At 62.5% G+C, this 57,242-nt stretch carries 53 protein-coding genes and 1 pseudogene (1 of these 54 only partly in view); 7 read left to right on the top strand and 47 right to left on the bottom strand.

Features of this window, described 5'->3' with window-relative positions; all coding sequences use genetic code 11:
• The 6 genes in view from HAP47_RS36685 to HAP47_RS36710 are tightly spaced (at most 11 nt apart) and all read right to left on the bottom strand, a layout consistent with a single transcriptional unit that may run on beyond the window.
• Window positions 1-408, bottom strand: the start of a protein-coding gene (locus tag HAP47_RS36685) for a peptidylprolyl isomerase (RefSeq protein WP_173643835.1). It extends 417 nt beyond the left edge of the window; 408 of the gene's 825 nt are visible here — the first part of the coding sequence; its start codon is at window positions 406-408; its stop codon lies beyond the left edge, outside the window.
• 3 nt (window positions 409-411) lie between these two features.
• On the bottom strand, window positions 412-1,125 hold the full coding sequence (gene narI, locus HAP47_RS36690; protein ID WP_173643834.1) for a respiratory nitrate reductase subunit gamma: 714 nt from the start codon (window positions 1,123-1,125) through the stop codon (window positions 412-414).
• An 11-nt stretch (window positions 1,126-1,136) separates the two neighbouring features.
• Window positions 1,137-1,847: a nitrate reductase molybdenum cofactor assembly chaperone gene (gene narJ / locus HAP47_RS36695; protein ID WP_173643833.1), complete on the bottom strand. Its 711-nt coding sequence runs from the start codon at window positions 1,845-1,847 to the stop codon at window positions 1,137-1,139.
• Window positions 1,847-3,367, bottom strand: a complete 1,521-nt coding sequence (narH, locus tag HAP47_RS36700; RefSeq protein WP_173643832.1) for a nitrate reductase subunit beta — start codon at window positions 3,365-3,367, stop codon at window positions 1,847-1,849. Before narH ends, narJ begins: the two co-directional genes overlap by 1 nt.
• Window positions 3,364-7,116 (bottom strand): nitrate reductase subunit alpha, encoded by a 3,753-nt coding sequence (locus HAP47_RS36705; protein ID WP_173643831.1) that lies wholly within the window; start codon window positions 7,114-7,116, stop codon window positions 3,364-3,366. The genes narH and HAP47_RS36705 overlap by 4 nt, the downstream gene beginning before the upstream one ends.
• A gap of 11 nt (window positions 7,117-7,127) precedes the next feature.
• Window positions 7,128-9,872, bottom strand: coding sequence for a nitrate/nitrite transporter (locus tag HAP47_RS36710; protein ID WP_173643830.1), 2,745 nt, complete (start codon window positions 9,870-9,872; stop codon window positions 7,128-7,130).
• Between the two features lie 216 nt (window positions 9,873-10,088).
• Between HAP47_RS36710 and HAP47_RS36715 the strand changes: the two genes are divergently transcribed.
• Window positions 10,089-10,787 (top strand): cyclic nucleotide-binding domain-containing protein, encoded by a 699-nt coding sequence (locus HAP47_RS36715; RefSeq protein ID WP_173643829.1) that lies wholly within the window; start codon window positions 10,089-10,091, stop codon window positions 10,785-10,787.
• 42 nt (window positions 10,788-10,829) lie between these two features.
• Here HAP47_RS36715 and HAP47_RS41900 read toward each other — a convergent pair whose 3' ends face one another.
• Window positions 10,830-10,955 carry a hypothetical protein gene (locus tag HAP47_RS41900; protein WP_371821718.1) on the bottom strand — a complete coding sequence of 42 codons (126 nt, stop codon included), beginning with the start codon at window positions 10,953-10,955 and terminating at the stop codon, window positions 10,830-10,832.
• Between the two features lie 369 nt (window positions 10,956-11,324).
• Here HAP47_RS41900 and HAP47_RS36720 point away from each other — a divergent pair, with 369 nt between their 5' ends.
• The gene (locus HAP47_RS36720; RefSeq protein WP_231168636.1) at window positions 11,325-12,161 is read left to right on the top strand and encodes an ABC transporter permease; all 837 of its coding nucleotides are present in this window, start codon (window positions 11,325-11,327) and stop codon (window positions 12,159-12,161) included.
• A 69-nt stretch (window positions 12,162-12,230) separates the two neighbouring features.
• Entirely contained in the window at window positions 12,231-13,853 is a 1,623-nt protein-coding gene (groL, locus tag HAP47_RS36725; protein WP_173643828.1) for a chaperonin GroEL, read from the top strand.
• A gap of 516 nt (window positions 13,854-14,369) precedes the next feature.
• Here the strand turns inward: groL and HAP47_RS36735 are convergent.
• The 25 genes from HAP47_RS36735 to HAP47_RS36850 all read right to left on the bottom strand — a co-directional run bounded on the left by HAP47_RS36735 (window position 14,370) and on the right by HAP47_RS36850 (window position 37,622).
• The gene (locus tag HAP47_RS36735; protein ID WP_173643827.1) at window positions 14,370-14,963 is read right to left on the bottom strand and encodes a nitroreductase family protein; all 594 of its coding nucleotides are present in this window, start codon (window positions 14,961-14,963) and stop codon (window positions 14,370-14,372) included.
• 292 nt (window positions 14,964-15,255) lie between these two features.
• Entirely contained in the window at window positions 15,256-15,903 is a 648-nt protein-coding gene (locus HAP47_RS36740; protein WP_173643957.1) for a BON domain-containing protein, read from the bottom strand.
• Window positions 15,904-16,227: 324 nt separating this feature from the next.
• Window positions 16,228-16,680, bottom strand: coding sequence for a baeRF12 domain-containing protein (locus HAP47_RS36745; RefSeq protein WP_173643826.1), 453 nt, complete (start codon window positions 16,678-16,680; stop codon window positions 16,228-16,230).
• A 251-nt stretch (window positions 16,681-16,931) separates the two neighbouring features.
• Complete coding sequence (locus HAP47_RS36750) at window positions 16,932-17,402, bottom strand: hypothetical protein (RefSeq protein WP_173643825.1); 471 nt, start codon at window positions 17,400-17,402, stop codon at window positions 16,932-16,934.
• Between the two features lie 106 nt (window positions 17,403-17,508).
• On the bottom strand, window positions 17,509-18,045 hold the full coding sequence (locus tag HAP47_RS36755; RefSeq protein WP_173643824.1) for a 2-oxo acid dehydrogenase subunit E2: 537 nt from the start codon (window positions 18,043-18,045) through the stop codon (window positions 17,509-17,511).
• A 381-nt stretch (window positions 18,046-18,426) separates the two neighbouring features.
• The gene (locus HAP47_RS36760; RefSeq protein WP_173643823.1) at window positions 18,427-20,469 is read right to left on the bottom strand and encodes a protein-L-isoaspartate(D-aspartate) O-methyltransferase; all 2,043 of its coding nucleotides are present in this window, start codon (window positions 20,467-20,469) and stop codon (window positions 18,427-18,429) included.
• Window positions 20,470-21,013: 544 nt separating this feature from the next.
• The gene (locus HAP47_RS36765) at window positions 21,014-21,163 is read right to left on the bottom strand and encodes a hypothetical protein (protein WP_173643822.1); all 150 of its coding nucleotides are present in this window, start codon (window positions 21,161-21,163) and stop codon (window positions 21,014-21,016) included.
• 313 nt (window positions 21,164-21,476) lie between these two features.
• Window positions 21,477-21,638: a hypothetical protein gene (locus tag HAP47_RS36770; protein ID WP_231168638.1), complete on the bottom strand. Its 162-nt coding sequence runs from the start codon at window positions 21,636-21,638 to the stop codon at window positions 21,477-21,479.
• A gap of 33 nt (window positions 21,639-21,671) precedes the next feature.
• Complete coding sequence (locus tag HAP47_RS36775; RefSeq protein WP_231168640.1) at window positions 21,672-22,517, bottom strand: HAD-IC family P-type ATPase; 846 nt, start codon at window positions 22,515-22,517, stop codon at window positions 21,672-21,674.
• 267 nt (window positions 22,518-22,784) lie between these two features.
• A complete protein-coding gene (locus HAP47_RS36780; protein WP_231168642.1) occupies window positions 22,785-23,150 on the bottom strand; it encodes a hypothetical protein in 366 nt (121 codons plus the stop codon).
• 224 nt (window positions 23,151-23,374) lie between these two features.
• Complete coding sequence (gene ftsH, locus HAP47_RS36785) at window positions 23,375-25,219, bottom strand: ATP-dependent zinc metalloprotease FtsH (protein WP_173643820.1); 1,845 nt, start codon at window positions 25,217-25,219, stop codon at window positions 23,375-23,377.
• A 669-nt stretch (window positions 25,220-25,888) separates the two neighbouring features.
• Window positions 25,889-26,011 carry a hypothetical protein gene (locus HAP47_RS41440; RefSeq protein ID WP_256459647.1) on the bottom strand — a complete coding sequence of 41 codons (123 nt, stop codon included), beginning with the start codon at window positions 26,009-26,011 and terminating at the stop codon, window positions 25,889-25,891.
• Between the two features lie 440 nt (window positions 26,012-26,451).
• The gene (dhaK, locus tag HAP47_RS36790) at window positions 26,452-27,435 is read right to left on the bottom strand and encodes a dihydroxyacetone kinase subunit DhaK (protein WP_173643819.1); all 984 of its coding nucleotides are present in this window, start codon (window positions 27,433-27,435) and stop codon (window positions 26,452-26,454) included.
• Window positions 27,436-27,467: 32 nt separating this feature from the next.
• Window positions 27,468-27,890 carry a hypothetical protein gene (locus tag HAP47_RS36795; protein WP_173643818.1) on the bottom strand — a complete coding sequence of 141 codons (423 nt, stop codon included), beginning with the start codon at window positions 27,888-27,890 and terminating at the stop codon, window positions 27,468-27,470.
• On the bottom strand, window positions 27,883-29,502 hold the full coding sequence (ptsP, locus tag HAP47_RS36800; RefSeq protein WP_173643956.1) for a phosphoenolpyruvate--protein phosphotransferase: 1,620 nt from the start codon (window positions 29,500-29,502) through the stop codon (window positions 27,883-27,885). The genes HAP47_RS36795 and ptsP overlap by 8 nt, the downstream gene beginning before the upstream one ends.
• A 1-nt stretch (window position 29,503) precedes the next feature.
• On the bottom strand, window positions 29,504-29,806 hold the full coding sequence (locus HAP47_RS36805) for an HPr family phosphocarrier protein (protein ID WP_371821719.1): 303 nt from the start codon (window positions 29,804-29,806) through the stop codon (window positions 29,504-29,506).
• 31 nt (window positions 29,807-29,837) lie between these two features.
• Entirely contained in the window at window positions 29,838-30,230 is a 393-nt protein-coding gene (dhaM, locus tag HAP47_RS36810; protein ID WP_092118687.1) for a dihydroxyacetone kinase phosphoryl donor subunit DhaM, read from the bottom strand.
• Window positions 30,227-30,850 carry a dihydroxyacetone kinase subunit DhaL gene (dhaL, locus tag HAP47_RS36815; protein WP_173643817.1) on the bottom strand — a complete coding sequence of 208 codons (624 nt, stop codon included), beginning with the start codon at window positions 30,848-30,850 and terminating at the stop codon, window positions 30,227-30,229. The genes dhaM and dhaL overlap by 4 nt, the downstream gene beginning before the upstream one ends.
• A 21-nt stretch (window positions 30,851-30,871) precedes the next feature.
• On the bottom strand, window positions 30,872-31,897 hold the full coding sequence (locus tag HAP47_RS36820) for an ABC transporter ATP-binding protein (protein ID WP_173643816.1): 1,026 nt from the start codon (window positions 31,895-31,897) through the stop codon (window positions 30,872-30,874).
• Window positions 31,890-32,987 (bottom strand): ABC transporter ATP-binding protein, encoded by a 1,098-nt coding sequence (locus HAP47_RS36825; RefSeq protein ID WP_173643815.1) that lies wholly within the window; start codon window positions 32,985-32,987, stop codon window positions 31,890-31,892. The genes HAP47_RS36820 and HAP47_RS36825 overlap by 8 nt, the downstream gene beginning before the upstream one ends.
• A gap of 3 nt (window positions 32,988-32,990) precedes the next feature.
• A complete protein-coding gene (locus tag HAP47_RS36830; protein ID WP_173643814.1) occupies window positions 32,991-33,191 on the bottom strand; it encodes a hypothetical protein in 201 nt (66 codons plus the stop codon).
• Entirely contained in the window at window positions 33,188-34,150 is a 963-nt protein-coding gene (locus tag HAP47_RS36835; RefSeq protein WP_173643813.1) for a carbohydrate ABC transporter permease, read from the bottom strand. The genes HAP47_RS36830 and HAP47_RS36835 overlap by 4 nt, the downstream gene beginning before the upstream one ends.
• Window positions 34,147-35,121: a carbohydrate ABC transporter permease gene (locus HAP47_RS36840; RefSeq protein WP_173643812.1), complete on the bottom strand. Its 975-nt coding sequence runs from the start codon at window positions 35,119-35,121 to the stop codon at window positions 34,147-34,149. The genes HAP47_RS36835 and HAP47_RS36840 overlap by 4 nt, the downstream gene beginning before the upstream one ends.
• A gap of 75 nt (window positions 35,122-35,196) precedes the next feature.
• Window positions 35,197-36,555 (bottom strand): ABC transporter substrate-binding protein, encoded by a 1,359-nt coding sequence (locus HAP47_RS36845; RefSeq protein WP_173643811.1) that lies wholly within the window; start codon window positions 36,553-36,555, stop codon window positions 35,197-35,199.
• 602 nt (window positions 36,556-37,157) lie between these two features.
• On the bottom strand, window positions 37,158-37,622 hold the full coding sequence (locus tag HAP47_RS36850; protein WP_173643810.1) for a RidA family protein: 465 nt from the start codon (window positions 37,620-37,622) through the stop codon (window positions 37,158-37,160).
• A gap of 538 nt (window positions 37,623-38,160) precedes the next feature.
• Between HAP47_RS36850 and HAP47_RS36855 the strand changes: the two genes are divergently transcribed.
• Window positions 38,161-38,412 (top strand): hypothetical protein, encoded by a 252-nt coding sequence (locus tag HAP47_RS36855; RefSeq protein ID WP_097673702.1) that lies wholly within the window; start codon window positions 38,161-38,163, stop codon window positions 38,410-38,412.
• 310 nt (window positions 38,413-38,722) lie between these two features.
• On the opposite strand, the gene HAP47_RS36860 is transcribed toward HAP47_RS36855, so the two are convergent.
• Entirely contained in the window at window positions 38,723-39,355 is a 633-nt protein-coding gene (locus HAP47_RS36860; RefSeq protein WP_173643809.1) for a TetR family transcriptional regulator, read from the bottom strand.
• Between the two features lie 94 nt (window positions 39,356-39,449).
• Between HAP47_RS36860 and HAP47_RS36865 the strand changes: the two genes are divergently transcribed.
• Window positions 39,450-40,118 (top strand): O-methyltransferase, encoded by a 669-nt coding sequence (locus HAP47_RS36865; RefSeq protein ID WP_173643808.1) that lies wholly within the window; start codon window positions 39,450-39,452, stop codon window positions 40,116-40,118.
• A gap of 21 nt (window positions 40,119-40,139) precedes the next feature.
• Here the strand turns inward: HAP47_RS36865 and HAP47_RS36870 are convergent, their stop codons facing one another.
• The 3 genes from HAP47_RS36870 to HAP47_RS36880 form a co-directional block, all read right to left on the bottom strand.
• On the bottom strand, window positions 40,140-41,480 hold the full coding sequence (locus tag HAP47_RS36870) for a TRAFs-binding domain-containing protein (protein WP_173643807.1): 1,341 nt from the start codon (window positions 41,478-41,480) through the stop codon (window positions 40,140-40,142).
• Between the two features lie 12 nt (window positions 41,481-41,492).
• Window positions 41,493-42,077: a hypothetical protein gene (locus HAP47_RS36875; RefSeq protein WP_210285304.1), complete on the bottom strand. Its 585-nt coding sequence runs from the start codon at window positions 42,075-42,077 to the stop codon at window positions 41,493-41,495.
• Window positions 42,078-42,189: 112 nt separating this feature from the next.
• Complete coding sequence (locus HAP47_RS36880) at window positions 42,190-43,329, bottom strand: patatin-like phospholipase family protein (RefSeq protein ID WP_173643806.1); 1,140 nt, start codon at window positions 43,327-43,329, stop codon at window positions 42,190-42,192.
• Window positions 43,330-43,726: 397 nt separating this feature from the next.
• On the opposite strand from HAP47_RS36880, the gene HAP47_RS36885 reads away from it, so the two are divergent.
• Window positions 43,727-45,151: a toll/interleukin-1 receptor domain-containing protein gene (locus HAP47_RS36885; RefSeq protein WP_173643805.1), complete on the top strand. Its 1,425-nt coding sequence runs from the start codon at window positions 43,727-43,729 to the stop codon at window positions 45,149-45,151.
• A 37-nt stretch (window positions 45,152-45,188) separates the two neighbouring features.
• Here HAP47_RS36885 and HAP47_RS36890 read toward each other — a convergent pair whose 3' ends face one another.
• From HAP47_RS36890 to HAP47_RS36900, 3 genes are all read right to left on the bottom strand, one after another.
• Window positions 45,189-45,926 carry a hypothetical protein gene (locus HAP47_RS36890; protein WP_173643804.1) on the bottom strand — a complete coding sequence of 246 codons (738 nt, stop codon included), beginning with the start codon at window positions 45,924-45,926 and terminating at the stop codon, window positions 45,189-45,191.
• A 108-nt stretch (window positions 45,927-46,034) separates the two neighbouring features.
• Window positions 46,035-46,292 (bottom strand): hypothetical protein, encoded by a 258-nt coding sequence (locus HAP47_RS36895; RefSeq protein WP_173643803.1) that lies wholly within the window; start codon window positions 46,290-46,292, stop codon window positions 46,035-46,037.
• Between the two features lie 115 nt (window positions 46,293-46,407).
• Window positions 46,408-47,406 (bottom strand): NAD(P)H-dependent flavin oxidoreductase, encoded by a 999-nt coding sequence (locus HAP47_RS36900; RefSeq protein ID WP_371821720.1) that lies wholly within the window; start codon window positions 47,404-47,406, stop codon window positions 46,408-46,410.
• Window positions 47,407-47,470: 64 nt separating this feature from the next.
• On the opposite strand from HAP47_RS36900, the pseudogene HAP47_RS41450 reads away from it, so the two are divergent.
• Window positions 47,471-49,031 (top strand): annotated as a pseudogene (locus HAP47_RS41450) (AMP-binding protein).
• 288 nt (window positions 49,032-49,319) lie between these two features.
• Here the strand turns inward: HAP47_RS41450 and HAP47_RS36915 are convergent.
• The 8 genes from HAP47_RS36915 to HAP47_RS36950 form a co-directional block, all read right to left on the bottom strand.
• The gene (locus HAP47_RS36915; protein ID WP_173643801.1) at window positions 49,320-51,437 is read right to left on the bottom strand and encodes an ATP-binding protein; all 2,118 of its coding nucleotides are present in this window, start codon (window positions 51,435-51,437) and stop codon (window positions 49,320-49,322) included.
• Window positions 51,434-52,930: an ATPase domain-containing protein gene (locus tag HAP47_RS36920; protein WP_173643800.1), complete on the bottom strand. Its 1,497-nt coding sequence runs from the start codon at window positions 52,928-52,930 to the stop codon at window positions 51,434-51,436. The genes HAP47_RS36915 and HAP47_RS36920 overlap by 4 nt, the downstream gene beginning before the upstream one ends.
• A gap of 116 nt (window positions 52,931-53,046) precedes the next feature.
• A complete protein-coding gene (locus HAP47_RS36925) occupies window positions 53,047-53,820 on the bottom strand; it encodes a thioesterase family protein (RefSeq protein WP_173643799.1) in 774 nt (257 codons plus the stop codon).
• Entirely contained in the window at window positions 53,820-54,791 is a 972-nt protein-coding gene (locus tag HAP47_RS36930; protein WP_173643798.1) for an NAD(P)H-dependent flavin oxidoreductase, read from the bottom strand. Before HAP47_RS36930 ends, HAP47_RS36925 begins: the two co-directional genes overlap by 1 nt.
• A 171-nt stretch (window positions 54,792-54,962) precedes the next feature.
• Entirely contained in the window at window positions 54,963-55,451 is a 489-nt protein-coding gene (locus HAP47_RS36935; RefSeq protein WP_173643954.1) for a hypothetical protein, read from the bottom strand.
• A gap of 124 nt (window positions 55,452-55,575) precedes the next feature.
• On the bottom strand, window positions 55,576-56,157 hold the full coding sequence (locus HAP47_RS36940) for a YqaA family protein (protein WP_173643797.1): 582 nt from the start codon (window positions 56,155-56,157) through the stop codon (window positions 55,576-55,578).
• Between the two features lie 63 nt (window positions 56,158-56,220).
• On the bottom strand, window positions 56,221-56,622 hold the full coding sequence (gene hisE / locus HAP47_RS36945) for a phosphoribosyl-ATP diphosphatase (RefSeq protein ID WP_173643796.1): 402 nt from the start codon (window positions 56,620-56,622) through the stop codon (window positions 56,221-56,223).
• A gap of 123 nt (window positions 56,623-56,745) precedes the next feature.
• Window positions 56,746-57,147: a hypothetical protein gene (locus HAP47_RS36950; RefSeq protein ID WP_173643795.1), complete on the bottom strand. Its 402-nt coding sequence runs from the start codon at window positions 57,145-57,147 to the stop codon at window positions 56,746-56,748.
• Window positions 57,148-57,242 lie beyond the last annotated feature (95 nt).

Here is a 57,242-nt window from a genome sequence, read left to right on the forward strand (position 1 = left end):
CTTGGCTGGATCGCTGCCCGGCGCCGCGATCAGAATGTGCGCAGCCTCGTAGAGATCGCCAGAGCGGAAGCGCTGGCGGTTCTGTTCATAGAACCGCAGACATGCGGCCTCGTCGGGTTCCGGCGTGACGACTTCGCGCTCGATCAAGGCGCGCATTGCGGCCTCTTCCGGGGTCTCGGAGCGTCCTTCCGGATCGCGCAGCGGCTCGGCCTCGATGCCCAGACGCCGTGATTCCTGCAACAGCAATTCGCGTACGACGAGCGCGCGTGCCGCCGCCTGCCACGCCAGGATCGGCTTTTCCGCCGGATGATTCTGCACCTCCCGGGCGATGACCTCGCGCGGGATCACCGTGCCGTTGACGCTGATGGTCTTCGGCTTCGGCAGCGTATTGGTGATCGAACAATCCATGACCTACTCCGCGGGCTGAATCGGACGCGTGGCGCCATCGCGGCTGCGGACGATCTGGTAGCCACGCCGGCCAAGGTACCAGACTGGCGCGCTCCAGACGTGAACCAGCCGGGTGAACGGAAACAACAGGAACAGCGTCATGCCGAGCACGAGATGCGCCTTGAAGATCGGATGAACGTCCAGGATATTGGCGGCAACGCCGGGCTGCAGCGTTACGATACCTTGCGCCCATCCCATGAATTTCACCATTTCATGACCATCAAGGTGACCCAGCGAGACCGGGATCGTCGCAAGGCCCAACAGCAATTGCGCGAACAGCAGCAGCAGAATCGCGGTATCGCCAAACGATGAATTGGAGCGGATGCGCGGATCGAGCAGCCGCCGGTGAGTCAACAGCGAAATCCCGGCCAGGCACATCAGGCCGGCCAGGCCGCCGGCAACGATCGCAAGCATCTGCTTGAAGCCATGCGAGACGCCGAGCATGTCGAACACCCAGATCGGCGTCAGAAGCCCGACGAAATGGCCGACGAAGATCACGAGAATGCCGACATGGAACAGATTGGAGCCCCAGATCAATTGTCGCCGCCGCAGTAATTGGCTCGATCCGGTGCGCCAGGTGTATTGCTCGCGATCGAACCGGAACAGGCTGCCAAACAGGAACACCGTCAGGCAGAGATAGGGATACCAGCCGAACACGATTGAATTGAGCGTTTCCATCGCTTCGCTCCTCACTGCGGGGATGACGGCGCGGGATCGACCGCGCGCCGGGCGTGACGAAGTTTGGCGATCAGTCCTTCGTGGCCGCAGGCGCCCTGCCCTTGGGCGCCGGGTCCGAACCGCACCTCTTCCTCTTCCCAGGCGGCATCCAGCGCCACCAGATCCATCGGGTCGGTATCCGGCGCCTTGAGCAGTTCCTCGACGATTTCACTGCGCGGGGCCTCCGCCGCGATCGCGACCAGGGCATCGAACACGGCCCTGTAACCCGACTCCCGGCGGCCAAGGCGCTCGGCCAGCGCCGCGAGAATATGCGCGGTCTGTCCGAGCAGTTCGTGCGCCTCCGCGAGCGGCCGGGTCGACAGGAATTCGAGCAACAGCGGCACATAGTCCGGCAGTTCGTTTGCGGCGATGATCAGTCCGGCATTTTCATACATGCCTTTCAGATCAACCATGGCCTGGCCGCGGTCGCGGCTTTCGCCATGAACATGCTCGAACAGATGGAGCGCCAGGGTTTTGCTGCGGTCGAACAACAAACCGTAGCGTTCCTGCAGATCGTACACGTCACCGCTTCCGATTTCCTCGATCAGCAGGTCGACCGCTCCACGGCTTGCCGCCGGCACAAGTTTTTCAGCATCGAGCACCGCCACAAGTTCCGGCGCTGCCGCGATCAACACCTCGGTCGGATAGCTCAGGAGTGCGGAAAGGACCTTGAACGTTCGCATCACGCGATCTCCATCGGGTTTCTGGCCTTGCGCGGCGAGCCGAACAGGTTCGTCTCGCTTTCGCCACCGGAGCAGCCGTTACCGAAGGTGAAGCCGCAGGAGCCGCGCATGTCGTAGGCATCGGCGCCGAGTTCTCGGTGCGCGGTCGGAATCACAAACCGGTCTTCGTAATTGGCAATCGCCATGATCTGGTACATTTCGTCGATCTGAGCCGGTTCAAGGCCGACGCGCTTGGCGATTGCCGCATCGACGACGCCGTCAATGGTCTTGGCCCGCATGTAGGCGCGCATCGCCAGCATGCGCTCCAGCGCCAGCGTGACCGGCTTCTCGTCGCCCGCCGTCAACAGGTTGGCGAGATACTTCATCGGAATGCGCAACGACTTGACGTCTGGCATTTCGCGGTCGAGCCCGATCTTGCCGGCGGACGCCGCCGATGTGATCGGCGACAGCGGCGGCACGTACCAGACCATCGGCAGAGTGCGGTATTCCGGATGCAGCGGGAAAGCGACCTTCCATTCCATCGCCATTTTCCAGATCGGCGAAGTCTTAGCTGCCTCTAGCCACGCATGCGGGATACCCTGCCGCTCGGCTTCAGCGATCACAGCGGGATCGTTCGGATTGAGGAAAATGTCGAGCTGCGCCTGATACAGATCACGCTCGTCCGGCTTGCTCGCGGCTTCCGCGATTCGATCGGCATCATAGAGCACGACACCGAGATAGCGGATACGGCCGACGCAGGTCTCCGAGCACACCGTCGGCTGGCCGGCCTCGATGCGAGGATAGCAGAAGATGCACTTTTCGGATTTGCCGGACGACCAGTTGTAATAGATCTTCTTGTAGGGGCAGCCGGACACGCACATCCGCCAGCCGCGGCACTTGTCCTGGTCAATCAGCACGATGCCGTCTTCCTCGCGCTTGTAGATGGCGCCCGATGGACACGCCGCGACGCAAGCCGGATTGAGGCAATGCTCGCACAGCCGCGGCAGGTACATCATGAAGGTGTTTTCGAACTGGCCGTAGATATCCTTCTGCACGCCCTCGAAATTGACATCCATCGAGCGTTTGGCGAACTCGCCGCCGAGAATTTCCTCCCAGTTCGGGCCCCATTCGATCTTCTCGATCCGCTCGCCTGAGATCAGCGAACGCGGACGGGCCGTCGGCATCGCCGTCATTTCCGGCGCCTGCTGCAGGTGCCCATAATCGAACGTGAAGGGCTCGTAGTAGTCGTCGATCTCGGGCAAATCCGGATTGGCAAAGATATTCGCCAGCACCCTCCATTTGCCGCCGATGCGCGGCTGGATCGAGCCGCTGCGGTTGCGCTTCCAGCCGCCCTTCCAGCGCGCCTGGTTTTCCCAATCCTTCGGATAGCCGATGCCGGGCTTGGTCTCGACATTGTTGAACCACGCGTATTCCATGCCTTCGCGGCTGGTCCAGACGTTCTTGCAGGTGACGCTGCAGGTGTGACACCCGATACACTTGTCGAGGTTCAGCACCATGGCGATTTGAGCGCGGATTTTCATTCTGCGGCCTCCAAACGGGACGTGCCAGGTTGATCTGCGGAGAGGGTATCGAGCCAATCGATCTTTGACATCTTGCGAATGATGACGAATTCGTCGCGGTTGGAACCAACCGTGCCGTAATAGTTGAAGCCGTAGGATTGCTGGGCGTAGCCGCCGATCATGTGCGTCGGCTTGAGAACGACGCGGGTGACCGAATTGTGGATGCCACCACGCTGGCCGGTCTGTTCGGAGCCCGGCACGTTCACGATCTTCTCCTGCGCATGATACATCATGCACATGCCCTGCTTGACGCGCTGCGAGACCACCGCCCGCGCCACCAGCGCGCCGTTGGTGTTGAAAGCTTCGATCCAATCGTTGTCGACGATGCCGGCACCCTTGGCATCGACCTCGCTGATCCAGACGATCGGGCCGCCGCGCGACAGCGTCAGCATCAGCAGATTGTCGGTGTAGGTGGAGTGGATGCCCCACTTCTGATGCGGCGTTATGAAGTTCAACACCACCGAGGCGTTACCGTTCGGCTTGCGATCAATCACGGGCTTGATCGTCTTGGTGTCGATCGGCGGCCGATAGACGCAAAAGCCCTCGCCGAAGGCGCGCATCCACAGATGATCCTGATAGAGCTGCTGACGGCCGGTCAGTGTTCGCCAGGGGATCAGTTCATGGACGTTGGTATAGCAGGCATTGTAGCAGACCTTTTCCGATTCCAGGCCCGACCAGATCGGCGAGGAGATGATCTTGCGCGGCTGCGCGACGATGTCGCGGAAGCGGATCTTCTCGTCTTCTTTGGGGATGGCCAGATGGGTGTGGTCCCTTCCGGTGAAACTTTCCAGGGATGCCCACGCCTTGACCGCAACCTCTCCATTGGTTTCCGGCGCGAGGCTTAGGATGACTTCGCAGGCGTCGATCGCGCTGTCGATACGTGCGAGGCCCATGGAAGCGCCCTCCTCGGTGACGACACCGTTCAGCTTCTTGAGCAGCTCGACCTCGTGGTCGGTGTTCCAGCTCATGCCCTTGCCGCCATTGCCGAGCTTGTTCATCAGCGACCCAAGCGAGGTGAAGCGCTTGTAGAGGTTCGGATAGTCGCGCTCGACCACGGTGACTGCCGGCATGGTCTTGCCGGGGATCGGATCAATCTCACCCTTCTTCCAGTCCTTGACGTCGAACGGCTGGGCGATCTCGCCGGGGCTGTCATGCATGATTGGGGTGAGGACGACGTCCTTCTCCACGCCGAGCACCTCCGGGGCGACCTTGGAGAAGGCTTCGGCGATGCCCTTGTAGATGTCCCAGTCGCTCCGCGATTCCCAGACCGGATCGATCGCCGCCGACAGCGGGTGGATGAACGGATGCATGTCGGACGTGTTGAGGTCGTTCTTCTCGTACCAAGTCGCAGTCGGCAGCACGATGTCGGAATACATGCAGGTCGTCGACATCCGGAAATCGAGCGTGACCAGGAGGTCGAGCTTTCCTTCCGGCGCGTGGTCGTGCCACGTGACCTCGACCGGCTTCTTCCTGCCGTCCTCGCCGAGATCCTTGCCCATCACGCCGTGCTTTGTACCGAGCAGATGTTTCAGGAAATATTCGTGACCTTTGCCGGAGGCGCCCAGAAGATTCGAGCGCCAGACAAAGAGGTTGCGCGGCCAGTTCTTGGGATCATCGGGATCGTCGCATGACAGCTTCAAATCGCCTGACTTCAGCGATTTGGCGACATAGTCCTTCGGTTCCAGCCCGGCCGCCGCCGCAAGCTTCGAAACTTCGAGCGGATTGGTCTCAAGCTGAGGTGCGGAAGGCAACCAGCCCATGCGCTCGGCACGTGCATTGTAGTCGATCAGCGCGCCGTCCCACGGGCCAGCGGGCGCCGTCGGTGACAGGATTTCCTTGATGTCGAGTGTCTCGTAGCGCCATTGATCGGTGTGCGCATAGAACGCCGAGGTCGAGTTCATCTGCCGGGGCGGACGACCCCAATCGAGACCGAAGGCGAGCGGGGTCCAACCGGACTGCGGCCGCAGCTTTTCCTGGCCCACGTAATGCGACCAGCCGCCGCCGGATTGTCCGATACAGCCGCACATCACCAGCATGTTGATGATGCCGCGGTAGTTCATGTCCATGTGATACCAGTGGTTCAGCCCGGCGCCGACGATGACCATGGAGCGGCCGCCGGTCTTCTCGGCATTGAGCGCGAATTCACGCGCCACCGTGATGATCTGATCTTGCGGCACGCCACTGATCTTCTCGGCCCAGGCCGGCGTATAAGGCTCGACGTCGTCGTAGCTCTTGCCGAGATGTTCGTCGCCGAAGCCGCGGTCGACGCCGTAATTGGCGACGAAGAGATCATAGACGGACGCCACCAGCGCCTCGCCATCCCTGAGCGCGATGCGCTTGGCGGGCACCTTGCGCATGAGGACGTCCGGATGGTCGGTTCCCTTGAAGTGATCGTGCTCGCGATTGCCGAAATACGGGAACCCGACGTCGGCCAGTTCATCGCTGACATCGGCGAGCGAAAGCCGAAGCTTCGTGTCCCGGTCTTTGGAATCTTGCTCCTCGAGATTCCATTTGCCCTTCTCGCCCCAGCGGAAACCGACGGAGCCGTTCGGCACCACGATCTCGCCGGTCGCCTCGTCATAGGCTACCGTCTTCCACTCGGGATTGTTGACCTCATCGAGCGAAGTGGCGAAATCCGAGGCGCGCACGAACCGCTCAGGCACGAGCCGTCCCTCGGATTTCACCAAACGCACCAGAAATGGCATATCCGTATACTGGCGCGCATAGTCGTTGAAATATTTGGTCTGACGATCGACGTGAAATTCCTTGAGGATCACGTGCCCCATCGCCATCGCCAAAGCGGCGTCGGTGCCCTGCTTCGGTGATACCCAAAGGTCGGCAAATTTCGAGGCTTCCGAATAGTCCGGGCAGATCACGACACTCTTGGCGCCCTTGTAGCGAACCTCGGTGTAGAAATGCGCGTCGGGCGTTCGGGTCTGCGGGACGTTCGATCCCCACAAGATGAGAAAACCAGAATTGTACCAGTCGGCGCTTTCCGGAACGTCGGTCTGCTCGCCCCAGGTTTGCGGCGAGGCCGGCGGCAGGTCGCAATACCAGTCGTAGAACGACATGCAGACGCCGCCGAGCAACGACAGATAGCGTGCGCCGGCCGCGTAGCTCACCATCGACATCGCCGGAATCGGCGAGAAGCCGAACACGCGATCGGGGCCGTAGGTCTTGGCGGTGTAGGCGTTTGCCGAGGCGACGATCTCGTTGACCTCTGCCCAATCGGCGCGAACGAAACCGCCGAGGCCTCGTTTCTGCACGTAAGCCGCCCGCTTCTTCGGATCCTCGACGATCGACTTCCACGCCGCTACCGGCGTCATCAGCAACCTTGCCTCGCGCCACAGTTTTAGCAATCGCGAACGCACCAGCGGGTATTTCACGCGGTTGCCAGAATAGAGGTACCAGCTATAGCTGGCGCCCCGCGCGCAGCCGCGCGGTTCGTGATTGGGCAGGTCTGGCCGGGTGCGCGGATAGTCGGTCTGCTGGGTTTCCCAGGTGACGATGCCGCCCTTGACATAGACCTTCCATGAACAGGAGCCCGTGCAGTTCACGCCATGCGTCGACCGCACGATCTTGTCGTGCTGCCAGCGCTTGCGGTAACCGTCCTCCCAGGAACGGTCCTCGGTCGTCATCACGCCGAGGCCGTCGGCAAACTCCGCCTTGGCGCGGGTGAAGAACGACAGCCTATCCAGGAAATGGCTCATCATTGGTCTCCTTATTCAGCGGGCTGCACAGCGGGCGAACTCCGGCCGCCGCGTTCGATGTCATGAAGCAGGCCACCCTTGCGGGTATAGACGGCCCAGGTGATCACGATGCAGATCACGTAGAAGGTGAAGAATCCCCACAGCGCCGCCTGAACCCCGCCGGTCAGATCGATCGACGTTCCATAGGATTTCGGAATGAAGAACGCGCCGAACGCGGCGATCGCAGAGGTGAAACCGGTGATCGCGGCCGATTCCTTTTCAGCCTGGCGCTGCCGGGTGATGGCATCGGCCGACGGCATCAGCCGGTCCATTTCCTTGCGCATGATGTTGGGGATCATCTGGAAGGTGGAGGCGTTACCGACGCCGGTCGCGAAGAACAGCACCAGGAACATTGCGAAGAAGCCCCAGAACGCGCCGGGCTGGTCCTTGATGCCGAGGAAGTAGAGAATCCCGAGCACGCCGACCATCATCAGGCCGAACACCCACAAGGTGACGCGCCCGCCGCCCCATCGGTCAGCAATCCAGCCGGTGGCCGAACGCGACAGCGCGCCGACCAACGGTCCGATGAAGACGAATTGCAGCGCGTCCACGGTCGGAAACTGGGTCTTGGCGAGCAACGGGAAGCCCGCGGAATAGCCGATGAACGAGCCGAAGGTGCCCGTGTAGAGCCAGCACATGATCCAGTTGTGCTTGCGCTGGAAGATCACGGCCTGATCCACGAACGACGCCTTTGCGCAGGCGATATCGTTCATGCCGAACCATGCGGCAAATGCGCTGGCCGCGATGAACGGCACCCAGATAAAGCCGGCGTTCTGCAGCCAGAGCGGCGCCTGCTGCGTTGCGCTCGTCACAGTCGCCGGATCGCCGCCGAACCAGCCGAACACGCCGGCCGTGATCACGATCGGGACCACGAACTGCACCACACTGACCCCGAGATTGCCGAGGCCGGCGTTTAGCGCGAGCGCGTTGCCCTTTTCCGCGCGCGGAAAGAAGAAGGAGATGTTGGCCATCGAGGAGGCGAAGTTGCCGCCGCCGAAACCGCACAGCAGCGCAAGTGCCAAAAACACCGGATACGGCGTCGACGGCGTCTGCACGGCATAACCGATGCCGATGGCGGGGATCATCAGCGACCAGGTCGCCAGTGTCGTCCACAGCCGTCCGCCGAAAATCGGGACCATGAAGGAGTAGAAAATGCGCAGAACCGCCCCAGAGATTCCGGGCAGCGCCGCCAGCCAGAACAGTTCGGCTGTGGTGAACTTGAAACCGACCGAGGGAAGCTTTGCCACCACCACCGACCAGACCTGCCAGATTGCGAACGACAGCAGCAGCGCCGGGATCGAGATCAAGAGATTGCGCCGCGCGATGGCGCGGCCCGAGGTTTCCCAGAAAGTCTTGTCCTCCGGACGCCAGTCGGTCAGGACGGAGCCGGACAAAGCGCCGATATGCTCTGGCTTGTGAATCTCCTCCATTTCCGGGAGTTCCGGCAACTTCTTGAGCGCTTCGCCGACGACTCCGCGTTCCATCTGCCGGATCGCGACGTGCATCCAAACGAGCGCGCCGGTGACCAGGAGGAACAGCAGCATGAAGCAACTGGTCCAAAGTCCCGTCAGGTCGACAAGCGCACCGAAGGCAATCGGGAGCACGAAGCCCCCGAGACCGCCGATCATGCCGACCATGCCACCGACAGCACCGACATTGTTCGGATAGTACACCGGGATGTGCTTGAAGACGGCGGCCTTGCCGAGCGCCATGAAGAAGCCCAGCACGAAGATCGTGACGATAAACGGCACCAGCCCCGTTTCCATGTGGAAGCTGACCGTGCCCGTGACTGTCCGCACGATATAGTCGGTCGGTGGATAGGACAGCACGAAGGTGCAGGCGACCGCGACAAAGAAAGTCCAGTACAGCACGCGGCGTGCGCCGTAGCGGTCCGAAAGGTGGCCGCCATAGGCGCGGAACACGCTGGCAGGAAACGAGAACATCGCCGCCGTCATGCCGGCGGTCTCGATGTCGACGTGATAGACTTTAATGAGATACTGCGGCAGCCAAAGCGACAGCGCGACGAAAGCGCCGAACACGAAGAAATAGTACAGCGCAAAACGCCACACTTGGATATTCTTCAGCGGTTCGAGTTCAAGCCACGCACTATTCGGCTTTTGGTTCTGCTCGCGCCGGGCTCGCACGACGGGATCTTCTTCAGAGAAGATCCAGAAGATGATCCCCATCAGGCCAATGACAAGTGCCCAAACCTGGGCAACTGTCTGCCAGCCATAGGCGACCAGAACGAACGGCGCGACGAATTTGGTGACGGCTGCGCCGACATTGCCGGCGCCGAAGATGCCGAGCGCGGTGCCTTGCTTGCCGGCCTGATAGAAACGCGAGACGTAGGCAATGCCTACGGCGAACGAACCGCCGGCGATGCCGACAAAGAGCGCCGCGACCAAAAATTCGGGGTAGGTGTGCGCCCAGGTCAGCAAGTACGTGGCGGCCGCCGCAGCGAGCATGACGACGGTATAGACACGCCGGCCACCATATTGGTCGGTCCAGATGCCGAGCACGAGACGGATCAGCGAGCCGCTTAGGATCGGGGTGCCGATCAGGAGACCGAACTGGGTGTCATTTAACCCGAGCTCCTGCTTGATCCGGATACCGATGATCGAAAAGATCGTCCAGACCGCGAAGCAAACTGTGAAGGAAATGGTCGAGAGCCAGAGTGCTCGAGCGTGATGTACGGTGTTTGTGCCTGCGGCGTCCATATCGATTCCCCGAGAAACTGCTTCGACGGGGCAGAGATCGCCAACAAGGATCAGTTTGATTTGCGCTGGATCAAACGCTACGGCTACGAGCCTGTAATGTATGAAATACTGCAGTATGGTTTGATGATTGCAACAGTTTCAATTGCTTCTTTTCATACCTTGATTTGATAAATATCACACCCCAACATAGCATTGGAAAATGGAGGACGAGGTCCGTTGCGTACTAGCGAGCTTGAGCAGCTGAAGATTTTGCCGCTATTTTCCGAAGTGACGGAGGAAAGTCTCGCGAGCCTGCTCGACTCAGCGCTGCTGCAGCATTTTCCGACCGGCGTCGTTCTCATCCATGAGGGCCATCACGCCGACTTCCTGCATGTCCTCGTAGAGGGCCTGGTCGAGATCTTTACCGAACAGAGCGGGGGAGAATGGGGTATCTCCCTGATTAATCCCATCTCGACCTTCATTCTCGCCGCCGTGGTAGGCGACCAGCCCTATCTCAACTCCGCCAGAACATTGACCGATTCCCGGGTGCTGCTGATTCCAGCGCAACGCGTGCGCGACGTTTTCGACCGGGACGTCGCGTTTGCGCGCATCGTAGCGCGAGAACTGGCGCTCGCCTATCGCTCGTCTGTGAAGAAGTTAAAGGGCTACATGGCCAGATCGAGCGTCGAGCGCCTGGCCAACTGGATCCTGGCTGAAGCGCAAAAGGACGGCGCCCAGGGAAATATCGTAGTCCCCTTCGACCGGGGCACGCTGGCCTCACATATCGGCACCACACGGGAGAATCTGTCCCGCAGCTTGGCACTATTGACCGATCATGGAGTACGCATCCGAGGCCGGGAAATTGTCATCGACCGAAAGGAACAGCTCGAAGCCTTCGCGCAACCGCAACGATTTATCGACGACCCGACGTCGTAAGTTTCAGCAAGCCAGTCTTCTCGTCAACAGGATCTCCCACCGTCAGGCGACCTTGCGCCAGGTCCGTTCGCCCACCCATCGTGCCAGTCTGGCCAATTGAATGAATCCGGCGGCGGCAAGCAGAATGCTTGTGGTCCGGGCATCGGGCCATGTGATCCACCTCAGCAATGCAAGCGCTGAGATACCAATCGCGACGACATCGAAGCGATTGAACCCGACAGGGATTCTGCCCTGCGGCCGTCAGACCCTGCTTTAACGCCGCAGACCATCAAGCTCACGAGAGAAGGAGCGCGGCGGCATTGGAGCCGATCAAGAGAACGATGCTTGCGATCGTGAGCCCGAGAAACGCGTTGTTCGCTGAGAGAACTCTCATAGCCCGTCTCCTCTCTCTTGAGCTCTTGAGGAAAAGGAAAAGCCAGCAGTTCGTATACTTGAAAGCGCGCGCGTTCAAAATTCGGGACGACCACTTAAGTGCTTCTACGGAATCACAGCGGACTAAAAGGAAGTGGAAGGACATAGGGCCCGCGCAACGCCCTTTTGCCGGGAAATGTTTATGAGCCGCTCGGGCTCGAGGACATTGCCGGTTTCGGCAGCGCCTCGACGCTGACCACGGCGGATGTTCAGGCGATCCGTCGCGAGGCTCCTGCCGTCGGCAGCGTCAGCTACTTGATCCGGCAGAGCGGGCAAATCCAGTATTTGAACCGCAACTGGACGACGACTATCCAGGGCGTCAGCGCCAACTATCCGCCAGTTACCAACTGGCGGATTGCCGAGGGTCGCGGCATAGCCGGCGAAGACGTCCGCTCTTCCGACGCGGTGGCCGAGGTCAATCGCGTGCTGATCCGACGCCACGACATCCGGCCCGGCCAGTCCAGCGATTTTTCCATCCGCAATTTGAGCCAGATCGCGGAGACGGCCGAGGGCTCCAGCCAGACTATGTCGATGCTACTCGCGGCGGTGGCCTCGATTTCTCTCCTCGTCGGCGGCATTGGCATCATGAACATTCTACTCGTGTCCGTCACCAAGCGAACCCGCGAGATCGGGCTACGCATGGCGATCGGCGCTCGAAGGATTCACGTGCTGCTACAGTTCCTTGCCGAAGCGGTGTTTCTCAGCGTCAGCGGCGGGATTGCGGGGATTCTAACAGGAGTCGTATTTTCGCTGAGCCTGCCGGCGCTGACCGGTTGGCCGGCGCCGCTCTCGATCTCGGCCGCCGTAGGCGGTTTCGCGTTCTCCGCGGCAGTCGGCATCTTCTTTGGCTATTACCCGGCGCGCAAGGCCGCACGTCTCTCAAGAGCGCTCCCTCTTCCTTTCCGCCCAACCAAGCTGCCAGCTGGGGAAGCTGGTAGCCTTTGGGGGGGCCGTCTTGCTTGACAAGGGTCAAACACGATCGCCGTGCGGCCGCTAAACTTGTCAAAATTGACTTTATGAGGATATCCACAAATGCCCCACAAGCAGGTTCTTTTTCACGCGGCTGCCCGCGAGAAGGTGTTGCGCGGTGCCGCGCTTCTCGCAGATGCTGTAAGGGTGACTCTGGGTCCGAAATCCAAATCGGTCCTGATCCAGAAGGGCTGGGGCACGCCGATCGTCTGCAATGACGGTGTGACGATTGCTAAGGAATTTGACCTCAAGGATCCCGAAGAAAACCTCGGCGCCCAGGTGCTCAGGCAAGCAGCCGAGAAGACCGGAGACGTCGTTGGTGATGGAACGAGCACTGCGACAATTCTGGCGCACGCGATCCTCGCTGACGGGGTCAGGAACGTCGTTGCGGGCGCCAGCGCCATCGACTTGAAGCGTGGACTCGACCGCGCGGCTCGTGCTGCGACTGCAGCGCTCCGTGGGATGGCACGTCCAGTCAAGACGAAGGAGGAAAGGACACAAGTCGCCACGATCTCGGCGCACAACGATCCATCGATCGGCAGCCTGGTCGCCGACGCACTCGAACGGGTCGGCGGCGACGGCGTGATCTCAGTCGAGGAGTCCAAGACGACCGAGACATCGCTCGACGTCGTCGAAGGAATGAAATTCGATCGCGGCTTCCTCTCGCCCTATTTCGTCAGCGACGCAGAGCGGATGGAAGCGGTCCTCGACGACCCCTTCATTCTGCTGTGTGACCACAAGATCAGCGCATTGAACGACCTCGTGCCCTTGCTCGAGCAGATTGCCAAATTAGGGCGGCCGCTGCTGATCATCGCCGAGGATATCGAGGGTGACGCGCTTGCAACCTTGATCGTCAACCGGCTGCGCGGCGTCCTGAAGATTTGTGCCGCGAAGGCCCCGGGATTTGGCGATCGGCGCAAGGCGATGCTGGAAGACATCGCGATCCTGACCGGCGCACAGGTCATATCCGGCGAGGTCGGACTGAAGCTCGAGAATGTCGCTGTGGCACAGCTCGGCCACGCTTCGCGCGTCGTCTGCGACAAGGAAAATACCACCCTGATCGGCAGCAAAGGCGACCGTGCCCTGATCGAGGCGCGCTTGCAGCAGATCCGGCGCGAGATCGAGAAAACGACCAGCCAGTACGACAAGGAAAAGCTCGAGGAACGGCTCGCAAAGCTGTCCGGCGGGGTCGCCGTGATCAGGGTCGGGGCGCCCACCGAGGCGGAGATGAAGTCCAAGAAGGAAGCACTCGACGACGCCATCAGCTCGACCAAGGCGGCTGTGGCCGAAGGTATTGTCCCGGGTGGCGGACTTGCCCTCCTCAGGTGCACAGATGCCGTCAGCAAGGAGGAAGCGGCCTGCGAAGGTGACGAGAAGACCGGGGTTCTGATCCTGAAGCGCGCGCTCGAAGCTCCGGTCCGCCAGATCGCCGAGAACTCCGCGGTCGATGGCGGCGTGGTGGTGGCGCGCATGTTGGGCGGCCAAGGCAATTTCGGCTTCGATGCTGCGCGTAAGGAATATGTCGACCTCGTCGAGGCCGGTATTGTCGATCCGGTCAAGGTGGTGAGGATCGCGCTGGAAAACGCCGTGTCGGTCGCAAGCATCCTGCTGCTGACCGAAGCGACAATGACGGAGATCCCAGAGCCGAAGCGCGACCGTATGACTGAGCCCGATATGGCCTTGTGAAGAAGACCGGCTTACGGGAGTTGCTCCGCGCCGATTGCATCAGGCGCGTATCCTGGGCGGCCGCCGCTGAGTCGCCCCAAGCGACGAATTCGGGGATGCGGCTCGTTCCTCGACATCGTGCCGTTCGCCCAGCGCCAGGCTGCTTGGCCGTCTGCACCAGCTGTCAACGTGGTCCGGAAGGACATGAGAACACGGCGGAACTCCCCGGCATGGACGAGAAGAGCATCGAGGTCAAAGTCGCCAACGACATCCTGACGATCAAGGGCAGAAGCGCGAGGAACAGGAGGAGAAGAAAACAGACTACTATCTCCAGGAGCGCAGCTTCGGTTCGTTCGAGCGATCCTTCGCCGTGCCGCAGGGCGTCGATGCCGACAAGATCGGGGCATCATTCGCCAAAGACGTGCTCTCGGTGAAGCTTCCGAAGAGCGTCCGGGGCATTTTTATGCGCCTAGGCCGACAGGCCCTGTCCACTCGGCGGCGAAAGATAATCACTCCCTATCTTCCTCGGGCGAGGGGCTACGGCACCCAGCGTAGAATGACCGGCGGCTTGCGCGAACCGCTGGCTGGCAACTCTCGCGGCACGCCCAAGATGATTGGGGCAACGGCCGCGCCGCTTTCCGGAATTCCAAGCTCCGCCTTTATGTCAGGCGTATTCAGGACGCCGACCGCGAACCCGATGCAACAGGTACCAAGCCCCTGCGCGGTGGCTGCAAGCATGAGATTCTGTGCCGCCAACCAGCAATCCGCCTCGACGAACGGACCCTTGGCCTTGCAACACACGACGATGAGCGTGCCGGCGTCATAGAAGATGTTGAAGTTGGGGTCAGAAAGCAACGCCAATGCGCGCGGCTCGGCCTTCTGGAAATGCGATGTTGCCTGCTGCTGGCGGAGCAGCAGGGCTTTGGCACGGTCGGAATACTGTCGCAAGCGCGCCCTGTCCTGAATAACGACAAACGCCCAAGGCTCTGCATGAAGCGCCGTGGGCGCCTGCACCGCCGCACCAAGCAACTGTTCGATCGTGTCTCGTTCAATTTCGTCGGGCGTATAACTTCTCACTGCCCGCCGCTGATAGATTGCAGTCAGAGTGTCGAGCTTGGAATAGGTCAGCATCAGCCTTCTCCTTGTCGAAAGCTACAAGCTAGACCTCTACGGCAGTTCGCACCTTGACCCAGCGCAACCGCGTAACAGCCATCGATGGGCGCTGCTGGCCAATCCAGCACCGGCGCCCGCACTGGCAGGTTGATGCACATCAAGCCAGGGGCAGTATGCTCCGTGCACCGATATGAGCGCCGTCAAAGCTTGGGTCGAACTCGAGTTCGTCGATGATGTCCTGACCCAGAATCTCATCGCGCATATTACTCTTCCGCTCTTGGATATGATCAGTGTCACCGTTTACCGACCATCAGCCGATCGTCATGCGATCCTCGACAGATTGGACCCCGGGCGCGGACCACGCGGCCTGCTCGATTGCACGCCTCTCCTGCCAGTTGGCGACCTTTCCCTCGAGCAGTACGTTGTCGTTGTTGCGCACGGTCACATGGACCGCCTTTGCCTGCGTCTCGGCGTGCCGCTTTAGCGCGCCCTCGATCTTGGCCTTGACGTTCTCGGGCTTGATGCGCGGAGCAACCTGGATATTGTTGCTGAGGCCGCTGACGCCGGACAGCTTCTTGACGTCGTCCTCGGCGGCCCTCTTCTGGAAATGCCAGTCGACGTTTCCCGACAGCGTGACCCAGCCGTCCCGAACCAGAACGGCGATCCCGGCCGGCACCACCGTATCCCAGGCGAGCATGTCCAGCGCCCTCTTGGCGATTTCATCATCGGCGGTCTTCTTGTCGGCCGGCGCACGAATATCGATCTCGTCCGCGATCGCCTTCACGCCCTTGACCCGGCGCGCCGCCGAAATTGCAGACAGCTTCTCCAGATAGGTCTCGACGTAGCCGCTCAGCGTGACAACACCTCCTTCCGCGGTAACCCCGATATGGGCGGCATTCACGCTGGGTTCGAATTCGAGCTCGTCCATGACATCGCGACGCAATTCCAGTGCACTCATGACAGCCTCCGGTTTCTTCTCAACATCAATGCGACAACGCCAATCAGCCACCGCTTCCTTGCGCTGGGTCAACTCGGGTCGACTGGTCCATTGATTGATCAAATGAGGAACGCCCGGCTTCCTCGGCGGCGTCACGCTCGACTGGCTCGTTCCTGCCAAGAGGCACGTCGCGTTCGATGTCGACCTCGTGCCGATCGACCTGGCTCGGTGCCTCATCTAGGTCATCGGCCGGCCCACGACGTCCTCTTCGGGGATCCAACAGCATGTCGCGCCTCATCGACAATATCATTTTGCCTGCAATCCCTGCGCGCCCGTTTGCGCGGACTATGTCGATCTCTCCAGCAAGTGCTTTTCGATTTCCCAGATTGGAAGCTTAGTGAGATCCTTTGCAATCTCGGCGACGACATGATGCTTGACATCGGGATGCAGCACAGTCCTCAGCTCAGCCAACGTTCGCGGCGGCGCAACGATGATGAGCGCTTTCACGTTACCATTGCGAACAATCCGTTCAGCGGCTTGGGCAACCTGCTTCGTAAAGCGGTACTCTTCGAGTTGGTGCCAGTCTGTCGATTCGACAGCGCTCCTTTGCCCCGAATGAATCCCCTTTGCCAGGTGCCCGGGCCGGTCAGTGCCTTGCAGGTGCGTTGCCGGGTTCTGGTCTTCGAAGACGGCTTCGGGTTTCAGGTTGAGAAACTTTTCGTCGCCTTCATTACGAAGAAACAGCGCTTTGCGCCCGTCTCCAACAAACACAAAGGCATTATGCGGAATGCGCGTCATCGATCTTCTCCGCTTCGATAAGCACTTTCTTAGAGCGCCGACAGCTCCGACCAATTGATCGGAATCAACCTATCGACCGGATGTACGACCGCGGCGCGGATTGGGGGCAGGCCATGGGCTTTCTGACAAGGCCTTGATGATGGCGACCGTCCATCGGTCATCTCTTTAGGCAGAAATCCATTTGCGCGCCTGCGGAACCTCGGAACGCGGGATCCGCTCTCTAGCGTTCAGAGGGAGACTCTCGTGCCACGCTAACGCTTTGTTGGCGCGGCAAATAGCTGATTGCTGAAGGGCGATTCTTCGGGCAACCTCACTTCGATAAATTCTCGCCCCATATCGCGATGACACGCGTTGCAGCCAGCCGTAAGCTCATTGAATGCCTTCATGAAGCCTGCACTATCCTTTGATTGAATCGCCTTGTCGATTGATTGAATCGGCCCGGCCATAATCGCGACGTCGTTCACGGGAATGCCTGAATAGAGCGTTGCTGCTTCGGCTAGGCTTGCCCTCATCTGCGCCGACTCGTATGCCGCGAGTTTCCAGTTATGCTGCTTTCCGGCAAACCACAGCTTCATATGCCGCCATTGCTTGGCAATCATAATGTCTCCCAAGCGGGGGAGGTTTGCGCCTCGTGACATCGGCTCCTGTGGCGATTGCGCAATGGCGAGCGCCATCGGCGCGACGCTCACGAACAAAACCAGCATAACCGCTTGCGTTTTCATGCTTTAATCTCCAGTTAGCTGCTGCCGATCCATCGCCAATCTCCGGGCAATACGATCCGCATCGCAAATTCCCCGGGACGACAGTCCTCAGCTAACTATATCCGGATCACAACAGCCTGTCAGGACGAGTAACGACCTCACCAAGCGTTTGTAGGAAGCGCGCGGCATCCGCCCCGAACACCACGCGGTGGTCGCAGCAAAGGGTGAAGGATGCCCCGTCCGCCTGACTGGCAGCGACCGCGAGGATTGCGGAGGCGCCCAACGGGACCACGGCATCAAACGACTGCACCACGGGAAACGTGCCGAGGTTCGAAACATAGAAGGTTGCTCCCCGATAGTCCGAGAGCAACAGGCGCCTCGCCTTGACTTTGCCGAGCAAGCTCTGCCAATCACCGGCCAGTTCGGCCGCGGAACGTCCCGCAACGTCACGTAGCACCGGCGTAAACAATCCGTCTGGACTGTCAACCGCGATACCAATATCGATCTGTGTGCGATGAGCAAGACCGGGCACCGTGAAGGCGGCGTTGAATAGTGGATGCGCCGAAATCGCCGTGGCGCTGGCTCGCGCCAGCAAAACAGTCAGTGACAGATTCCGCTTCTGCGCAACGGCCTGCAGGGCTTCAAGCGACAATTTTGCCGTCACGCGGAAGGTCGGTGTGGCGACGCATCAACTTGCGTGCCCTGCGCACCGAGCGCCTTGCTGAGGGCCGATGCTGCCTCTGGCGCCGAAATCCACATTCATTAGTCGACGACCGTGATCGCGACGATCAATACCCAATTTCGCGCGACACCAGACTCTCCACCAAGTCGCCGTCTCACTAAGCTCCGCTGTCGGCGAACTGACGTCCGCAAACCAGCGCCACTGACACGGAGCGGAGTGCGCCGTGAGTGCCGCCCCGGCTGGGGGCGCCCCTCGGCACGGGCTTCTCGACGGTCATGTTGAGCACGCCCTTGGCGATTCCCTCGGTAACGTCTTCTGGCTTGACGCCGTCGGTCGCATGGTCACGCTGACGCCGTTCTCGAATTACACCCCGAACGGATAAGTATCCGGGAGGCCCTTGATCTCCGCCGTATCCAGCGGGGTCACCGCGCTACTGCCGTCGAACCAGACGTACTCGTCGAACTGTCGCGGCAGGTTGGCTCGGAAATAGTGGCTCGCCATCTCGCTCTCGGGCCGGTAGATGACGCCGATCGCCCGCTCGAGGCGCTCCTTACCGAGTCCGGCAGGACCGCAGAGATCGCCCCGATCGCGCAGGCCCAACGTGAAGCGGGCAAGCCCGGTCCCGTGGCACAAGCGCTCGTAGCTCTGTGGAAGTGACGGTCGCACGGTTTTCACTTCCAATGGGCCATTCCACTCGGACGCGGCGGCCACGGTGCCGGAGTGAGTACCGAAACCGATCAGATAGGCGGCGTCGCCGAACTCCTTGCGGCAGAGTTGACCCAGATTGTGTTCGCCGCGCGCGGCCATCTCGGTCGCACCCGCGTTGCCTATATGGGAGTTGTGCGCCCAGACGACGGCCTTGCTGTCCTGGCCATGAAACGACAGCAGATTCCTCAGTGTTTCGAACATATGACTGTCGCGCAAATTCCAGGACGCGCGGGAGCCGTAATACATGATGCGATAATAACGCTCCGCATTCGCAATCAGACGCGCGTTCTGCTCGGCGTCGAGGAAACGTTCCCCATCGTGCTCGGCGTAGGCCCGGCGTTTCGTCAGCAAATCCGTCAGTGTACGAACCACATGGGCCTCGCACGTCGGATAGGATCCTGTCAGCGCAGCATGGCCGTAGGTCGCGGGGTCGTGCTGCCACGGCGTGAGACACCCGTAACGCGCGCGCGCGACTTTCGCGGATTCCGGGTCAACCTCGTCCAGATAGTTCAGGACCGAGCGGATCGAGTCATAGAGGCTGTAGAGATCAAGGCCGTGGAATGCAACGCGTTGCATTCGCTCCACCGTGCCATTGTGCTTGCGCAACCAGCCGATGAAATCGCGCATCTCGGCGTTCCGCCACATCCAGGTCGGGAACCGCGCGAATGCAGTCCATTCGGAAGGTGGATACTGAAAGTGTCGCACATAGTGATCGACCCGCGCAGCGTCCGGCCAGTCCGCCTCTACCGCAACGAAGCAAAATCCCTTCTTGACGACGAGGTCCCGGGTGATGCGCTCGCGCATCCTGTAGAATTCCGACGTGCCGTGGGTGGCTTCGCCGAGCAACACGACCCGGGCAGGCCCGATCCGTTCCAGCAACGGATTGAGATCGGCAGCCTCGATCGATGGAAACGATTCTGCGGCATCGGCGAGGTTTCTGACCAGTATCTCGTCGTCAGAGTAAGTCGGACCTCTTGGAGGGCGCACTTGCGGACGAATACCTCCGCGCGCGGTCGCCCAGCCTTCCTCGCCGATCAGCGGGACAAAGCGGACGTCGGCGATATCTTCGCTGCGATATTCGCTGACGGAAACCCTGACGACCCGCACCAGTTCCTGACAACGTTGATCCTCACCAACGGGGATCACCAATCGCCCGCCGATTTTGAGTTGCGCCTTGAGGGATTCGGGAACCTGCGGTCCGCCGGCCGCCACGACGATAGCATCGTAGGGCGCATGCTCCGGCCATCCCCTGGTGCCGTCGCCATGCAAGACATGAACGTTGTCATAACCCAGTTCGGCCAACGTCGCAGCCGCCTTTTCCGCAAGCGGCCCGAGCCGTTCGACGGTGTAGACATTGGCAGCGATCTCAGACAGCACCGCGGCGGCGTAACCGGATCCGGCACCAATTTCGAGAACCTTTTCGCCGCCCTTGAGCATCAAGGCTTCCGCCATGAAGGCTACGATATAAGGCTGGGAAATGGTCTGTTCGCCGGCAATCGGGAGCGGCGAGTCGTCGTAGGCGAATTCACGAAGGTTCATCGGCAGGAACAATTCCCGCGGTACCTTGCTCATCGCTTCTAGGATCAGCGGATCTTGCACGCCACGCGCAGCAATGTCGCGTTCAACCATTTGCTGGCGGAGCGTTCGAAGCGATGTCGATGCAGCAGATCGCTTTTTCGAGTCCAGAGTATCTACCATGACAGATCCAGGTGCTCGAGGCGCCTTTCACCATATTCGCATCACGAAGGTGCAATTTGATCGATATCAAGAGTCGGCCGGACAGATTGCGCTCAACTTTCGATTGTCGGAGGCGGTTGGGGCTCCATCACCGGTGCTTTCGGGGCAATGCAGACATCAACCAGCCGACAATCCTTCCTGATCTGGCACCTGCCAAGTTGGGGAAAGGATCGGGGGTTGCCGATCTGTTCCCTAAGGAGAAATACCGAGTGTCCTTATTTGCGCGAGGCATCCAGAATTTAGAATATTCAAGGCCAGAATCACATCCGTCCATGCCTGCATTCATTTTCACCTGTCCCAGCACGAATTTAAATGTCCAGCATTGGCTGAGCGACGACCCGAATACGGACGAAAATCAGTATGAAGCCGTAACCTGCGCGGCGTGCGCCGGAGTCCACTTTATCAATCCAAAGACTCAAACGGTCTTTGGCGAAGATAGAGGTCGAAACTCGCTCGAAAAGTGACTCGCTATTCCGAAGGAAGGAGCATGGCTGGAACCTCGGGCTCAACTTAGGAGAGCGAACACGATTGATTTCATTTTGAGGCGAACATCGCGCGCTACAATGAGCTGCTGGTGACCGAAAGCGACTCGCGGAAGATCGCCACGCTGCACAAGTTGCTGGCCGAAGAAGCGGCCAAGCTTGCCGATTGACACGTCCAGTATCCGAGATCGAACGCCGCGCAGTAAAGGCCGCCTCAGTTGGATCGATAGGGAGGCTATGCCATTGTCGGGCATGGCCCAGGACGACGAGAGCATGCGAGCCGGGCGTTTGGTCAGCTCAATAAAGAAGCGCGGCTCAGGGTGGCCGAAGAATGGCCAAAGCTCGCGGAGCCTGTCGAACTGCGAGACCGGAAGTAGGCCATCTCAGGTGGCGGCCCTTTTTCGAGTGCCAAAGAAACGGCCCCAGTCCGGGGGGAGAACTGGGGTCTATTAAACGACGCCAATGGGACCTGCGCCCAATCTGGGCCTACTGCATCTTCAGTTGGCGAAAAATGGCAAGCTTGGCCGCGTCCAACACCAATGCAAACACAACCGCGACGGCAAATACATCAATAACGATCCAAGGTGCGAGCGGGGTCATCAAGATCCCGCCAATCGCCAAGGTCCCGATAATCAGAAGATCGGCCATCGAGCAGACAAGAACCGTTGTACTCGGCAATGATCACCAAAGCCGCCGGCGTTCACGGACAACGTAATAGACCGCCTGCCCGTTGCAGGCGAGGTTCACCAGTGTCAGCGTCCGCAGAGATTCGATATCGCGATGCAAGACTCTTTCTCCCACTAGAAGAACGGCGACGCAAAACAAGAGATCGAAGGCTCCCATGATGATGCCCGCGATTGTCAAATCTCCGATCCGCCAGGCATTGGGCTTGAGCGATGGCCGGACGTTGTCCGTCGTCGATGACATCGCCAGGAAATCACCGGTCAGCATCGAAATGACGACAAGCGTCGGGGTCAGGATCGCACGTCCGGTGATGTAGAAACCAATCGCGAGAAACGAAACCTGCAGTACCTTGTGCACGATCGATCGAAGCGTATAGGTGAGGATACGTTGAAACGCGATTCGTCCCTCGGCAATGGCGCTTATGATTCCCGACAATCCCGGCTCGGTCAGAACAATGCCGGCTGCGGATTTCGCGACGTCGGTCACTGTCGAGACAGCGATCCCGAGCTGAGCCTGACGCAGGGCCGGCGCCTCATTGGCCCCATCGCCGCACATGCCGACCAGATACCCGGAGCGCTGCAGCGCCTTGACGGGCTCGAACTTGTTCTCCGGCACCACGCCCGCGAAGACAGCAAAATCGTCGGGCCGAAGCCGCTCCGGAATTGCTTCGGACGGAAAGACGCTGCCGGTTAGTCCCACCGCTTTCGCCACCGAAGCCGCTGTGGCTGATGCATCGCCAGTTGCCATCACGACATGAAGACCCATTTCCCGCAACGTGGCGAGGCACGACTTGGCCTCGGGTCGCGGCGGATCGCTGAGAGCGATTAGACTAATGATTTCCATGACGGCGTTTTTTAGCGTGCTGGAATGATGGAGAGCTGAGTTTCTCCGCTTTGTCACTCTTGCTCCACGACCACCGCGAGCTCACGTGCCATCGCCTAGTGCTTGTAAGCTGCACGTGCGCGCGCATGGCACCTACGTAGGCAGACAGCCAAACTTGTCTTGCTGAAAACGACCTCGCTCCAAGACGAGCTCACAGTGCCGCTGACAATCATCCCTTTCACAGGGCATCGGAGGACACCGATAGCGACGCGGATACCGCCAGCTACGTCAGGAAATGTGCGTGCGGGTCCGCGCAATGATGCCGGCGGCGATCTGCATCGACGCGCCAAGAGCCCAGCCCCAAAACACGGCCCTGGCGCCTTGAGGGCGTGCAACCTCGTCGAGAATGATGCTGCTCACCGCAATAGCGGCCATAACCGCGGCGAGAAAGGTGCCGGCCGCGCTGAGCAACTCGACGGCGTCCGCCCTGGACCCGAAGCCGCGCGGCGACAGCTCTCTGATTTTCTGCGGAGCAGGAGGCAGATCGATGCCGAGATAGAAGCCCGCCGCGCCATAAATCATCACGGCCATGATCACGGCGTCCGAGCCGATCAGCTTGAAATCGGATCTTGCGACGTGAGCCGCCACGAACAACCCACACGATCCCCCGGCCAAAGCCAGTCCCGCTCGCTCCACGACATGAGCGAACCTGCTGAGCGGGGAGCGCGTTCTCCAGTCTTCATAGTTTCTGACCATTCTCCTCTGATAGCGACTTCTCAAGTGGTCCCGTTGACCGGGATCAAACAAGGCGCGCCGCTGCTGCGCTGGGATCGAAGGCGGAAAGCGGGACGATTGAAGCGAGACGGGGAAAAGTCGAGCTACACGACCGCCTGGATGCCGCTCGATTGCCCCGCCTGACGAAACGGAGCGAATTGCTCAGCCGTCAGGGTTTCCTGCTTGATGAGGAGCTCGACGCCTTCCTCCAGGTCTTTGCGCCGTCTCTGCAGGATATCCTGCGCGGTTGCGTCGCCCGCTTCGACCAGTTGCCGAACCGCAAGGTCAATCTCACGGCTGGTCTCCTGGGCGGCGCTGGCGACGACATCCTGCATCGCTGGCATGAATGCCTGCGGCTTCGGAGCGTAGGTCCGTTGTCCGACGTTCGCGTCCATTCCGTATTTGGTTACCATCTCGATGGCGATCTCGGTGGCGCGCTGAAGGTCGTCGGCCGCTCCTGTCGAGATATCGCCATCGAAGATCAGGCGTTCCGCTGCGCGACCGCCCATCAAGACCGCTATCCTGTTCTTCAGCTCGCTGACCGTCAGGAGGAACCTGTCCTCGGTAGGGCGCTGCATCGTGTATCCGAGCGCACCGACGCCTCGCGGAATGATTGACACCTTTTGCACGGGATCGACGCCGGGAAGACTGGCGGCCACCAGAGCATGACCCATCTCGTGATAGGCTGTCCGCCTGCGCTCGCTCTGGTTCAGCGTTCGGCTCTTCTTTTCGATGCCGGCAACGATCCGCTCGATGGCAGCCGTAAAGTCATCGAAGGTGACCTCACCGGCGTTGCGTCGCGTCGCTGCGATCGCCGCTTCGTTGATCAGATTGGCCAGATCGGCGCCGGTGAAGCCGGCTGTCATCCCCGCTATCCGGTCAAGGTCCATGTCAGCACCAACCCTGACCTTTCCAAGGTGGACCTTGAGGATGGCAAGTCGTCCAGACTTGTCCGGACGATCGACCAGCACCTGACGATCAAAGCGGCCGGCGCGGAGCAATGCCGGGTCGAGAATCTCCGGCCGGTTGGTCGCAGCCAGGAGAATCACGCCTGCGCGCGGATCAAATCCATCGAGCTCGGCGAGGAGTTGATTCAGCGTCTGCTCCTTCTCATCGTAGCCGCCGAACGCGCCGGGCATCCGGCTGCGGCCGAGGGCATCGAGCTCATCCACGAAGATGATGCAGGGCGCCGCCTTCCTTGCCTGTTCGAACAGATCGCGCACCCGCGCCGCGCCGACGCCGACGAACATCTCGACGAACTCCGATCCCGATATCGAGAAGAAGGGTACGCCCGCCTCGCCGGCAACCGCTCGCGCCAGCAATGTCTTGCCCGTTCCCGGCGGGCCGACCAACAGAATCCCCTTTGGAACGTGCGCGCCCAGTCGCCCGTAGCTCTTGGGATCCTTCAGAAACGAGACCACCTCTTGCAGCTCGAACTTGGCCTCATCGACACCCGCCACGTCAGCGAAAGTCACCTTAGTATCTTTCTCGACGTAAACCTTGGCGCGGGACTTTCCGATACCCATGAGGCTGCCCACGCCCTGCCGATCGCCGAGACGGCCGAACATGAAATACCAGAACCCATAAATGAGAATGAGTGGAAGTACCCATGAAATCAGGTTTCCAAACCAGCCGTCGGACGCAGTCCCGGTCACCGAAACGCCCTTGGCAGCAAGCTTTTCCGCCAATGGTATATCCACCCGCGTGGTAACGAAGGCCGATTTTCCGTCCGGAAGCTTCTCCTTGAGATTTCCCTCAATCGTGTCTTTGCCAACGACAACGTCGGTAACGGCGCCCTGCGCGACAAGCTCTTCAAACTTGCTGTAGGGAATGGTTTCGATCGTGTTGTGTGAAGTCAGGAACCACTGCATCAACAACATGCCGAACCAGCCAAATGCCAGTATCGCAAGCCATGGAACGTGTTTCCGCGTCGATGAATTGTCGCTCATCAATTTTTGGCCGGACTAACGGGGCTGAGTCTTAGCGTCCCGTGCCATCTCCAGGCAGATCAGCAACTCGACATAGCTGCCGCTACCGTCGGCGGTTGTCTCTTGCGTGCAAATCGACCTGTCGGACGCTGCGAATTGCGTCCATTGAGCCTTAAGTTGAGAGCGTGCCTGTTCCTCATCGTGAGTGCATCGTTCGAGAGATATCTCCGGCCCACTCTCCGACCGGCATTCGCGCGCGATGTCGAACGTCGGCACGGCCTTCGCCACAGAGGTTGGTGGCAGCGCAGCCAGGACTACAATTGGCAAGTGCAATAACATCAAACCCTCCAGTATTATCTCATGGCAATTTTCTTTCCATACCGCGCACCTCTGGGGGTTGATCCGGATCAAGAAGGCCGAGGCAATAACCAAGGTCAGCTTCGACTGTCTAACCGCAGGCGCCTCGCCGCAGAACGGTTGCCGCGGCCCGTGTTTTAAGCAAGGCGCCCGTCATCGACGTGTCTTGCCTTTCCTAGTCTTCGTAGCACGGCATTTCAGCGAACCGGGACCGCACCCGCTTTGATGCGCCGCGATCATCTGCGGGGTCGTTGGCAAGCTGGTCGGTGCGCCACCGTGCAGGGTTGAGCGGATGCGTCACCCGCAGCCGATACGTGAGAGTGATCTGAAGGTTTAGGCCAGAAGCAACGCAGCGACGATCATGTCCATCGCCTCCTTGTGGTCGTCCGATTTGAACAAGTGGCCGTAGCGGTCCATCGTCACCTGCAAGCTGCTATGGCCTTCGAAGGTCTGCACCGTCTTCGGCTTCCGGTCTGTCCGATTTGCACGCTACAGCGCGCCGGAGTTAGCCGCGGCGGCAGAGATCCTCTTCCCGTAGCAATTTCGATCCGAGCCGGATTCGATTCCAGTCGAGGGCGATTGTGTCGACCGGAACGGTATGCGCCGTTGCTGCTCCCGAGGAGCTTGCATTATTTTTGCGAGCTAATACCGAGCATCATTTTGTTGGTATTTCTGTTGGTATCGGCAGCAATCGGCGACGGAAACTATTTCAAATTCAATTGGTTCTGGTATTCGGCGATTGCACGGCCAGGGGCGCCAGTCTTCGCTGCTACGCAGCTACGGCCTGGCAAACCGGATGCATTCTGTCGATGCGAAGCGGCGAAGGCTGTCCCGCCGGAGCCTTGGCGAAGGCAGACTGGCCCAACGAGGCCCCATGCCGATGACAGCGGCGGCGATCACCAATTCAATGCGGCTGTGCGCACCGGGGCGTCCCACAACGCGGACGTCTCGGCATCGAGCAGGCTCACGGTGAGCGAGCAGCCGGCCATATCCAGCGAGGTGACGTAGCTGCCGACCAGCGAGCGCGCGATGCGCAGGCCGCGCCGCTCGAGCATGCGGCGCGCGGCGTTGTACATCAGATAGAGCTCGATCGTCGGGGTGCCGCCGAAGCCGTTGACCAGCAACAGGGCCTCCGAACCTGCGGGCGCAGCGAGATCGTCGGCGATGGCGGCCGTCATTTCCGATGCGACCGCGTCGGCCTCGGCGAGCTTGACGCGGCGGCGGCCCGGCTCGCCGTGGATGCCGACGCCCATCTCCATCTCGTCTGCGCCGAGCGTGAAGGTCGGGGTGCCCGCGGCCGGGACGGTACAGCTGGTCAGCGCTACGCCCATCGAACGCGTCCGCGCGTTGACGCGCTCGCCGAGCGCCACACAGGTCTTGAGATCGGCGCCCTTCTCGGCGGCGGCGCCGACAATCTTCTCGACGATCAACGTGCCGGCGACGCCGCGGCGCCCGATGCTGTAGGTCGATTTCTCGACCGCGACGTCGTCATCGGTCACGATGGTGGCGGTGCGGCCTTCGGCGATCTCGGCGGCCATCTCGAAATTCATGCGGTCGCCCGCGTAGTTCTTGACGATGAACAGCACGCCGGCATCGCCCGCGACCGCCTGCGCGGCCTCGACGATCTGGTCGGGCGTCGGGGAGGTGAACACTTGTCCGGGACAGGCCGCATCCAGCATGCCGTAGCCGACGAAGCCGGCATGCAGCGGCTCATGCCCGCTGCCGCCGCCCGAGACCAGCGCGACCTTCTTGCCGTTCAGCTCGCGGCGACGCACGAATTTGCGCTCGGCGCCCAGCACGACCAGATCGGCATGCGCGGCGACGAAGCCGTCGAGGCTTTCACCGAGCAAATTGTCGACCGCATTGATGAACTTCTTCATGGTGTCCTCCCCGCTTCGTTCGGCGCTTTCGCCTATTTTTCCCGCATGATGCCGATCAGGCGCCGCGTGAATTCCTGCAGCAGCGCGTCGAGCTCGGCGTTGCGCTTGGCGCTGCCGAGATCCGGCAGATGCAATGTCAGTGTCCGCTCGTGCGAGCCTTCGCTCAGCCGGCCGACGCGGCGCGGATGCGCGCGCGCATAGGCGCGCAAGAAGGCGGTCTTCGCCTGCGGCGGGAAGTGGCAAACATCGAAGATCGTGTTGAGATGCTGCACCGGAATCGGCACCGGATAGGCCGGATTGCTGATCTGGCTGACGAAGCTGCGGTTCTTGCCGATGGCATGGGCCAGGCGCAGCCGCATGCCGGACGGGCGGCTCTCCAACACTTCCTTGAAGATGCGCTTGTAGACCGCAACCGCGCCGGCTTCGGGCGCTTCATCGGCCGCCGCGTCAGCCAACACTGCCTCCGCTGCTCAGCCGGTCGATGGTCTGCTTGATCTGCGCCAGCGCCGATGCGTTCACGGACAATTCGCGCAGGCCGCAATTCAGAAGCGCGGGAAGACAGCGCGGATCACCCGCCATGTCGCCGCACAGGCTGACGCCGATGCCGGCGCGGCGGCCGTGCTCGGCGGTCCGCGCGATCAGTTCGAGGACTGCGGGATGTAGAGGGTCCATCAGGGGGGCGAGAGCTCCGTTGGAACGATCGCAGGCCAGCACATACTGCGCGAGATCGTTCGAGCCGATCGAGAAGAACGACGCCTTGAAGCTCGAAACCGCCAGGGCCGCCGCCGGAACCTCGACCATGATTCCGAGTTCCGGGAGCATCGCGGCAATGCCGTCCGCCTGCAAGCGCTGCACGACGCCGACGAACAGCTTCCGTCCCGCCTCGAGCTCGTCCGCCGACGTCACCATCGGGAACATGACCTTGAGATTGCCGCGCACCGCGGCGCGCGCCAGCGCGCGGAGCTGGACGGCAAAAATCTCGGGCCGGGCCAGGCAGAGCCGCAAGCCGCGCACGCCGAGGAACGGGTTGGCTTCGCCGTCGAATGTAAAGCCGGGCACCGGCTTGTCGCCGCCGGCATCGAATGTGCGGATCGTGACGGGCCGCGCTCCGGCCCAGCGCAATACCGCGTCGTAGGCCTGGAATTGGGTCTCCTCATCCGGCAGGTCACTCCGCCCGGCGAGCAGGAATTCCGTCCGCATCAGCCCGATGCCATCGGCATATTGCGCGTCCGCATCATCGAGGTCGTCGACCCGCTGGATATTGATCAGGAGCTTGATGTGTTCGCCGCGCCACGAGGCCGTCGGCCGCCGCAGGATCGCGCGGGCGGATGCCCTGCTCTTGCGGTGACTCTCGCGCCGCTTCTCGAAGATGCGCACCTGCTCGGCGCTGGGATCGAGCTCGAGCGTCGCGCCTTCGCCATCGAGCAGCGCCGTGGCGCCGGCATTTGGGATGGCGCCGAGCTGCACGACCATCGGGATGCCGCGCGCCCGCGCCAGCATCGCGACGTGGCTGGTCGGACTGCCGTGCAGCAGCGCCAGGCCGCCGCCGCCGGACCAGTCGATCTCCAGGAAACGCGACGGCGGCAGGTCGTCGGCACAGACGACGCCTCCGCTCGGGATCTTCAGCGGCTCGCCTTCGTCGCCGCGCAAGATGTGGACCACGCGGTCGCGCAGGTCCGCAAGGTCCGACGAGCGCGCCTGCAGATACTCATCCGCCGCCGAATTGTACTCCGCGATCTGCGCGTCGAGCGTCGAGCGCCATGCGACGTCGGCCGGACGCCCCTCGCCGATCGACGCGAAGATCGCCTCGATCAGATCCTCATCCTCCAGCAATGCGACCTGGAATTCGAGGATCTGCGCGGCTTCGCCGCCGGCGCTGGCGGCAAGATCGGCGATCTGCCCGCTTGCAAGATCGATCGCCTTGCGCAAGGCGAGCGCCTCCTCGACCAGCGTGCCGGCGACCCGCTCGCCACCGGCGCCCGCATCGACGCGGACCAGCGGACCATGGGCAAAGCCGATCGAGGCGGTCCTGCCGCGGTAAGCCGATCCTGCAGCGCCGCCCTGCATGCTAGCCTGCTCCATCCGGAAAATCGCTGGCAACCAGGTCGACCAGGGCTGCGACGGCGGCCTCGGCGTCGCTGCCGGATGCCTTGATCTCGATCGTGCTGCCGTGCGCGGCGCGCATCGCCATGATCTTGGCCACGCTCTTGGCATTGATCCACTCGGGCGCACCCGCGACCCGCACCGAGATCTGCGCCTGGAACTTCTTGGCAAGCTTGGTCAGCTTGACCGCCGGGCGCGCGTGCATGCCCACAGCATGCACCAGCCGCACATTGCCGGTGAAGATCTGTCCGTCCGCTTTATCAAGCATACTCATCATCCATCATCGCTTCGCCGACATCTCAATCGGCAGAGAGTTCCTCGGCCACGGCCTTGACCTGGGCCAGCGAGCTGCCGCCCGCCGCTTCGGTCGCCGCCATCACGGCGCCCTCGACGATCGGCGCGTTGCAGACGACAACGAGATCGCGCCGCGCGGGCTCCAGCATCTCCACCGCCATTTCGCTGTTGGTTTCGGCACCGCCGAGATCGACGAGCACCGCGACACCCTTCGGAGACCAGGCGTCATTGATGGCGTCGATGATCAGCGGCACGCTGGTGCCCAATCCACCGTCGGGATTGCCGCCGCAGAACGCCACCTTGACCTCGCTGCCGACCATCTGCCGCACCATGTCGGCGGTTCCCTTGGCGATGTCGCTGGAGTGCGAGACGATCACGATTCCCACGGTGTCGGTCATGGACGCGCCTCCAGGCCGGCGCACACCGCCTGCACCAGCAGGCAGCTCGACCGCGCCCCGGGATCGACATGCCCGACGCTGCGCGCGCCGAGGAACGACGCGCGTCCCTTGGTGGCCTGCATCGGCGCGGTCCGCTCGACCGCCTCGATCGCAGTGGTGCGCACCCGCGCGATCAGATCCGGCTGACCGGCCGCCGTCTTCAACGTCTCCAGCACCGGAACCAGCACATCCAGCATCGTCTTCTCGCCAGCCTGCGAGCGGCCACGCGCGCTCACTGCGTTCACGGCGCTGCCGAACACGTCGGCGAGATCCTCGGGCAGGTGCTTGTCATTCGAGAGCGCCTCGCCGGCGGCAAGAAAGAAGCTGCCATAGAGCGGCCCGGAGGCACCGCCGACCGTCATCACCAGGGTCTTGCCGATCATCTTCAGCGCTTCATCGAGTGGCTGCGCCGAGATCGCATCGAGCTTGCCGAGCACGGCTTCGCAACCGCGCTTCATGTTGGTCCCGTGGTCGCCGTCGCCGATCGCCTGATCGAGGCTGGTTAACTCCGGCGCGCTGGCGATGACCTGCTCTGCGGCCGCCTTGACCAACGACTTGAATGTCTCTGATGGCACCGACATCTCCTCGATCCTCTCGCCCCTCTAATGAACCGCTGCGGCAATACGCTGCCCGGCGCGGTCGAAACACAACGGACGCACCAGATGCAAGTCGACCTCCTGGCCGGCCTGCAGCGGCTGATGCGGATCCGCCAGCGTCACCAGCGTCTCGCCCTTATAGTCCAGATGAATATGATTCTGCTCGCCGAGGTGCTCGACCCGATGCACGCGGCCGACCATCTGCCCGCCATTGCGCGCGGCAAGCTGAAGATGCTCGGTGCGAATGCCGACCGTCTCGGTTCCGGACGGCATCGCGACGTCGGAGAGCAGGCGAGCCGGCAGGAAATTAATCTGAGGCGTGCCGAGCCGCGAGGCGACGTAGCTAGTGGACGGGCTTTCGTAGATATCCCGGGGCGTGCCGAGCTGAAGCAACTGGCCGTCCCTGATCACGCCGATCCGCGAGGCCATCGTCATCGCCTCGACCTGATCGTGGGTGACGTAAAGGATGGTCGCGCCCAGCTCGATCTGGATCCGCTTGAGTTCGAGCCGAAGCTCGGCGCGGAGTTTTGCATCGAGCGAGGACAGCGGCTCGTCCATCAAATAGATCGAGGGATCGCGGACCAGGGCCCGGCCGATCGCCACGCGCTGCATCTCGCCGCCGGACAGCCGGGTGGCACGGTTGTTCAGCTTGCTTGCGATATGCAGCAGCTCCGCGGTCTGTTCGACGCGCTTGCGGATGATCGGCTCCGCGACGCGCCGCGCGGGAGAGCGCAGCGGAAACGCCAGATTGTCGTAGACCGTCAGATGCGGATACAGCGAATATTGCTGGAACACGAAGGCGATGTCCCGCGAGCCGGGCGGATCATGCGTCACGTCGCGCCCGTCGATCATCACGGAACCCGTATCGGGGCTCTCCAGTCCGGTGATCAGCCGCAGCGTCGTAGTCTTGCCGGCGCCGCTCGGCCCGAGCAGGACCAGGAACTCGCCGTCGTTCACCGTCAGCGACAGGTCGCGGACCGCGTCCACCGCGCCGAAGCGCTTGTTGACGTTGCGCAGGGTGACGTCAGCCATGGCGCACGCCCTCCTCGCTGGCGGTCCGGATCGCAAGGCCGCTGCCGACGTCGAACAGCGCCAGCCGCGCGGCGTTGAATTCGAGGCCGATGGTCTCGCCGATCCGCACCGAAGCGCTGGACGGCAGCCGCGCCGCGACCCGCCCATAGGCCGTGTCGACGGTGACGATCTGCGTGGTGCCGAGATATTCCGCGCCGAACACCTCGCCGCGAACGGCGCCCGCGTCGGCGAAGCGGATATGCTCCGGACGGACGCCGAGCGCCAGCGGCGCGCTGGCGCGGTCCTCGCGGATCTCCGGCACCGCGAGCCTCGTGTCATGGAAGCTGATCGCACGGTCGCCGGATCGCATGCCGCCCTCGAAGCGCAGGAAGTTCATCGGCGGCGAGCCGATGAACTCGGCCACGAACATGCTCGCGGGTCGGTCATAGACCTCCTGCGGCGTGCCGATCTGCTCGACACGTCCCTTGTTCATGACGGCGATCTGGTCGGCCATCGACATCGCCTCGAGCTGGTCATGCGTGACATAGACCGTGGTCGCCTTGATGCGATCGTGCAGGTCGCGCAGCTCGCCGCACATCAAATGGCGAAACTCGGCGTCGAGCGCGCCCAGCGGCTCGTCCATCAAGAACGCCTTCGGCCGCCGCACCATGGCGCGCCCGAGCGCGACGCGCTGCCGGTCGCCGCCCGACAGTTTCGAGGTCTTGCTCGACAGCAGGTGTTCGATCTGCAACATCCGCGCGGTCTCCTGCACCCGCTGGCGGATCTCATGCCGGCCCATGCCCTGGCACTTCAGGGGAAAGCCGATGTTCTCCCCGACATTCATGTGCGGATAGAGCGCGAACAGCTGGAACACGAAGGCGATATCGCGCGCGGCCGCGCGGTGGAAGGTGACGTCCTCGCCATCGAGCAGAATCTTGCCTTCGGTCGGCAACTCGAGGCCGGCAATCATGCGCAACGTGGTGGTCTTGCCGCAGCCGGAAGGCCCGAGCATCGCGAAGAACGTCCCGTCGTCGATCGTGAAGGTCGAGCCTTGCACCGCGGTGAACTGATCGAACGACTTGCGCAGGTTTTCGATTCGGATCTGTGCCATGGCCTATTCCGGAAAATGGCTGACGACGACGAAGCCGACCGTGCCTGCAAGGATCGTCACGAACGAGTAGCTGTAGAGATCGATCGACCAGGGCTGCACCAGCATGACAATGCCACCTCCGATCAAGGTCATCGCGATGGCCTCCCACGGCCCGCGACGAAACCAGCGCGCTACGCCACCTTTGGCAACCACTGAGCTGCTCATTTGCGCACCGCTCCGAAGGTGATGCCGCGCAGCAGATGCTTGCGCAACAGCACGGTGAACATGACGATCGGAACGACAAACAACGTGGTCGCCGCGGCAACCGCCGGCCAATCCTGCCCGCCCTCGCCGATGATGAACGGGATGAAGGGCGGCATGGTCTGCGCCTCGCCGCTGGTCAGCAGCACCGCGAAGGCGTACTCGTTCCAGGAGAAGATCAGGCAGAAGATCGCGGTCGCCGCGATCCCGGTGACGGCCTGCGGCAACACCACCTTGCGCAGCGCCTGCAGCCGCGTATAGCCGTCGACCAGCGCCGCCTCCTCGTATTCGCGCGGAATCTCGTCGATGAAGCCCTTGAGCAGCCAGACCGCCAGCGAGACGTTCACGGCGGTGTAGAGCAGGATCATGCCGAGCCGCGTGTCGGTCAGATTGAGCTGCCGGTACATCAGATAGATCGGGATCGCCACCGCGACCGGAGGCATCATGCGCGTCGAGAGAATGAAGAACAGCAGGTCGTCCGCCAGCGGGATGCGGAAGCGCGAGAACGCGTAGGCCGCGAGCGTGCCGAGGAAGACCGCGAGGAAGGTCGAGCCGAAGCCGATGATCAACGAGTTGACGAAGCGCGGCACGACCTTGGACGGCCCGGCGATCACCATGTCCCGCTGGCGCACCAGCTTGTCGTACCAGGTTTCCGGCGGCGGCAGCTTGGCGATGAAATCCGGCGTCTGGCGCGTCCGCACGGTGAACAAGTTCACGTAGCCTTCGAGGGTCGGCTCGAAGATCACCTTAGGCGGATAGGCGATGGCGTCGCTCTGCGACTTGAACGCGGTGGCGACGATCCACAGCAGCGGCAGGATCGTGATCACGGCATAGAGGATGACGAGGCCGCCGGCGAACGCCTTGGTGCGCGGCGAGGCCTCGACGATCGAGTGCGCGGTCGATTTGGTGGCGGCAGCGGTCATCGTTGCTTCACCTTGTTGAGCGTCTTGACGTAGATGTTGGCGGCGCCGAACACGGTCACGAACAGGATGATGGCGAGCGCCGAGGAATAGCCGGTGCGCCACTTCTCGAACGCCGCGCGCTTCAGCGAGATCGACACCAGCTCGGTGGTCGAGCCCGGCCCGCCCGAGGTCAGGAGGTTGACCATGTCGAACATCTTGAAGTTCTCGATCGCGCGGAACAGCACCGCGAGCATCAGGAACGGCACCGTCATCGGCAGCGTGATCGACCAGAACTGCCGCCAGGCCGAGGCGCGATCGACTTCCGCGGCCTCATAGATGTAGTCGGGGATCGAGCGCAACCCGGCGAGGCAGATCAGCATCACGTAGGGCGCCCACATCCAGGTATCGACCAGCACGATGGTCCACGGCGCCAGCGACACCTGCCCGGTCATGCTGAACGAGCTCGGCGGTACGCCGGTGAACAGGCTGATCAGATAGTTGAACGGCCCGATCTGCGGCTGCAGCAGCAGCGTCCAGAAATTTCCGACCACCGCCGGCGACAGCATCATCGGCAGCAGGATGATCGTGGTCCAGAAGCTGTGGCCGCGAAACTGGCGGTTGATCAGGAGCGCCAGGCCGAAGCCTATGACCACCTGCAACGCCACCGACGAGATCACGAACTGCGCCGTGGTCTGCAGCCGGAACCAGACGTCCTCGTCGGTGAGAATGTCCCTGAAATTGTCGAGGCCAACGAACCGCAGCGGCAGATAGGACATGCTGAGGTTGAGGTTGGTGAAGGACAGCCGGATCATCCAGATCAGCGGAAAGATGTTGATCGCGAGCAGCAGCGCAATCGTCGGCGCGACGAACAGCCAGGCGATGGCCCGGTCCGACAGGCCGTGGACGCGCCGCCCGGCGCGGGATTTTACAGGCTTGCTCACGCCTGGGATCGTAGCATGATCGGGTTGGAGGATCGTCGTCATCGTTTCCATCAGCGGGGCTGGGCCGGTTCAGATTCCCCGAGGCACGCCTCGGGGAATCCAGTTCAGGCGATGTGCGGGCGGGCGCTATTGCGAGGCGACTTCCTTGCCCTGCTCCTTGAACACCTTGGTCCAGTCCTTGACCAGGAGATCGAGCGCCTGCTGTGACGTGCCCTTGTCGGCGACGACGTAGTCATGCACCCGCTTTTGCATGTCGAGCAACAGCTGCGCGTAGGACGGCTCGGCCCAGAAGTCCTTGACGATGCCCATCGACTCCAGGAATTGCGGCGCGAACGCCGCGCTCTTCGGGAAGTCGGGCGCATCGACCACCGCCTTGAGCGCCGAGTAGCCGCCTATCTGCCACCATTTCTGCTGCACGGCAGGCTGCGCGAACCATTTGATGTAGGCGAGCGCGTCATCCTTGTGCTCGGAGGTTGCCACCACCGAGATGCCCTGCCCGCCGAGCTGCGTGAAATGCCCCTTGGGACCGGCCGGGTTGACGAAGAAGCCGATCTTGTCGCCGCCGACATTCGGATCCTTGTAGAGCCCGGGGAAGAAGGCGAACCAGTTCATCTGCATCGCGACCTGGCCGGACTTGAAGGCATCAAGCCCTTCCTGCATGTAAGCGTTGGTCATGCCCGGCGCCGTGCAGCACTTGTAGAGCTCCTTGTAAAACTCGAGACCCTTGGCCGCGTCTGCGGAATTGACGATGCCCTGCATCTGGTACGGCTTCTTCGGATTTTCGTAGGCGAAGCCGTAATTGTAGAGCACGTTGGTCACGCCCATCGTGATGCCTTCCGAGCCCCGCTCGGTGAAGATGTAGGCGCCATAGACCTTCTTGCCGTCGATCTCGCGACCCTGGAAGAACTCGGCGATCTGCTTCAGCTCGTCATAGGTCTTCGGCGGCGCCAGATCGCGGCCGTACTTGGCCTTGAACGCGGATTGAATTTCCGGCCGCGAGAACCAGTCCTTGCGGTAGGTCCAGCCCACCGCATCGGCCATGGCCGGCAGTGCCCAGTAGTTCGGCGTGTTCTTCGGCCACTGCGAGTAGCCGACGACGGTCGCCGGGACGAAATCGTCCATCGAGATCTTCTCTTTGTCGAAGAAGTCGTTGAGCTTGACGTACCATTTGTTCTCGGCGGCGCCGCCGATCCATTGGCTGTCCCCGATGATCAGGTCGCAGAGCTTGCCGTGCGAGTTGAGCTCGTTGAGGAAGCGATCGGCGTAGCTCGTCCAGGGGACGAACTCGTATTTCATCTCGATGCCGGATTGCTTGGTGAAGTCCTTGCCCAGCTCGACCAGCGCGTTGGCCGGATCCCATGCCGCCCAGCACAGCGTGAGCTGCTTGCCTTGCGCTGCGGCTTCCCCGCCGCCGAGAACCCCAAGTGCTGCGGCCGCAACGACCGCGGACGCCACCGTACTGCGTAACCATCCCAATCTTCGCATATCCATTTCCTCCGTATCGTTGAAGCACCTAACTCGCCCGGCGCATCCCTGCCGGATTGACGCCGAGACTTCGAAACCGAGTTGATGAGCGATGATGGAGAGCGAGACTGAACGCCTCCGGAAGTTGGGGTCCGGATGGCGGGGCTCCTCCCACACATCAGCTCGATGTGCGATGTTTATCGTTTTTGTAATACTAAACGTATTACTAAATTCAGGAACCCGTCAAGCCGATTTCTTGCGAACCTCAAGAGGGGCTGGCAGGGCTATCCTACAAAGGCCAATCGCTGCAGTGCACCAATGCCGATAGTGGAGGGCACCAAGCGCTGGGCTCCCCCTGATGTTTAGTGGAAAATTTTACTGAACGTTCAGCGCAATGACGAACGCATTGCCGCTTCGCCTTACGCCATCAGAACGAGCGACGGCCCACACCCACACCCGGTTCGCACCACCTCGCCAAAGCAACGCGAACGAACACGATCGACCGAGGGGCCTGCTTGTTGGCATGAGTGTCGTCCCGAAGCTCAGAAGCCGTCAATGCATAGACGCTTCTGGCTCAGATGCTCCGCGAAATTGGCACGGAAGGCAGAAGGCGCCGCTGCGGCCTAGCGCGCCAGCGCTGCGATCAACTCGACCTCGACAGATGCGTTGCGCGGAAGCTGCGCGACCCCAACGCTCGTCCTGGTGTGCAGTCCCCGCTCCGGACCGAACAGCTCCATGATGAACTCCGATGCGCCGTCAGCGACCGCGGTCTGACCGCTAAAATCCGCGGCGCTGTGCACGAACACGGTGAGCTTCAAGATCTGCGTGACATTGTCGAGCGACCCCAGATGCGCCTTGATCGCGGCCAATCCGCGGATCAGCGCCAGCCGTGCACCCCGCTTGGCTTCCTCCAGTGTGACATCGCGGCCAACCTGGCCGACGACATGCACCTTGTCGCCGTCGCGCGGGAGCTGACCGCTGACATAGATCGTGTCGCCATGGACCACGACCGGCGCGTAGGCACCGCCGGCCGCTGCCGACATCGGCAGCTCGATGTTGAGTTCGTTCAGCCGCTGCTCGAGGTTCACGATTGCTTGCCAGCGAACTGGCTCTCCTGTCGGATCGCGGCGTGGCCTCTGAAGCAACGCTGGTCTGAGCGAAGCGGAGCTCCGTCTGCCGCAGGGCGCTTCTGTTAACCCGGTTCTGCGTGACGCGGTACCCGGGAACATGCTCTCGGAGCAATTCTGCCGCTATCAGCGCTGTGCGCGGCTCTTCCAGTTATGCGCAGAGCATGTCGGGCCATGTCTCAGCCGCCAGACGGGATTTATCGGCCATATTTTGGCCATAGCCCGTTTCTTAAAGGCCCGAGCGGGCCATGTCCCGCCTCTGTTTTGCGTCGCCTGGCCGGTGCGGTCGCTTCGCAACCAAATCGCAGATCATCGCTGCGCCCCTCCCACAACCAGGATGGTCTGCCAACAACAAGAGGACTTTGTAATGCGTAAAACTCTCGCGGCTGTCGCCGTGCTTTTGGCCTTCGCTTCATCTGCTGCAGAAGCTCGCGGCCGTCATCACCATCATCGACACCATGCACATTCCGGTCGCCCCGCTGCGTGGTGCGGGTGGTTCATGCGCACGCAGGTCGGCAGCGATCCCGGTCCGCAATACAATCTGGCGCGATCCTGGGCGCGATACGGCAGTAATGCAGGCGGCCCTTCGGTCGGCGCGATCGTGGTCTGGCGTCACCACGTCGGCAAGATCGTGGGCCACGAGAACGGCCAGTGGATCGTCCAGAGCGGCAACGACGGGCATGCCGTGCGCACGCGGCCGCGCTCATTGGCTGGCGCCATCGCGTTCCGAAACGCTTACGCTTCGTTCTAGGGAACCTCGACGCGACATACGAACCGTTCATCGTCGCGACTTACGCTGAGGCGGGGTTTCGCCCTGAAGCCCTCAGACGGGCGCCGTCACCTGCGTTGACCAGGTGGCGGCGCCTTTTCCAGGAATGCATGGCTTGCCTCGGAAACCGAAGAAAGTTGCGACGGCCTCTCAGACCGTTTCGTATTGGTCCGCCGCTTACATCAGTTTCTGCAATGGCGTGGCCGTTTTCACTGTAACCGGCGGCGTGCTCGGGTTTCTGCTGGTCGCCAAGCACTACCTGTGAACGACGGCCGGATTTGCTGCGCGCGCTTCAGCGCTTTGCGACACTCTTCAGATACGCGCAGAACATGTCGGCCATTGCGTCCGCATGGGTCTCGATCTCGGCCTGACTTCGCGGGCTCTCTGAAAAATCCTTGCCCACCGTGCTCATCGTGGTCGTGATCAGATCGCCGGCCGTCGCGCGGACCGCGTCGGAAGCTTTCGGCAATGCCTCGCGCATGAAGACCTCGACGATGCGCTCGCCCGATGCACGCGCCTCGCGCGCTTCGGGCGCGTCGCGATAGAGCGGCGCGGCGTCATTGAGTGCGACGCGCACCGCGGCCTCCTCGCATTCGGAGCGGATGAAGGCGTGCACCAGCGAACGCAACCGCTCCAATGGCGGCCGCGTGCGGTCTGCGAGAATGTTGCGGAGCAGGCTGGAGTTCTGCCGCCACTCATCGCTCTGCAGCCGGAACAGGATCGACGCCTTGTTCGGAAAATACTGGTACAGCGAGCCGACGCTGACGCCGGCCCGCTCGGCCACCCGTGCCGTGGTGAAACGCTGCGCGCCCTCCTTCGTCAAAACCTGAACAGCGGCATCGAGGATCGCCGCGACGAGTTCGGCCGAGCGGGCCTGTTGCGGCTGTTTTCGCGAGGAAATTGAAGAGCTTCGCCGTCCGGTCATGAACGCCCTGGGGAATGCGATTAGCGAATGCGAATAATTAATCGTATTTCTGGCGAGGCGCAAGGACGCGCCGCTTTTCAGACCGGAGACCGCCATGACCACCCTCATTTCATCACCTGAGCTCGCGGGCCTGCTCGACCGCCTGTTCGCGCAAGCTTCCGCCGCGGACGAGGAGACCCAGCTCGCAGTGGCCGACTTTTCCGATGAGCAACAGGCGCGCCTGATGCGGAGCAAGACCGACTACCGCGCGCTCTACGGCCGCCTGAACAATGTGCCGCTCGCGGTCTCGCGCGAGACCGGTGCTCTGCTCTACATGCTGGCGCGCGGCGCGCGGGCGCGTAACATCGTCGAGTTCGGCACCTCGTTCGGCATCTCGACGCTGCACCTCGCCGCCGCGCTGCGCGATAATGGCGGCGGCCGGCTGATCACATCCGAATTCGAGCCCTCCAAGGTGGCGCGCGCCCGGGACAATCTCGCCGCCGGCGGCGTTGACGACCTGGTCGAGATCCGCGAGGGCGACGCGCTCAAGACGCTGCGCACCGATCTGCCCGATACGATCGACCTCGTACTGCTCGACGGCGCCAAGGCGCTCTACCCCGACATCCTCGATCTCGTGGAGCGCCGCCTGAAGCCGGGCGCCTTCGTCATCGCCGACAATGCCGACCACAGCCCCGACTATCTGGCACGGGTGCGCTCGCCGGCGAGCGGCTATTTGTCGGTACCGTTCGGCGAAGATGTCGAGCTATCGATGCGGCTTGGCTGAGGTGTATGCCCAGCCGCGCGGTCAGGCCGTTTTGATCCTGTCGATGACGGCAGACAATCGCGCGCGCTTTGCTGGGTCGGTGACGTATTGGAGACTGGCTTCGAGGTCGCGAAGGACACTGCTCACCTTCCATTTCGCTTGCCCCTCGGCAACCACCTGCATTGCCAGTTCCTCGGCCTTGTCGGGATCACCGAGATCAAAGGCCGCGGCAAGCTGCGTCGGGCGCGGCCATTCGTCGGCAAGCTGCAATCGTCTGGCCCGCTCGCAGGCGGCAATCGCGACCCGCACGGTGGCCTGCGCAAGATCCTCGTCTCCCGGGTTGCCCCGGGCACGATAGAGACGGGGCAAGTTGCTGGAGCAATAATAGGCGTTGAGATCGAGCTCCATACCCTGCTGATAACAGTCGATCGCCTTCTCGAGCTCCTCCTTGCGGCGAGGGGAGTCGGCCGGTGCGGCTCTGGCGAGGCGTTTGTGGCGGCCCCCCATCAAGCCGAGCCGTTCCGGCGTCGGCCCCGCGAAATCGATCAATGTCTGGATCTCGGCAATGGCCTGGATGTCGTCGCCGGCCTGGGCCGCGGCAAATGCACGATTTTCCTGCGCTTCAGGCTCGTTGGCGAAGCAGTCGGGAAGCTTGCTAATAAAGTCCAGCACGATGTTCCAGTCGGCAGCATCGTTGACGCAGTCGCGCAGCATCAGCAACAAAGCTAGCGCCTTTGCATAAGTGGCGGGCGGACTTCCCTCGGTCGCGATCAGCGCTTGGGCCCGCGCCATGCGCTGATCCGCGGCCGCCGCGCGCACCGCGCGTATCTTGGTCTGAAACGCGGCTTGCTCGGCGAGCTGGCCTCGCATCACGGTCGCCTTGTGTGGATCGACCTTGTCGGGATAGCCCGGGATCGACTGATGCATCGGCGAAATGCCGGCGGCGAGCGTCTTGATAGGATCCTTGATGGCAGCCTGCATCGCGGCGGCGGTCGCCTCGGTGATCTCACCTTCGGGCAGCGGGTAGCGGAGGGTCCGCATCTGGACGACGTCGAACAATTGCTTGGACCAGTCGGCCGCAAGCAGGACGCATCCCGTCTTCTGTGATGCGTGGCGAATGCCGACCTCATAATAGACGTTGCCATTCGGAATCGTCATGTCGGCCAGCACCAGATCGGCGAAGTAGATCCGCTCCAGCATCTCGCTGACGATCAACGCGCTGGTGTCCTGATCGGCCCGCACCGGATCGTAGCCAAGGGCCTTGATGGCCGGAACGTAAGCACGATCCCAAAGCGCGTTGAAATCGATCTCGGCTGGACCAAACTTGGGGTCGGCCTGGGTCGGCTTGCGGCCGTAAGGCATGACCATGAAACACGACGGCATCTTGCAATTCCTTCAGTCCCACAATTTTCTTGTATCCAGCCAGTAAATCCAGGTCGTCTTGCGCCCCGCCTCTTCCATCAGGTGCTTCGCGCCGCCAGGGCCATCGCCGCCCTCGCCGTTCCACAGGCAGATGAAGGCGATCTTCTCGTCGCCAAACCGGGCGGCGCGCTCCAGCATCCATTGATTGTCGCGCTCGTAGGCGTTCTCGCCGGCCGGTAGTTGCCCCAGCTCGTCGGGCATGACATGGAGCGTCGCTTTCGATTTCGCCGCGAAATAGCGCGCACGCCAATTGCCACCGGCGAAATCCACCGAGCCGGCCAGGAAGGTCGGCTCTTCAAACGGAATGTAGATTTCGAGCCGCATGCCCTGCACGAGAGCGGCTTCCGCAAACAGGAGATCGCCGCCGCAGGCCCCGCCGCAGATAGCAAGATCGCCTTCGCTGACCCCGATCCGCGCAAGCGCGGCCGCGATCGCCGCGGCTGCGGCGGGCTCCTTGTCCGGAGGAAAGCGTGGCGTCTTTCGATCTGGCGCATCGATCATGTGACCGCTGAAGAGAACCACCGTGTTCGGTGATTTGGCGTCTTGTTCCGTGGCCATCGCGACACCCCGACTCATGATTGGATCATTGTGTCCAGGTGACCAACCTAACTGAAGGCGAATTTCTTGTCGAAGCCGGGATCCGCGTGTTGTGACGCCGTGGTGCGCGGCATCACGTGAGATCGAAGGCCTGTGGGAAATGTTCCGGCTTGACCTGCTCCTTCGCGGCGAGCTGCCCGATCCCGGCGAGTTCGTCCATGTTCTTCGGGTCGTCCATCGCTGCGACCTTCGCAAGCGCGTCCGGTGTCCGATCGATGCGGAGCTTCTCCTTCAGCCAAGCCGCTTCCAGCAGCACATTGTAGCGCGCATAGGTCGCGAGTTGCGGCCCGTTTTGGCTGTCCGCGATCATATCCGTCACCGCGCGATCGATCGGCCACGGCGTCAGGCAATTGGTCAGCCATTGCAGCATGCCGTGATTGTGCCGGCTGCAATCATCCATGAGCGATTGCAGCGAGCGCACACCCTGCTCCGCCGCCGGCATGTGAAGGATCTGCTCCGTCGGGTAGGTCGACCTGAATACGCCGGTACCCGCCGAGATCAGCAGGAGCTTGTCCTTGCCCGTGTGCCACCGAAAGCCGTGGCCATGGAGTGCCGCGAGCATCAGGAGTTGCAGAGCCGGATCGTTGAACGGGCTGACGCCGCCGTCGACAAAGGCGCCGCTGACCGTGTGACCGTCGCGCGCCGAGATCGTGATCTCCTCCGGTTTGAAATAGGTCGGCGCCGCGGTGCTGGCGCGCACCACTTGGGTCAGCCGCAACGCGCCGTCCTGCTTGGCAAAGACGGCGTCCGGATTGTTATGCAGCGGCCAGGGGCTGCCGGTATCAAGACGCTTGGTCATGATCATCAAGCCGGTGCGGATGCGATCGCCGCCGATCTCGGTGTCGGCGCCGAGCTGCGCATCGAGCGCGTGCTGCAAGGCATCGGAATTGAATTTCGGCGCCAGGAGCCCCCGCCGCCAGAACGATTCCTGAAAGATGTCCGTGCCGATCGAGCGATACAGCTTCTTCAAGGCGTCCACGGTCATGCCGCAGGCAAGCCCGGCTGCGATGATCGACCCGGTCGAGGTGCCTCCGATCAGATCGAAGTAATCGCAAAGCAGCAGGTCGTCCTTGCCGAAGCGTTGGCGCAGCATCGTCTCGATGGCGCCGGCATATTCGAGCGTCAGAATGCCGCGAATGCCGCCACCGTCGAGTGCCAATATCCGCTTCGGCCCGGCGTCACGATCGAGATGCTGCTGCTTGGTCTTCGGCATGACTGCCACCCGACTATGACTTTTGCTGATCTCGATACGGCCGGCCGATCACGGCCGAAGGCTCAATTGGTCGTGCGACCAGGCGCAAACCGCGCCAGGTCATGACATGAAGCGATGCGTTCAAATCGACACATCGGCAAAGTTTCGAAAAATTTTAGCCAGTCCGCACCGGAGCACGACAAGCGTCGCGCGCCGGTTCCCTGGTATCTTGCACATGGCACACCCTAAGGTATAGTGATGTAGATCACTGGCAGGCGGTTTTTCTTTTTCGCGCTCGGCGATCGCGCATTTCAGAGACCAGCTATCATTCTGTCCGCGGCAGGACGTGCAGCCGCGGCATTCGGCCGACGAGACACGGCCAGCCGTCGCATCAAATTCATGCAGATCGGATTTTGCCATGCCAAATGATTTTTCGGTCTTTATCAGCCATCGCGCCGAAGACAGATTTCTCGCGCGTCTGTTGAAGGCGCGGCTCGAATATCTCAGCAGCCTGGACGGTCAGCGTTCGGTGGAATGCTTTGTGTGCGAGGAAATTCCCGGCGGCGCGGAATGGCGCCAATGGATGATCGACAACACGGCGAAGGCAGACTGCCTGATCTTCATCCACACCAATGCCGAACATAATTGGACGTGGTGCGCATCCGAGATTTCGCAGTTCGACGGCTACAAGCGCGCGCTGAAGCTCATGTCAAAGGTGCTGTGGTTCTCGGTCGATAGCTCACCCTCGTTTCCGATGCTGGCGGAGAACGAGTTTTACGGGATCGGCGAGGACGAGGTCCGGCGGTTTCTCGAAGATCTGTTCGTGCGGCCGACCTTCGGTGCCGTACCGCTGCGGCCGAAACTGAACGCCAATCACGCCCGCGACTTCAACGAGGCGGTGAAGGACCTGCACGCGCAGTTCATGCAGATCACCCGCCCGGAAGAGCTGTTTCGTCTGCGGCTTCGCATCGTGTTCAGCGACGAGTTGTCGTTCCGGCAGAAGGCCGATGCGCTGAAGGCATTGCCGCCTTCAGACCGTGCGCGGGGATTCCTGACGGATGCCAGGCTGGAGGCGGATCCCGCCACCACCACGCTGCTGTCCGGCCCCGATACGGCTGATCTCGACTGGGAGGACCTGCTCAGCGCACAGAACCGGTATGACAGCGGCGCCTGGCTCGACGAGTTGACGAGCTACGTCGCGAACTCGTTCTCCGACGTGGACATTGCCAGCCGGCGAAGCCGCGAGCAGGTCCTCAGTCCGATCTTCCGCGATTTGAAGCTGTATCAACCGGTCATCGCCCGGCTTGAATATCTCGACAACACGCCCTTCTCGGTCGTAATCATCTTCGTGCCGATGCCGCCATTCAGCGAGGATCCAAGACTGATGGTCGCGCAGAACATGCCGAAGGACATCGTCTTCCTCTCAATCCTGCTGCGACTGGCGCGACGCTTCCGATGGTCGTTTCTCGAACCGCTGTACAACGCGGTCGAGAATCTGGACGATGACTTCAGCGCCAAGCGATGGGACGATCTGCTGCAGCGCTACCACGAATGCCTGGAAAACCTCGATTCGATCCTGCGACAGGGCAACATGCGCGAGCTCGAGACCGTCGGCGACATCAAGTCGACGATCAACATCTCCGACGATGCGCTCTTGAAGGAGATGTTCAAGGATTGGGGGACGTTTCAGACCCGGCTTGCGCAGGCCATCGAGAAGAAGTCGCCGGGCGATGTACGGCAGACGCTGGAGCCATGGCTCAAGCGCAACAAGGACTTCATGAAGCAACTGCTCGTCGAAACCCAGGGCAAGGTGGACAAGCTGCGTCCGCTGGAAGCCCACTAGAACTCGTCGGCCGCAGATCGGTGCGGCCGACCCTGCCTCAGATCATCGAAGCGACGCGTTCGAGGCCGATCAGGCGTGCCAGCGAGCGGACCTCGTTCTTCTGATCGTCGCGGAGCTGGAACAGCAGCGGCATCGCCGCCGACTTCAGCTGCTGGACTTCCTCGGAGTCGGGATCGATCGGCATGGTTCCCGATGCGGGATCGCCCAGGCGCTTGGCGTGGATTTTGCGCGCGATGGCGCGCAGCGCAGTCTCGACCGCCGGCCAGTAATACTCCTGGGATGACGACAGCTTGAGCCGGTCCTTAATGCCGGCGATCTGCGCGTCGCTGAGCAGGGCGTAGGTCTTCTGCGGCGCCGGTTTGGCGGCAGCCTTGGGCTTCGGTGGCGCGGCGGGGACGGCCGGCGCCGGTGCGGCGGGCTCGGCGATCTGCGGCTGGGCCGCATCCACGGGGTCATTGATCTTGGGCAGGCCGATATCGGCAGGCTCGGCGGAGGCATAGGCCTGGCGCACGGTATCGGTCGCGCCCGGGATCGCGGCTTGCGCCCGCAGCAGGAGCGGCGACGGACTGGCGGGAGGCTCGGCCGGCCGCGGCTCCTCGAAGGCGGCCGTCGCGAGTGTCGTGACCGCGAGCTTGTCCTGCTTGCTGGCGCGATTGGCCACCGGACCAATGTCGGCCTGCGCCGCGGGCAGGCTGTCGCGGCCCAAAATGGCTGTTATCGCGGCGCCGGCGAGGAGGAAGCAGGTCAGCGCGGCGAGGGTGATGGCTCTGGTCAAAAACTGCTCCATTCCCGGCCAGTGTTGCCGCAAACTGCGCGAGAAATGCGGCGCTACCGTGCCGTGACAGCGCCAAATAGGTGAAATCGTCCCGAAACGGCCCGAAAATCAGGCCGCGGCGCCAAGCTCATAGGCTTCCTGGATGTCGGCCACGATCTCGTGCGCCGTCCAGAGGGCACCCGGCTGGACCGAGTGCAGGCTGACCGTCCAGTTGGTGCGGCGGGTACGCGGCGTGCTGACGATGTCGAATTCGACCTGACGGCACAGCGGATGCCGCTGCAGGGCGTAGAACACGCGGGTCCGGAGATCGTCCAGCGATGCCGGGGTCTTGGCCGGATCCTTGGCGAAGTGCGCCTCAAAAGCCATGTCGCATTCCCACAACTATCGGGCGGCCGGCCGCGGCGGCGGACCATCCCGTGACGCTATTGTTGGGACTGGCGTGGTTAATGCCGGGTTAAGCGGACAGCCGGGATTTGATGGATCAGGCGAGCCGCACCCGCGCGCTCGCCGCCTCGTACTCGGCGATCGTCTGCGCCAGCAGATCATCGACCGCGAGCACCCCGGTCACCCCTGAGGTGGAATGGCCGCCGCTCCAGATGTCGCGCCAGCGTTTGGGGCGGCTTTCACGGGCGCCGATGTCGATGTCCTTGCCGATATCGATCGCGCCGCGCGCCGGCAGGTCGTCCGGATCGAGCCCGGCGGCCTCGATCGAGGGCCGCAGCATATTGGTCTGCAGGCCCGTGAAGGCCGTCGTGAGCAGGATGTCATCGGCGGTAGAGTCGACCAGCATCTGCTTGTATCTCGCGTCCGCCATGCTCTCGCGCGTCGCGATGAACTTGGTGCCCATATAGGCGAGATCGCAGCCGAGCGCCTCCGCGGCGCGCAGCGCGTGGCCATCGCTGATGCCGCCGGCCAGCACGATCGGGCCGTCGAAGAATGCGCGCACGGCGCGGACGAACACGAACGGATTGAGCCAGCCGGTCTGTCCGCCGGCGCCCGCGGTGAGCAGCACGAGCCCGTCGGCGCCGGCCGCGACCGCGCGCTCGGCATGACGGATCGAAGCGACGTCGGCGAACACCAGCGCGCCGGCATCGTGCAGAGGTCCGAGCACCGGCGCGGGCGAACCGACCGAGGTGATCACGAGCTCGGGCTTGTGCCGCAGCAGCACGGCGAGGTCCTGCGGCAGCCGCGTGTTGGAGCGATGCACGATCAGGTTCGGGCAGATCGGCGCCGCCGCTTTGCCGCCTGCGTCGGCATGCGCCTGCAGGCGGCGCGCGATGTCGCCGAGCCATGCATCGAGCTGTTCCGTCTCACGGCAATTCACCGTCGGAAACGAGCCGATCACGCCGTTGCGGCAGGCCGCAACCACGAGCTCGACGCCCGACACCAGAAACATCGGCGCGGCAATCAGCGGCAACCGGAGGCGATCGCGAAAACGCGCGAGAGGATCAGCGGACAAGTTGTTTCTTCCCTGCATCATTGTGTTAGCGTTGCGCCAACATTGGCACGAGAGAAGCCAAAGACAAAGCGGGAGGGACAACGAGATGAGCAATCCGCTCTATGCATTTCCGGCGGTGTGCGAGCAGACCTTGCGGGCACTGGCGCGCTATCCGTCACGCACGGCCTTCGCATGGCCGGGCGGCTCGCTCAGCTACCAGGGCGCGACCGACCTGATCGGACGGATGCAGAGCGTGTTCATGCGGATCGGCTTTGCGCCGGGCACCCGCGTCGCGCTGCTCACCGCCAACCGTGCCGACAGCTGGTGCGCCGGCGTCGCCGCGCAATTGTCGCGGCTCGCGATCACCTGGCTGCACCCGCTCGGCTCGCTCGACGACCAGCTGTTCCAGATCGAGGACTCCGAGGCCGAGATGCTGATCGTCGACGGCATCACGTTTCGCGATCGTGGGGGCGAGCTCGCCGAAGGCCGCCGGCCTGAAGACCGTGTTCACGCTCGGCCCGGCGGATTACGGCGCCGACCTGTTGCAGGTGGTCGAGGATGCCGGCAGCGCGACCGCGAAGAATTTCGCCCGCGAGGACGACATCTCGACCCTGAACTATACCGGCGGCACGACCGGAAAATCAAAGGGCGCGCTGCGCTATCACCGCGAGTATGGCGGCTTCGCCGCCGCCATCCTCGCCGACTTCGAGATCCCGGAGACGCCGCGCTACCTGACGGTGGCGCCCATCAGCCATGTCGCGGGTACAAAAGTGCTGCCGACGCTGATACGTGGCGGCACCGTGCACATGCTGAAGGGGTTCGATCCGGAAGCCGTGTTCAAGGCCATCGAGCGCGAGAAGATCAACTTCACGCTGTTCGTGCCGACCATGATCTATGTGATGCTGGATCATCCGGCACTGCCCAAAACCGACCTCTCCTCGCTCGAGCTGTTGCTCTACGGCGCATCCGCGATGTCGCCGAGCCGGCTGGTCGAAGGCATCGAGCGGATCGGCCCGGTGTTCTCGCAGCTCTACGGCCAGACCGAATGCTATCCGGTCTCGGTGCTGCGCAAGGCGGACCATGACCCGAAGACGCCGGAGCTGTTCCTGTCCTGCGGCTTCCCGATCACCGCCTGCCAGGTGAATATCCTCGATCAGGACGACCAGGAGGTCGCGACCGGCGCGGCCGGCGAGATCTGCGTGCGCGCCACGCATGTGATGGCCGAATACTGGAAGAGGCCCGACATCACGGCGGAGACCCTGAAGAGCGGCTGGCTGCACACCGGCGACATCGCCCGCAAGGACGAGCGCGGCTACATGTTCATCCTCGACCGCAAGAAGGACATGATCGTCTCCGGCGGCTTCAACATCTTTCCACGCGAAGTCGAGGATGCGCTGTCGCAGCACGCCGACGTCGCGATGGTCGCGGTGGTCGGCGTGCCCGACGACAAATGGGGCGAGGCCGTCACCGCCGTCGTGGTGGCGCGCGAGGGCGCTGTGCCCGACGCCGACGAGCTGATCAGCCTGGTCAAGGCGAAGAAAGGCTCGGCGCACGCGCCGAAGCAGATCCAGTTCGTCAAGGAGCTGCCGATGACCGGCGTCGGCAAGGTCGACAAGAAGGTGCTGAAAGCGCGCTTCTGGTCCGGCCGCGACCGCATGGTGGGGTGAGGCGGCAGTGCGACCACGGCATTGCGAGGAGCTCGCGACTAAATTGCAAAACAATTTTGTGCCAAACCGACGAAGCAATCCATCCTTGCCCGCGTTGAAGCGTGGGTTGCTTCGTTTCGCTCGCAATGACGCGGGGGAGTGCCGCCAGCGTTAATCCATCACCGTCATCCTGAGGTGCGCGCTCTTGCGCGCCTCGAAGGATGCGCGGCCCCGATAGTTCAGCATCCGTCTCGGCTCATCGCGGCGGCAGCCGGGCCGTCGCCCTTCGAGACGCCGCTTCGCGGCTCCTCAGGGTGACGGTGAAAAAGCACGGACACCCGCACCGACAGCGTGCTGGTCACTCGCTGCCCCCTGCCCCAGCAGATGATCGAGCTGCTCGCGCAGCTGATCCTGATGGTAGGGCTTGGCCAGCCGCGGCAGGTCGACCTGAGTGCCGTCGGACAGATCGGCATAGCCGGTGGCGAGCAGCACCGGAAGTTGTGGGCGGACCTGGCGCGAGACGGTGGCTAGCTCGACGCCGGTCATGCCGGGCATCATGTGATCGGTCATCATCAGGTCGATCGGCTGATCGCTCCTGAGAATATCGAGCGCATGCGGCCCCGAATTGGCGCTGATCACGCGATGGCCGAGGTCCTCCAGCATTTCCGCGGTCGACATTGCGATCAGCGGATCGTCGTCGACCAGCAGGATCACCGCGGTACGCTTCATCGCTTGCGGCGCCGGCGCGGGGCTCGCCGGGGCCGGCGCCGACGTGGCGACCGGCAGCACCAGGGTCGCTGTGGTGCCCTTGCCCACCGTACTCGCCAGTTGCAGCGCGCCGCCGAGTTGCACCGCAAGGCCGTGCACCATCGACAGGCCGAGCCCGGTGCCCTTGCCGACCGGCTTGGACGAGAAGAACGGCTCGATCGCCCGCTTCAGGACATCGGCCGCCATGCCGATGCCGGTGTCGACCACCGACAATTTCAGATAATTGCCGGGCCGCAGCGTCGGATCGTTCCTGGCTTGCCAGGCTGCGAGCCTGATGTCGATCGCGCCGCCATCCGGCATCGCGTCGCGCGCGTTGATGGCAAGGTTGAGGATCGCAAGCTCGAGCTGGTTGGTATCGACAGAGGCCGGCGGCAACTCCTCGGGAATATCCAGCCGCAGCGCAACGCGCGGTCCGAGCGAGCGCTCCAGCAGATTGCCCATGTCGCGTACCAGCGCACCGAGATCGACCGGCACCGCGCGAAGATCCTGCTGGCGCGCAAATGCAAGCAACCGCTGCGTCAGCGACGCACCACGCTCGGCCCCCTGCAGCGCGCCATCGACCAGACGGTGCAGGCGCGGATCGCCGGGCATCCGCTTTCGCAACAGATCGAGATTTCCCATCACCGCCATCAGCAGATTGTTGAAGTCGTGCGCGACGCCGCCGGTGAGCTGGCCGATCGCCTCCATCTTCTGCGCCTGCCGCAATTGCTCCTGGGCTCTTTCGCGTGCGGCGACTTCCTTCATCAGGTCGGTGGTGCGCTGCTCGACGCGCTGTTCGAGCGTCGCGGTCAGATCCGCGAGCGCGGTGCGCTCGGCCGCAAGCTGCGCCAGGAGGGTTTCGCGCTCGATCTCGGCCGTCTTGCGCGCGGTGATGTCGGAGCACACGCCGACCAGCGATTTGATGGTGCCGTCGCGATGGCGCACCGCGCGGGCCCGAACGTCGACCCAATGTTGCGAGCCATCCGGCCAGATCACGCGGTACTCGATGCGGTAGTCCCGGCCGGTGTCGACGGTGTCCTGCAAAATCGCGTGCCGCCTCTCCCGGTCGTCGGGATGCACGGCCCCCAGCAAATCCTGATAAGTGAACGGCGCACCGCTGTCCCGCCCGAAATAGGATTTGCAGGTGCTGGAAGCCTCCAGTTCGAAATCGGGAAGACGCAATTCCAGTGCGCCGAGATGACCCGCATTCATCGCGGTCTGCAGCAGGCTCTCGCTTGCGGTGAGATCTTCCAGAATGCCGCGGGTCTCATACTGCCGGCGCCGGGCCCGGACCGCAGAGCCGACGATGCTCACCAGCGTGGTCGGATGGAACGGACGTTCGATGAAGGTGACGTTGCCGAGAATTTGCCCGAGCCGCATCGCGTCCGGGTTGCGCTCGGGGCCGCCGCCCTGGCGCGTCAACAACACGATCGGAAAATCCGACCATGGGGGCTGATCGTTGAGCCAACTCACCAACCCTCGCAGGTCCGCGGTCTTGATCGCCTCGTCGGCGATCACGGCGAGCCCGGCGCCGCCTTCGATCTCATGCATCAGCCCGGCAATATCCGCACACGTGTTGGCGTAATAGCCCGCCTCCTTGATCAGCGCGGCAGCAACAGAGGCGTCGCGTCCGGTGGGCGCGAGAATGATGGCGCGCTCCGACGATACGCCCGGCTTCACTCAAGGCCCTCCTGCAACAGGGGCTGGCCCTCCCCGACATAGATCGGAACGCCGCGCAGCACGCCCTGGAAGCCGTCCAGCGGCGCACCGATCGTCAGACCCCGGTGACTGATGCGATATTCGCGGATCGTGTTCTCGTGCGTGCCGCTGCGCTTCTTGATGACCGACATCGCGCGCCTCACTTTGCCCATCGCCTCGAAGTAGCGCAGCAGAATCACCGAATCGGCGAGATAGGTGACGTCGATTGGTGCCTTTATGTCGCCGACCAGGCCGTGCTGCGCCACCGTCATGAAGGTCGCGGCGCCCTGCCGATTGAGGTACTGCAGCAGTTCGTGCATGTGCAGGATCAGTGAATTCTCCTCGGGCATCGCCGCCTGATAGCCGTTGAGGCTGTCGATCACGACGGTCTTGATCGCGTCCTCGTCGACCCGCCGGCGCACGCGATGCGCAAATTCGCCAGGTGACAATTCGGCGGCGTCAACCTGTTCGACGAACAGATTTCCCGTTCGCTGCATCTCTTCGAGGTCGATGCCCATTTCCTTCATGCGCGCGTACAGCAGGCCAAGCTCTTCGTCGAACACAAACATCGCGGCCTTCTCGCCGCGCGCGATCGCGGCGACGACAAAGACGATCACGGCAAGCGACTTGCCGGTGCCGGCCGGCCCGAGCACCAGCGTACTTGAACCCTTGTCGATACCCCCGCCTAGAAGCTGGTCCAGTTCAACGATCCCGCTCGATAACTGCCCGCGTTGAAATCCCTTGCGGTGCTCGGAGGCGACCAGCCTTGGAAACACGTTGACCCCGCCGGTCGTGATGGTCGCGTCGTGATAGCCGCCGCGGAATTTGGCGCCGCGGTATTTCGTGACGCGCACCCGCCGCCGCTCCGCGCCATAGGCCGGCGCCAATTCCTCGAGCCGGACCACGCCGTGCGCAATACTGTGCACCGTCTTGTCGGCAAGCTCGGCGGTCAGATCGTCAAGCAGCATCACCGTGGTATTGAACTTTGCGAAGTAATGCTTGATCGCGAGAATCTGCCGGCGATAGCGCAGCGAGCTTTGCGCCAGCAGCCTGATCTCGGAAAGGCTGTCGAGCACGACGCGGCTCGGCCGGGCGCGCTCCACTACTTCGAATATCTGCTTGGTGGTTTCGCCGAGTTCAAGGTCCGACGAATACAACAGGCTCTGCTGCTGTTCGGAATCGAGCAGGCTTTCGGGCGGCAGCAACTCGAATATGTCGATGCCATCGAGCGACCAGCCATGCGAGGCGGCGCCCCCCCGCAGCTCCCGCTCGGTCTCGGACAGGGTGATGTAGAGACATTTCTCGCCAGCCCGCATGCCTTCCCGCAGGAACTGCAAAGCCATCGTGGTTTTGCCGGTGCCGGGGGCGCCCTCGATCAGGAACACGTGCCCACGGGAGAACCCTCCCGACAGGATATCGTCGAGTCCCCAGATCCCGGTTTTCGCAATGTCGCTCGGCGCTTGAAATGAACTCATAACTCCCCCTCACCGCTAATAAAGCGGCACAGCATCAATAGGTTCCCGGCGGGCCTATTTCTGAGGGAGGATTTCGGTTCGAGCGCACGCCGTTTTGACGCAATCCGCTGCGCGGTCTAGCGCGGCTCGATCACCAGGCTCTGGACGGTACGGCCGAAATAGCCGCGCTGGTCGGCAAGCCGCGACATCGCAAGCCCTGCGCCGTCAGGACCTATCCAGGACTCGCTGTCGAGCAGAACCCAGTCGCCGACCGGCTCGCGCGCAAGGCTCACGGTGAGATCGGCGTTGATGAAAGTCCACCGGCTGAAATCGAGAACCGGCGAAACGCCGTTGGAGAAATCCGAGGCGACCACTGCGCGCATCGCCTGCGAGACGGCGACGCCCGCGATCAGCGGCTGGTTGATGCGGAACCAGATCGCGCCCGGGCCCAGCACGCCGAAGCGGCCGCGCGCGGCGCGCATCGAGATGTTTTTCACGAACGGACTGTTCGCGAGATTGCCCGGCTCGACGATACTTTCGTCGGGGCCCGGCAGATCGACCGGAACGGCTGCGACATCCGGCGGCAGCTCGGCCGCCTGCTGCTTGATCTTCAGCACGGTGGCCGAGACGACGAGAACGCCGTCGGCGAAAAGTCTGACGCCGCAGAGCTGGATCTTGCGGCCGTCGCGCAGGATCTCGCTCGAGACCGTCAGCGGCGCCACCGGCACCGGACGCATCAGGTCGATCGTGACCCGCGCGATCCGCATCGGCACCGGCGTGGGGATGGCTTCTGCGGCCCATACCACCAGCGCGGCCGGCGCGGAACCGTGCTGCATCCGCGGGTCCCATGGACCCGCGGCATCGGGACTGGTGACGACGCGGTCGCCGTCAACGCGAAAGATCGGCTCCATCAACCAAGCGCCGGATCGACTGCTTCGTCATACTCTTTCTTGAAGCGGGCGATCAGCTCGGCCGCGGGCACCACCTTGGAGATGCTGCCGACGCCCTGGCCGGAGCCCCAGATCTCCTTCCAGGCCTTCGGCTTGGCGCGCTCGCCCGACGCGTCGGTGCCGAAGCTCATCTTCGAAGGATCGGAGGTCGGCAGGTTTTCCGGATCCATGCCGGCGGCGACGATCGACGGCTTCAGGTAATTGCCGTGCACGCCGGTGAACAGATTGGAGTAGACTATGTCCTCGGCGGACGAATTCGTGATCATGCTCTTGTAGCCCTCGACCGCATTTGCCTCTTTGGTTGCGATGAAGGCGGAGCCGATATAGGCGAAGTCGGCGCCGATGATGCGCGCCGCGCGAATGGCGCGTCCGTTGGCGATGGTGCCCGAGAGTGCGATCGGCCCGTCGAACCACTGCCGCGTCTCCGACACGAACGGGAACGGCGACAACGTGCCGGCATGACCGCCGGCGCCGGCCGCGACCAGGATCAGGCCGTCGGCGCCCTTCTCGATCGCCTTGTGCGCGAACTTCTGGTTGATCACGTCGTGGAACACGATGCCGCCCCAGCCGTGGACGGCCTGGTTCAGCTCCTCGCGCGCGCCGAGCGAGGAGATGATCATCGGCACCTTGTGCTTCTCGCAAAGCGCCATGTCGTGATCGAGCCGGTTGTTCGACTTGTGCACGATCTGGTTCACTGCGAACGGCGCTGAAGGCCGCTCCGGATGCGCCTTGTCGTAGGCGGCAAGCTCTTCCTTGATCCGGTACAGCCATTCGTCGAGCAGTTCCGGCGGCCGCGCGTTCAGCGACGGAAACGAGCCGACTACACCGGCCTTGCACTGGGCGATGACGAGGTCGGGCACCGAGATGATGAACAGCGGTGCCCCGATCACGGGAAGAGACAGGCGGCCCTTGAACAGAGCAGGCATGGACATTGGCGGCGGATCCTCAAGTTGGTTGGTCTCGAATGCTGACCGTCATACCAACAAGGCAATCTTTCCAGTGTCAAGTATTGCGTTACGGCGCTGCAATAAGGATGACAAAACCTCACCCAGATGTCGTGTTTTCGGGCGGATCTGGCATCCCAGACGCAGTTTCGACCGCCTCTATTGGCAGACCGCCCGTGTCACGAAATTTTCCGTCTTGCAGTCGTTCGGCCCGCGCTTGTGGCCCGGCAGATAGACCAGCGGCGAGCATTTCTCGGAGGCGTCGGTATCGATGCTCTTGCCCTCCTTGAACCCCTTGCTCTGGCACAGCCGGTCGGCGCCGATCTTGCAATCCGGCGCGCCGTTCGAGGCCACCACGCAGGCTGCGCGCCCGGTCACCATCGTCGAGGGGCGCGCGATGTTCGACAGATCGTTGATGGTCTCGCTGGGGCTCTTCAGCTGTGGCAGCACCGACTTCGACTTCTCGAACAGCTTTCCGATTTCGTTGATCAGCCCGGGATTCTCACGCTCGACCGGCGCCGGCAGCAACTCGATCTGTTGCGGTTGAGACTCAACAGGCTGCGACTGCACACCGAGCGCGGGCGGCGCAGTCTGCGCCCGTGCGCTGTCGGTCGCAGGCAGCGCCATTGACAGCGCAAGGCCCGCCATCGCAACGCACGCCTTGGCGGGATTGAGTCTCGCGAGATTCACCGGTCGTCGATTCCATCAGCCAACGCAGCGACCGTAGTCCGAAGCCGTCCGCGAGCAAAGACGCGAACAGCTAGAACTTTGGTCAGATCAGCTTGAATGCGACAACAAAGCCCAGCACCAGCACGATCGCGCCGATCGCGACCCACAGGCCAAGCCGCTTCTCGAGCTCGGCACGGATGACATCGCCATAGCGATTGAGCAGCACCGCGACAAAGAAGAAGCGGCCGCCGCGTGCGACGATTGAGCACAGGATGAACAGCCCGATGCTGTAGCCGGCAAAGCCCGACGTGATCGTCACGAGCTTGTAGGGGATCGGCGTCAGCCCCTTCACGAGGATGATCACGGCACCCCACTCGGCATAGGAGGCGCGGAACGCGTCGACCTTGTCGGACAGGCCATAGAGATGGATCAGCCACTGCCCGAGCGAGTCGTAGAGCAGCGCGCCGATCGCGTAGCCGAGCACGCCGCCGGCGACGGACGCGACGGTGCAGACGGCCGCGAACCACCAGGCCCGCTTCGGCCGCGCCAACGACATCGGCAACAGCATGATGTCAGGAGGGATCGGGAAGAAGGAGCTCTCGGCGAAGGCGACGGCGGCGAGAATCCAGAGTGCGTAGGGCTTGTCGGCCGCCGCGACGCACCAGTCGTAAATCCGTTTCAACATGGGCGCGATGAACCATCATGGAGCGGATTTGTCCATGCCGGGAATGGATCGAATTTGGTTGATTTACGACTGCCGTTTGCGCAGCCGGTTCTCCAGCGCGACAATTCGACGCCGAACCACCGGAACGGGCGCGGTCTTGGGTAGCTTGACGGGCGACTTCGGCAGCTTCTCGGCGATCCCGAGCAGGCGCTCGCGCCGCTCCATCTCGCGCCACACATCCCCCGGCTTCACGCCGGCCGATGCCCACAGAACGGTGAGATTGTAGAGCAGGTCCGCGCTCTCGCGGACGACGGCGTCCGGCTTGCCGCTGACGGCGTCGATCACGACCTCGACCGCTTCCTCGGCGAGCTTCTTGGCCATCTTGGCCGGCCCGCGCTGGAACAGCCGTGCCGTGCGCGACGTAGCCGGATCAAGATCCTTGGCCACGATCACCGCCTGGTAAAGCCGCTCGATCGAATCACTCATCCTGCGAGCCTAATCGAAACACATCGCCAGCGTGTTAACGGGCGAGCCGACAACGAAAAATCCACCGGCCTCGCAGCCGGTGGATTCGATGCTTTGTGACAGTTCTGCGAACCGATGACGGTATCAGTACGGCGTATAGGGCAGTGCCGAGCGGCGCCCGTAATAGCCGTGATAACCATAGTACGGTCCGCCGCCATAATAGGCCGGGCCGCCGTAGTAGCCATAGGAGTCGTAATAGTCGCGACGGTTCTGGGCTGCGGCGATCGCCAGACCCGTGCCGACGATCCCGGCGAACGCAGCCGCAGCGGCCGCGCCGCCGCCACCGCCACGATAGTAGCGTCGGCGCGCGCTGATGTCGGTTGCGCCGCTCGTGCCGTGCGATGTGGCCACAGCGGCCGCCTTGCCCGCCGGAGCAGAGCCTGCGAACGCCATCGTCGGCTCAACGGCCGTCAACGCCACCGCGGCAACCGTTGCCAATGTGGCTGCGCGGCCAATGGACGAAAAAACACCCCTTCGCGCAAACATTGCAGTCATCCTTTGTGGAAGCCGGCCCGACGGGCCCTGGTGAGCTAATCACTACCCCTAGATTAGGTTCCCCAAACCGAAGGCAAGCTGAACAA

This window comes from Bradyrhizobium sp. 41S5, assembly GCF_011516665.3.
Taxonomy (GTDB): Bacteria; Pseudomonadota; Alphaproteobacteria; order Rhizobiales; family Xanthobacteraceae; genus Bradyrhizobium; species Bradyrhizobium quebecense.

Excerpts from the sequence above, each read along its gene's own strand:
- HAP47_RS36880 (WP_173643806.1), bottom strand. The coding sequence starts at position 43,329 with ATGCCGAAGACCAAGCAGCAGCATCTCGATCGTGACGCCGGGCCGAAG.
- HAP47_RS36740 (WP_173643957.1), bottom strand. The coding sequence starts at position 15,903 with ATGAGTGCACTGGAATTGCGTCGCGATGTCATGGACGAGCTCGAATTC.
- HAP47_RS36805 (WP_371821719.1), bottom strand. The coding sequence starts at position 29,806 with ATGCTTGATAAAGCGGACGGACAGATCTTCACCGGCAATGTGCGGCTG.
- HAP47_RS36710 (WP_173643830.1), bottom strand. The coding sequence starts at position 9,872 with ATGGACGCCGCAGGCACAAACACCGTACATCACGCTCGAGCACTCTGG.
- HAP47_RS36825 (WP_173643815.1), bottom strand. The coding sequence starts at position 32,987 with ATGGCACAGATCCGAATCGAAAACCTGCGCAAGTCGTTCGATCAGTTC.
- HAP47_RS36920 (WP_173643800.1), bottom strand. The coding sequence starts at position 52,930 with ATGAGTTCATTTCAAGCGCCGAGCGACATTGCGAAAACCGGGATCTGG.
- HAP47_RS36885 (WP_173643805.1), top strand. The coding sequence starts at position 43,727 with ATGCCAAATGATTTTTCGGTCTTTATCAGCCATCGCGCCGAAGACAGA.
- narJ (WP_173643833.1), bottom strand. The coding sequence starts at position 1,847 with ATGCGAACGTTCAAGGTCCTTTCCGCACTCCTGAGCTATCCGACCGAG.
- HAP47_RS36925 (WP_173643799.1), bottom strand. The coding sequence starts at position 53,820 with ATGGAGCCGATCTTTCGCGTTGACGGCGACCGCGTCGTCACCAGTCCC.
- ftsH (WP_173643820.1), bottom strand. The coding sequence starts at position 25,219 with ATGAGCGACAATTCATCGACGCGGAAACACGTTCCATGGCTTGCGATA.
- ptsP (WP_173643956.1), bottom strand. The coding sequence starts at position 29,502 with ATGCAGGGCGGCGCTGCAGGATCGGCTTACCGCGGCAGGACCGCCTCG.
- HAP47_RS36770 (WP_231168638.1), bottom strand. The coding sequence starts at position 21,638 with ATGGCCGATCTTCTGATTATCGGGACCTTGGCGATTGGCGGGATCTTG.
- HAP47_RS36775 (WP_231168640.1), bottom strand. The coding sequence starts at position 22,517 with ATGGAAATCATTAGTCTAATCGCTCTCAGCGATCCGCCGCGACCCGAG.
- HAP47_RS36705 (WP_173643831.1), bottom strand. The coding sequence starts at position 7,116 with ATGAGCCATTTCCTGGATAGGCTGTCGTTCTTCACCCGCGCCAAGGCG.
- HAP47_RS36900 (WP_371821720.1), bottom strand. The coding sequence starts at position 47,406 with ATGATGCAGGGAAGAAACAACTTGTCCGCTGATCCTCTCGCGCGTTTT.
- narI (WP_173643834.1), bottom strand. The coding sequence starts at position 1,125 with ATGGAAACGCTCAATTCAATCGTGTTCGGCTGGTATCCCTATCTCTGC.
- HAP47_RS36930 (WP_173643798.1), bottom strand. The coding sequence starts at position 54,791 with ATGTCCATGCCTGCTCTGTTCAAGGGCCGCCTGTCTCTTCCCGTGATC.
- HAP47_RS36820 (WP_173643816.1), bottom strand. The coding sequence starts at position 31,897 with ATGGCTGACGTCACCCTGCGCAACGTCAACAAGCGCTTCGGCGCGGTG.
- HAP47_RS36950 (WP_173643795.1), bottom strand. The coding sequence starts at position 57,147 with ATGTTTGCGCGAAGGGGTGTTTTTTCGTCCATTGGCCGCGCAGCCACA.
- dhaM (WP_092118687.1), bottom strand. The coding sequence starts at position 30,230 with ATGACCGACACCGTGGGAATCGTGATCGTCTCGCACTCCAGCGACATC.
- HAP47_RS36870 (WP_173643807.1), bottom strand. The coding sequence starts at position 41,480 with ATGCCGTCGTGTTTCATGGTCATGCCTTACGGCCGCAAGCCGACCCAG.
- narH (WP_173643832.1), bottom strand. The coding sequence starts at position 3,367 with ATGAAAATCCGCGCTCAAATCGCCATGGTGCTGAACCTCGACAAGTGT.
- hisE (WP_173643796.1), bottom strand. The coding sequence starts at position 56,622 with ATGAGTGATTCGATCGAGCGGCTTTACCAGGCGGTGATCGTGGCCAAG.
- HAP47_RS36875 (WP_210285304.1), bottom strand. The coding sequence starts at position 42,077 with ATGGCCACGGAACAAGACGCCAAATCACCGAACACGGTGGTTCTCTTC.
- HAP47_RS36830 (WP_173643814.1), bottom strand. The coding sequence starts at position 33,191 with ATGAGCAGCTCAGTGGTTGCCAAAGGTGGCGTAGCGCGCTGGTTTCGT.
- HAP47_RS36745 (WP_173643826.1), bottom strand. The coding sequence starts at position 16,680 with ATGACGCGCATTCCGCATAATGCCTTTGTGTTTGTTGGAGACGGGCGC.
- HAP47_RS36735 (WP_173643827.1), bottom strand. The coding sequence starts at position 14,963 with ATGCTGACCTATTCCAAGCTCGACACTCTGACTGCAATCTATCAGCGG.
- HAP47_RS36845 (WP_173643811.1), bottom strand. The coding sequence starts at position 36,555 with ATGCGAAGATTGGGATGGTTACGCAGTACGGTGGCGTCCGCGGTCGTT.
- HAP47_RS36935 (WP_173643954.1), bottom strand. The coding sequence starts at position 55,451 with ATGGCGGGCCTTGCGCTGTCAATGGCGCTGCCTGCGACCGACAGCGCA.
- dhaL (WP_173643817.1), bottom strand. The coding sequence starts at position 30,850 with ATGTCGGTGCCATCAGAGACATTCAAGTCGTTGGTCAAGGCGGCCGCA.
- HAP47_RS36855 (WP_097673702.1), top strand. The coding sequence starts at position 38,161 with ATGCGCACGCAGGTCGGCAGCGATCCCGGTCCGCAATACAATCTGGCG.
- HAP47_RS36750 (WP_173643825.1), bottom strand. The coding sequence starts at position 17,402 with ATGAAAACGCAAGCGGTTATGCTGGTTTTGTTCGTGAGCGTCGCGCCG.
- HAP47_RS36840 (WP_173643812.1), bottom strand. The coding sequence starts at position 35,121 with ATGGAAACGATGACGACGATCCTCCAACCCGATCATGCTACGATCCCA.
- HAP47_RS36860 (WP_173643809.1), bottom strand. The coding sequence starts at position 39,355 with ATGACCGGACGGCGAAGCTCTTCAATTTCCTCGCGAAAACAGCCGCAA.
- HAP47_RS36895 (WP_173643803.1), bottom strand. The coding sequence starts at position 46,292 with ATGGCTTTTGAGGCGCACTTCGCCAAGGATCCGGCCAAGACCCCGGCA.
- groL (WP_173643828.1), top strand. The coding sequence starts at position 12,231 with ATGCCCCACAAGCAGGTTCTTTTTCACGCGGCTGCCCGCGAGAAGGTG.
- dhaK (WP_173643819.1), bottom strand. The coding sequence starts at position 27,435 with ATGAAGAAGTTCATCAATGCGGTCGACAATTTGCTCGGTGAAAGCCTC.
- HAP47_RS36835 (WP_173643813.1), bottom strand. The coding sequence starts at position 34,150 with ATGACCGCTGCCGCCACCAAATCGACCGCGCACTCGATCGTCGAGGCC.
- HAP47_RS36865 (WP_173643808.1), top strand. The coding sequence starts at position 39,450 with ATGACCACCCTCATTTCATCACCTGAGCTCGCGGGCCTGCTCGACCGC.
- HAP47_RS36940 (WP_173643797.1), bottom strand. The coding sequence starts at position 56,157 with ATGTTGAAACGGATTTACGACTGGTGCGTCGCGGCGGCCGACAAGCCC.
- HAP47_RS36760 (WP_173643823.1), bottom strand. The coding sequence starts at position 20,469 with ATGGTAGATACTCTGGACTCGAAAAAGCGATCTGCTGCATCGACATCG.